A 57671-nucleotide genomic window follows, 5' to 3' on the forward strand; every position below is an offset into this window, starting at 1 on the left:
GGCCAAAAAAAGCTCGAAAATTGAAATATTTGAAAAACAAGCCTTTAGCGATTCGTTGCTCGGTCCGCTGTTGCTAAGGTTGTACCTAATAGTCTACAAATTGTATCAAAATTGTTATAATTCGTCAGTTGAGAACGTATCGCCCTGCCTCAGTTCGCCCGTAGTGAAACCTTTCCTGAACCATTTCACTCGCTGTGCAGACGTTCCATGAGTAAAAGCATCGGGAACCACATAGCCTTGAGCTTCTTTCTGCAATTTGTCGTCGCCAATGGCGTTGGCTGCACGCAAGGCTTCCTCAATATCGCCCTCTTCAAGTATCTGCTTCATCTTCTGGGCATGGTGTGCCCAAACTCCGGCATAGAAATCGGCTTGTAATTCAAGCCGGACGGAGAGCTTGTTATATTCCTCTTCACTTACCCGTCCACGCACCCTGTCCAGTTTTTCGGATGTTCCCAACAGGTTCTGGACATGGTGGCCAACCTCATGCGCAACTACGTAAGCCATGGCAAAATCACCTGGCGCACCAAACCTGTTTTGAAGTTCATCATAAAAAGACAGGTCTATGTACACCTTCTGATCAGCAGGACAATAAAAGGGGCCTGTGGCCGAGCTTGCAGATCCACAGGCTGATGCCACACCATCTTTGAATAGCACCAGAGCTGGCTCCTGGTAGCCGCCAGTATTTGCGAGAAGTGTATTCCACACATCCTCGGTGTCAGCAAGGACTACTGCAACGAAATGCCCGGCAGGATCATCCTTTTCACTGGTGCTTAATGGAGCTTCCGTTTGTTGTTGAGAAGCGCCACCATTCCCCGCCAGGCCGCCAATAAGATCCATGGGATTCTGACCGGTAACAAGTGATAGTATGATCGCGATGACTGCTGTAATTCCGCCGCCCACAGCAAGGCCTCCTCCTCCGGATCTCCGGTCTTCTATGTTTCCGCTTCCGCGTCTTCCAATCCAGCGCATATATAGTGTTTTACAAGCGAACAAGCCAAAATCCCGGATTGTTTTTGATGATAATTGAGGTAAAAGCAAATCAAGTTGGGTAAAAAAATCCCGACCCCGTTTTCTAAATATTCTCTCTCATGTTTCGGGTTGCTCTTAGGAAAAAAAATAAATTGGTCCAGAAATGTCCCTATGCCATATAATTACGATATCGCGTAGAACTGTCTGTACTTTGGTATGAAGTTCTCTTAGCTGTCGGAAACGTTTTGTTCACGTTAATAATAATTCCAGGTGAGTTTGCAAAATCCTATAACCATTGTTGCAGCTAGTGATAATCATTACGCTATTTTACTTGCAGCGCTGATTAAGTCAGTTGAGGTCAATCATAAGACTCCCGAAAAGATCGACTTTCACATAATCGATGATGGGATATCAGCCCGAAACAGGCAAAAGATCCAGTCTTCGGTAGATCCGCAAATAACGAACCTGCATTGGCATCCCTCAAAGTCTGTAGTCCCGGCCGATGTAAAGCTCCCTGTCGACCATACGGCCTTTCCCCTGACAACCTATCTTCGGCTATTTGGCCCGTACGTTGTTCCGCAGGATGTGAAAAAGATAATATACCTGGATGTCGATATGATCCTCACCACTGATATTTCCCGCTTATACCATACAGACATTGGAAATAACATTTTTGGAGCAGTGCAGGATGTGGGGAAAATTGTAAGCTGTTCCTGGGGAGGAGTGCCCAACTGGAAAGAACTTGGCATGCAAGCTGATTGGAAGTACTTTAACGCAGGGTTATTATTGATCAATACAGAAGAGTGGCGGAATAAGGATATAACCAACAAAGTGCTGAAAGCCATGTATGATAATATGGCACACGTAAATTTTGCCGATCAATACGGAATGAATGTGGTATTGGTTGAGAAATGGGTAGAACTTGACCCCAAATGGAACTGGTTTGCTAACGATTTTTGTGAAGATCCTTTTTTAATTCACTTTTTAGACGTTAAGCCAATTTTTAAAAATTACAAGTCTCAACCTGCTTTTAAGGACCTGTTCTATAAATATCTTGAAATGACCGCCTGGAAAGGGCATAAACCTGTAAGTGGATATTTGAGATTGTTCAGAAAAGCGGTAAATAAGTTAAAAAAACGAACTTCAAAACTTTTAACCTAAAAAATTATGCACTTTAAAGGTGTAACTCTTCTTGTAACTCACTACAATAGAAGCAGCTCGCTTGAGCGTCTTTTATTTGCATTTGCTACCCTTGGATGTTCTTTCGACGATATTGTGGTTTCCGACGATGGGAGCAGGCCAGAGCATTTAGAGCATATCAAGCGGCTCACGTCTCACTATAAGTTCAGGTTCATTGGCACACCTGTCAATAAAGGCCTGGGAAATAATATTAACAAAGGCCAGGATGCGGTTAGCACTCCATTTACTCTTTATGTACAGGAGGATTTTGTTCCCAAACCACTATTTGCAGAAAAATTTGCTTATGCCCTGAAATGTATGCAGCAGCAGAGCAGCCTGGATATGGTTCGGTTTTATGCCTATTTCCGTTATCCGTTTTTGCAGCCCGTCGAAAATGGCTTTTCAGAAATGATCTTCAGTACCCTGCCTTGGTATTTCGGCTATAGGAAATTTTATTATTACAGCGATCACCCTCACTTGCGCAGGACAAGCTTTTTTCAAAAGTTTGGCCGGTACCATGAAGGAATAAAGGTCGAAAAAACGGAATACAAAATGATGTTCGCTTTTTTGCAAAATAAGGGAAAAGCGTTGTTCTATGATGAATATCAGGATCTTTTTGAGCAGAAGAACTCTGCTGAAGAGCCTAGTACGGTCAGGCGTAACCTTTGGCGGGAAAGCGGCAACTTCCTGGTATCCGGACTGCGCGAGGTGTATCGCTATGTAAGGTTTCATTACGACCTGTTTTTTACGCCTTCGAGCTGCAGATATCCTGAAGAAACGTCTTTCATGTTTGAACAAAAGTTTAAACATCTGGATGAGGTGCATTTAACCCGGTATGAACTGACAAATAAACTTGAGGAGATTTTGTTAAGTATAAAAGAAATGCCCCAGCAATTTAGATTTTAATTGCTTCCTTTCTTGTCTGTAAGCCAGAACTTAAGACATTTAATAATTAATATCCTTTTGATAAATGCAAAATTGTCATTATTTCAATGGGCTGACGTTGTTAGTAACACATTATAATAGAAGTGAGTCTTTAAGACGATTGTTAAAATCTTTCAAAGACGGAAACTATGCTTTTGAACATATCATAGTTTCAGACGACGGAAGTCAGCCTGAGCACATCGAGCAACTAACAGAAATTCAAAAGGAATTCGGGGTTCAGTTACTGCAATCTGCTCAAAATCGCGGCCTGGGCAATAATATAAACAAGGGGCAGGACGCAGTTCGTACACCTTTTACTTTATATGTACAGGAAGATTTTATTCCCAAAGAATTATTCTTCGAAAAGCTTCAAAATGCGGTTCTGTTTCTAAACGAAAGGCCTGAAATAGACATTGTACGCTTTTATGCTTATTTTAAATATCCAACACTGAAGCCTTATAAAAATGGCTTTTCAGAAATGAAGTTTAGCAGCCGTAACATCCTGTCAGGTTACAAAAGGTTCTACATGTACAGTGATCACCCACATATCCGGAGAAGCAGTTTTTTTGACCGGTTCGGGAGATATACAGAGGGGGTAAAAGGAGACGTTACAGAATATAGAATGATGATGTCCTTTCTTAAAAATAAAGGACGTGCACTATTTTACGAAGATTTTAAAGGTTTATTTGATCAGGTCAACAGCGCACAGGAGCCAAGTACCATGAAACGGAATTTCTGGCGTGAAAGCAACAGCTTGCCGGTGCAGATCCTGCGTCATCTTTATCGCCATGTTCGCTTTAACTTTGATCTTCATTTTTAGGTGTAAGTATTTAAACCTTTTCCTTTTTATGTCGTACACAGCCAGGGTAGCAGTTCACCGCATTTTTACAAATCGATGTTTGAAAAAGTATTAAATAAGTTTCTGAGTCTATATGTGCTGTTAAGGCATGGAAGGGTTCCTGTAGAGTTAAAATATTTCTATAGAGATACCTACCGTTGCCAGTTGCAGCAATTGAAGTATTTCACAAAGGACTATATATTCAGGAAAAAATATAAGGTAGTTTCTTTTAACGGAGAGTTTGCGCCCGAGCTGCAGTTTGCGCTGCCTTTTGCTTACTGGCACTTCAAAAATGGCACTCTAAAAAGGACCCGCTCTTCGAAATACACCAGCGACCTGTATTTTTTCTCCCCTGAGCATGAAGAGGTATTTGATACCCGTACAAATGAGGGTAATTACAACTTTGAACTTCCCCGAATACTTTACAGCCACAATTATGATATGGCGAAATGGGAACCTGTTCCTCTGAAGGACAAGTACCGCAATGATATTTATGTATACAACAAACCCATACTTATTATTGCGAACCGTTATAATATGGAATGGGATGGGCCTCCGATCAGCTTTTTCAGTATCGAGACACTTGACCACATAATTAGCCAGCTAAAAGCAACTTATACTATAATTTATAACCGTCCGAGACCTCAAAATATTACTATGGATAACAGCGATGTTTATGATATGGACGAATTTGAATGGCTTGAAAGGGAACATCCTGAAGTCATACTGATGGAAGACCTGTTTAAAGAAAATAAGGCGGGTGCGCGTAATTTCAATCACCTCCAGCTTATGGTATATGCCAATGCCAGTCACTTTTTGTCCATCCATGGCGGAACAGCCACCCTGGCAAGTTACTTCGGAGGCATTAATCTGATCCTCTCGAAGAAGGGACCTGAACATCATTTTGACTGTTATCACAAATTATATCCCCAGTTTTCCGGTGCAGAGATCCTGCATGCTAAGAACGATGAGCAGCTAATGGATTACGTAGAGAGATATTTTGTCGTTGCTGAACCGACCGATGCATAATAGTTAACTATGAGCTCCCAAAGCATAAAGGACCAATACTGGCTTAAATCTGGTATAATCAATATCCTGCAGAATTTTTCGGGTACTATTATTAACCTGGCTACTTTTTATATCCTGGTAAGATTACTGAGTAAAAATGATTACGGGGTGTGGGGTATCTTCCTGCAAACTGTTGTCATCGCCGAAGTGATCCGTAGCGGATTGATCCAAAGTGCTCTGATCAAGTTCATGTCGGGTGCCGACAAAACGGAACATTCCAAGATCATATCGGCCTCCATTGCTATCAGTGGGACCTTAACTATAGTGATGATCCTGCTTAGCTTTTTATTTGCAGGATCTCTGGCCAGTCTTCTCAAGGCGCCGCAACTTGAAGAAATGTTTCATTTATATACCATTGTATTCTTTTTTTCCGGATTACTGACGGTATTTAATTGTATCGAACAAGCTAATTTTAGTTATTCCGGTGTATTTGCGAGTAACCTGGTCCGAAGTTCTATATTGGCAGTTTACCTGCTGGCAGTTTATATTTTTAAGCTCGATACCAGTTTGATGCAATTGGTTTATATTCAAATTGTCGCAACAGCGGTGAGCGCCCTCATAGCCTGGGCTTATGTACGCAGTTTTATTGAGATGGCGTTTAGTTTCAGCAGGGACTGGGCAGCAAAGATATTTCACTACGGTAAATATGCCTTTGCCACTTCAGTGAGCTCCATTTTGTCCGGAACAATAGATCAGTGGATGCTTGCAGGGATCATTTCCCCTTCGGCATCCGGGGCCTTTAATATTGCCGTACGTATTGGTAACCTCATTGATATACCAACCAATGCTATTGCAACGATAGTCTTCCCCCAAAGCGCAAAACGAATTGAGACAGAGGGGAAAGAGGCTGTAAAGTACTTGTATGAAAAATCTGTAGGTACTATCCTTGCTATCGTCATTCCTGTAATTATATTTTTATATTTTTTTGATAGCCTGATCATTGACCTTTTAGCGGGTGATAAATACGCAGATACGGTCCCCATTCTGAACGTGACCTTACTTTACTGCATTTTCGGTCCTTTCGGCCGGCAGGTTGGAGTTATCTTAGACTCCATGGGTAAAACCCGGACCACGTTTTTTATCGTTATAGGCAACACCTGCATTATTCTGATCCTGAATTATTTTCTTATCAGGAAGTATGGGGTTATGGGCGCTGCTTATGCTACCCTTATATCCAATATAATAGGTTTTGCCATCGGACAGGCCATTTTATGGAAAGAACTGAGAGTTAATGCACTCAATACGTTCATTTATGCATTCAAGTTTTATCCAGAGTTTATTAAAAAGTATATTTTAAAGAAGTAGATGATGGTTGGAATATATTTCAAGGGCAGGTTAGGAAATCAATTGTTTCAGTACGCCTACCTCTTATATCTTAAGTCAAAGCATAAGAATAAGGTCTTTTTCTTTCCCAATCCTCACCATGCTTACATCGCCAAATATTTTGATCTTGGAGCTTACCATAACATAACTCTGGGGTCGAAGATCTACTCTATCTTCATGCGTTGTATTCCGCGTATATTGCCTTTTAAGGATGTATTCTTTCATAATTTTGTGGCTCCAAGGGAGAAGAAATTAGAAAACTTTACTATTCATCACGGGTACTTCCAGTCCGATTGGTATTTGAAGCAAATAGAGGGCGGCTTGAAACTGCCATTGAAAAAAAAATATACACAGGCTTTTCGCGAGACGTACGGGGACTTGTTCAGTAAGCACAAAACCCTTGTGGTCCATATCCGCAGAACCGATTTCCTTTCCTACGGAAAAAGGGACATCTCTCTGCCTATTGAGTACTTTATCGAAAGGCTCAATACAATTGAAGATCTGGATACTTATAAAGTGATCTTTGTAAGCGACGATCTGCCGTATGTGAAGCGCTTTTTTCCTGAAAAGCCTAATTATATTTTCACCAGCAATTCAGAGATAATCGATTTTCAAATCATTCAGAATGCAGATGTTACTATTATCTCGAACAGTACCTTTTCCTGGTGGGCCTGCTACCTTAGTGAGAAGAAACAGGTAGTTTATGCTCCAAAGAATTGGATGGCATTTAACATTGGCAGGGAACATCCGCGCGGTATCATGACTGATAAGTTTAACTGGTGCGAGGTAATAAGTAATAAGGAGCTCTAAGGATTCAGAATAAAAAGGAGTCTCAGACTCCGGTAAAGCGCTATACAAAACGCCCGGGGAGTCGGAGACTCCCTTTTATTGGTTGATCCTTAGTCCCTGGTGCGCTAAAGCCCCGGCTACAGACTAAGGACAGCGCCGAACTAAATTTCTCCCTACCTTAACGATATTGGGCGCATGCCAGCCGCGTTTGCTTATGCTATTGCAGCTTATGCTCAGTAAACAAGCTTTTATACAAGCAACTTGTAAACCCTGCCCTGTCCAGAGAATTCCGAAGGGTTTCTCTGGATTCAGCAATGAAAAAGAGTCTCCGACTCGGTAAAGCGCTAAATTAAAATATCACCCAAGCGATTTGTAAACCTGAAGTGTCTTTTCAATGGATTTGTCGAGAGGGAATTCCCGCAAACGTTCTTTACCTTTCAGGGAAAGACTTTTCCGCAGACCGCTGTCATTAATCAGCATTTCAAGAGCAGTGATCAGGCTATCTTTGTCACTTTTTTCAAAAAACAGGGCAGCGTCTGCCGCAATTTCCCTGAAGCATTCCGTGTCGCTTAAGATCACCGGGCAACCAGCCTGGTAAGCCTCAAGAATAGGTAAGCCGAAACCTTCATGTAATGAAGGATACACAAACAACAGGGCATTCTGGTACAGGTAATTCAACTGTTCATCAGAAGCCTGGACATGCATAACTGAAGCTTGCAGGTCAAGCCGTCTCAGCAGTTCCAGATCAGCGATACCCATGCTGCCACCCCCGGTCAAAATTACTTTAAGATCCGGGTGTTTAAGGCTCAGTTCTTTGAAAGCATCGATAAAAAGATAGAAGTTCTTATAGCCACTTCTGTCGCCAACAAAAAGAATATATTGTTCAGGAACGTTTACAGCTGATGTCAGGAACGGTTCATCAAGATCCATCCCATGATAAATCACAGATATTTTTCCTGGATCAACCTTCGAATATTTGATAAGGTCATTTTTCGTAGTCTCTGATATCGCAATAATGTGATCAGCCCGTTCAACATTCAATCGTTTCTGCCTTGTGAGAGGGTCATGAGCCCAAAAATATTCGGGAAAGCGCTCGTAGGTCATGTCGTGGATGGTTACCACCACCGGCTTCCGGGTTCTGTTAATAAAATAAGGATCGTAATAGGTTGGATGGAAAACGTCAAAGTGCCCTGCATTGAGCAAGTTTTTACAGTAAATATCGTTGATCCTGTAAGCCAGGGAAGGCTCCGATAATAGTTTTCCGGCGAGCTGTAGCTTTAACTTTTCGTTTTTTATATAATAGTTATTGCTGGCAAGAACGCCAAGCTTATAGTCGAACTGCGGATCTTTCTTAATAGCTTGTATCAGATTGTTAAAGTAGCGGCTAATGCCACCAAACTTCTGTGTGCTAAACTTCTGATGATCAAATAATACTCTTAACGCCATGTTTTTTCGCAGTTTTATCCTTAAGACTATTTTCCAGCAGTTCTGAAAAACTGTTTAACCGGTTATCCCAGGTATTGTCTCCTGCAACCTGTAAACGGCGCGAAATCCGAACCTGCGAATCGTTAGCCAGCTCTTCTTCCATGGCCTTTATGAATGCATCAGCGTTGTTGCAGTAGCGTACTGTTTCCTTTGTGAATTCCTCCAGATCGGGGTTAAAGTCGGTGGCAAGCACAGGCTTTCCGGCGCCAAGGTATTCAAATAGTTTCAGTGGGAATATCGTGCGGCTTACATCATCTTTCTTGAAGGGGATCATCGCGATGTCGAACCCTTTTATGATCGAAGGCATCTCTTCATAAGGCATCCGGCCGGTGAGATGAACATTCGGACACTGGTAGAACCAGTCTGGAATAAATTCAGGAGATAGGGGGCCCACAAAAGCAAAGCTTTTATCGGGGTTTCTCGTAGTTACTTCTTTTAGCAGTTCAAAATCCATGCGCCTCTCTATATTACCAAAATATCCTATAACTGGTTTTGGCAGTACCGCAATTTTCTCAGCAACAGCGAGATTTTCGTCGAGGGCTTTACTGCTGTGACTGATGTCGGCAGCATTTGGAATAAAGTAGCTTGCAGATTTTAGCTTTCGTTTTTCTGTATGAAGCTCGCGGCTTGTGCAGATCACCAGATCACTTTTACCAATCAGAATAGGTTCGGAGGTTAGTCCATGTTTCTTATCGAATGGAAGGATCAATGGATCAACACAATGATAGACCGCCAGGGCCGGCCGTATATAGTCGGCAACATTTGGATAGTGGAAATTAAAGGAATTGATGTATACGAAATCTGAAATATTCTCCAGCGAAAGCACCTTTTTAATCCGTTTTACAATGATCGATTCATTGATCCGGAGCAACTGCCTGTAAAAAAATCCTTCAGGAAAGATGTTGATCGATAAAAGGGGAGGGGTGATCACTATTTTCAGATTAGGGACCCCGCTATCCATCAAGCCACTTGATGAAGCGTTAAAATAGTCCTTTCTTTTTGCAAAGGAGTCTGAACCTTTTTCCTTTAAGTAATCTTTCCAGGTATAAGGATTCTCAATATAATAAACGCTATTCTCCCTGGCGAGGTATTTTGCCAGGGTATAGGTGGTAGATTCGTATGGTCCGTCAAATTTAGTGGTTCCGAGAATGAAAATGCTTTTGCCTGTTAAAGCCATAGATTATACCCTTTCCCAGGTTCTAGATTCGAAATTATATTTCTTAATTATCCGCGCAGGATTACCAGCAGCTACGGCATAATCGGGCACACTTTTAGTCACCACACTTCCGGCACCAATTACCGAATGTTTTCCTATGGTTACGCCGGCAGTGATCACGCTGTTAGCGCCAATCCATACATCATCCGAAATAATAATCGCCTTCGTGCTTACCTCTTGTTCGGCAGGAGGCACGTTCACGTCTTCATAACCATGGTTTAACCCGGAAACAACTATATTCTGGGCCAGCATTACATTATTACCGATACTTACCGGGCCGATGATCACATTACTCATCCCTATGATCGTCCGCTCGCCTATGATCACAGCACCAACTCCATTATTCACTGTTGAAAACTCCTCGATAGCCGAGAAAGCGCCAATCTGAAAGTCATTAAAAGGAAGTAAGTCAAGCCGGGTATTAAACCGTATGGTTGAGCCCTTACCCCGCTTGTGCCTGAATGGATTTAAAATAAGCCTCACCCATAAGCGCGGCCTGTGTTGATTCTTAGGAATAAGCAGGCGGTGTGCTATTTTTTTAAGCAAAGGACTGTTTTTTACGGTTTCAGTGAACGACATGTGTGCAATCTAACTGGTTTATTTAGGATAATAACATATCCAACGTACTTTCTGATTCTTTTTTTGTTTCTTCTTTGTCCATACGGATACAGGCACTTACAATAGCTACAAAAAGATAAAAGAAAATATTTGAGGGAAACTGCACCAGGGCCTCCTGCGGATAATTGCCGATGTTTAGTGCAAAGATCACCAGGGTCATAGCCAGACAATAGGTTCGAAGTTCCGGATCCCTGATGTTGAAATAGCCGGTTATTCCCTGATGTAATATGGTGTACATCATGATACAGAACAACAGCAATCCAATAGAACCAAGCTCAACAGCTACCCGGACATATCCACTGTCGGGAGGAAAATTAGCCAGGAAGGAGTAAGGAGCAAAGCGTACGCCCCAAACACCCGTAGCACCTAAACCGCCGCCAAGGGGATGGGTCAATATGTACGGCTGGATCATTTTTTGATTCTGTTTACGGACATTAAACGATGCATCGTCGGAAGGTTTGAACGCTGATTGAAAACGGTAAAGAGTAGTGTTCGACGTCGGCATATTAATCAGGATCATAAAAAGTAATCCCCCAACAGCGGCAATAATGAAAGTCTTTTTACTGATGTTCATAACCACATACAGAAGCATCGCTGCCGGCACCAGTACATAAGCGCCACGTGTTCCCGAATATAGCATCACCGTTATGAAAAAGGCCGTTAAACATGCATAGATAATTTTGCTTTTCCTCTTAGCGTGTCCAAGTGCCATTACAATGCAGAAAACTGCGCTAGCCACCATATTATAGGAGAAAGCTACCGGGTCTGAAAAAATGGAAAATTTCCGCCAGCTGCCATTGATAAAAAGCAGCAGCTGAGCCAAAGGATCCTGAAGCTCTCGTTCTTCAAATTCAAAAAAGCCAAAATATTCCTGCTTTACAGCATAAATCGCCGCAAAAACAGCCAGGCTTATCCAGACCTTGAAGATAAGCCTGATATATTGAACTGTACGAATGTAGTAAGTAAAGATAAAGTACATCAGGGTAACTATGGCCACCGTCCTTACTGTGTATAACCAGGCCATCCTGGCTTCTGTGGTCGGGTTGGCAACCTGCAGAAGATTATATGCTATCCAGATGAGGATGACAGCAGAAATTGGAGTTTTTAAGATCTTCCAGTTCCTTTCATATTTTTGTCTGAGGAAGAAACCAAAGATCAGCAGCCACTGAAGCAAGTCCATAATAGTGCCCAGCGGCAGCCCCTGAATTATCCTGATCATGAACATGATGAAATAAGCAAAGATCATCAGGATGATAATGCCTAGCCGGGGGAAGACAATAACGGTGTATACGGTTGGCAATCCTACTAACACCGCAAGTGAAATAAAACCTGCGGCTGCGCCGAATGTGGCTATTGAGATAGAAACAACTGCCATCAGGATAAGCATGATCAACAAGCCAGCTGGACTCAGCAGCCTGTTAAAAAAACTACGGAATTTAGACGACGGGCTTTCGTCAACGAAAAGGTTTGGCCTTCCATTTAAACCTTCATATGGGCGCTCCGGAACATAACGCATCAGAAGAACAATATTTTAAAAAAGAAACCAAAGACACTACAAAAGGCAAGGAAGAGAGAAAGCCGCTTTTGAATGCTTTTTTCCTCTTCAACTTTCTCTTCTTCACTAAGGTTTTGCGGATGTATTCTCATGGTGTTAGCCTCTTATTTAACAGCGTTACTCTCCTGATTATGGTGATAGTGCTGTGTAGATACCGAACGTTTATTTGCTCTGAATATATTGGTTAAAGATACCAGCTGAAAGAACATAAATTTAGGAATACCCCCTAGCGAACTGTATATCCTTTCATCTGTGTCGGAGCTTTTTAAAGCTATGATAAATCCTGTCACGAAACAAAAGAATCCTGCAAGCCATAAGCCTGCAACGATTGGTGCCCAAAAGATATTTACCACCATGAGTATGAACGAAAGGATCAAAAATATGAACAGAGGGGGGCGCAATAATGTCAGTCCAAACAATACCTGATTCCAGCTTAGACTGATAAAGCCTTTTCCCAGCAATACGAACCCAAACCTAAAATATCTGAACCAGGTATTGATCCAGCGGGCTCTTTGATTTACGAGTTGATCAGAACGCGAAGTTTTTTCGTCATACACAAGGGCATCCGGTGCAAAAGCGATCCTCTTGTCCCTTTTTATGATCTCCGACTGAAGTATTTTGTCAAAACCGGCTCCCGTAATATCTTTCGCCTCGAGGCAGTCCCTGTACAGGCTTACTGTGAAAGCCATTCCCGAGCCGGCTAGAGTAGCCGATGAACCTGCTTCAAATAAAAGCTTGCCATCATAATAATGATAATAAATATCCCTTGCTGCATCCAGGCAGGCATAAGTAGTATCGAGGTTCTTGGCTTCCCTTACGCCCTGAACCGCCTCAAAACCCTGATCAAAAAATACATTTAGCTGGTTGAGGTAGTCAGGGTGCACCAGGTTGTCGCTATCGATGATCGTCAACCGTTCATGATCTCTTTTGAAGTTCCGGATGGCGTAAAAATGCGAACGAGTATTACTGGCCAGAACTGTTTCGGGGCGTAACAAAATTACCTTATCATTGTCGAATGAAAGACCGGAGGTATCGCAGTTATCCGCTACTATATAGATAAGGTAGTTGCTGTAGCGAAGCTTAGAAAGAGAGGCCACAACCGCTTTCAGGTTATCCGTGTATTGGTAAGCAGTAACAATGATCGCATAATCCGCTTCTACTGGCACAATACCGGTACGGCTACCTTTCCTGCCCGCAATAAATACAAATACCGCCAGCAAAAGAGGGAGTACAAGGTTGTATCCAATAATGACCTGGATCACTGCCCAGGCGCTGTTAGCTATGAGATCCATTGTTGTTCTTTTTGAACCAGCGCTTCTTAGCAGGAGCTTCTACCGGAACCTTATTTATCACCCAGCCGATGAACTTTTTGTGATTAAGGGCATGAAGATACTCTGTCTGTGCTTTTTGCTGATCATTTAGCTTCCTGTTAGCCTCAAAAATACCGATAATTTTGTCGGTAAACAGGAACCATTCCTTAGCTTTATCAAGATCCTTCAACGAAGGAGTTTCAACAATTATATAATCAAAGTTTGAGCGTAGCTGGCTGAACTTTTCTTCCAGAGATCTTTGCCCGGTTACTTCCAGGAGAGAAGTACCTATCCCTTTGTTGCCCAGTACACTTATTCCTGGCTTACTGAAATCAGCGATGGCCGTATGCCCGAGTAAGTAATCCTCGAAATGACGCTCAGCCTTGATAGACCTGCTTAAGGAAGGATCTGTAAAGTTACCGTCAATAAGGAGCACGTTTTTGTTAGTCAATGCCAATGCATAAGCCAGGCTGACAGATAACAAGGTTTTGCCCTCGCCGGGATTAAAGCTGGTTACAGACAGGAGTTTATTAGCCGTTGCCTGTGAAGCGGCCTCAGTTTCCTGCAAAGACCCGGCTGTTTCAGGTCCGCTGATTGAAATCAGCCGGGAGCTGTCCATTTCATTGCTTACTTCAAACCGTAATGCTCTCAGCTGGTCTTTAAACCCGCTAATTTTGTCCATTTGCCAGAGCGAAAGGATGTCGTTGGTTGGCGAGCTTAATTTTTCGATATATCCAAGTACCGGAAACCGGGTGGCGTTAGCCAGCTCTTTCGGGTGCGCAATTGTATTGTCGAGAAAAAATAAAGCAAACAGAACCGCTACTACAAAAGCGAAGCCTATTACGCCACTCAAAATAACAAGCAGCATTTTTTTCGAAGCCTGGGGCGTTCCCGGCATCGCAATCTGGCTTTGACGTAGTTTTACAGAGAAGTTGCTTTGAATATTACTTTGGTTATACTTGTCCAGTATCTCCAGGTATTCCTGACTTGCTGTCTCAATATCTCTTTCATAATTCTGGATACTTGCCTCGAAAGGAACAAGACGTGAAAACTGCGAACTTAGAGAATTAAACTCCTTTTCAAGCGAACCTACACTATGTTTGGCTATATCGAGCTGTGTTTGCAGGGTGATCTTTTGCGAAACCAGATCCTGTTTAGCAGATAAGGGATTATAAATGTTCTCTTCTACAGATTGAACGATCTTAGAACCGAGCGCTGCCTGAATTGAATCCATACTTTCTTTATAGCCGGAATCAAAACCCTCCTTTATATATTCAAGGTTCATAGCCTGTAACCTTTCGCGGTAAGCTACAATGTCTGAATTTACTCTTGTGGCCGTAGCTTCAAGATATTTCCTTTCCCGTGGCGAAAATTTGCTATTGATTTCATTTATTGCGCCTGCATAGGCAATGATCTGCTTGGCCGCCTCTTCTCTGCTGCTCTGCGTTTCAACCATCTTTCCATAAAGGATCCGTGCCTGTTCGGGAAGATTTAATACACCATTCTTTATTTTATACGACTTGAGCAAAGCCATCTTTTCATCAAGGTTCCTTTGTTTTTCTTTCAACAGATCAGAAAGAAAAGTGGCAGATTTTTGATCCTGAGCTTTAGTGTTTGCCGAATAATATTTAATGAACTCTTCACTGGCACTATTAGCGACAAATGCTGATAACTGGGGATTCTCCGACTCGAATTCAACGGTAATAAAATCACTCTGACCTACACGGTATACCCGGAGTTTTTCTTTAAGCGATTCAGCATCGTAATCCAGAGATGTCAAAATATCATTCAGCTTATCTTCTTCGGGAGTTGCTAGGGTTAATGGCTGCATATTTTGATAGTGAGTACGGAATGCTGTATAAGCTTTCCTTTTTTCCTCTGCACTAAGTTCATTCAAGTGCTTGCTAGGCTTCCTGTAGGGATTTTTGCTCTCCAGGTCATGCAGAATAAGCTTATAGGATACCATATCAAGCACTTGCTGCATTTGAACGATCTGTATCATATTGCTGAACCCTTGCTCGATCTCTGATAAAGCCGCAGGGGTTTGACCCGTTAAAAGGGCATCATCCGATTTATTAATTAAACCCGTTGAAATCTGTGCCTTGGAAATATAAGCACCGGGAAGGTTTCGGACAAGGATAAAGGTGATAACAACAGTAATGATAGGGATAACGACTAAAATAATACTGTGTTTGTACAAAAAATTTAAAAACTTCCCTAATTCCATTTATTTGATTTCTTCTAATTTAACTCCTAAAAGTTCTTCTAATGAGGCTTTAGTACTAAGCAAAGTGCCTTCTGCAGCAACTTTTGCCAGGCTGCTTGATCCTGCCCGGTCAAGAGCAGTGTTGTAACTCTCAAGGGCTACTTCTCCTCTTTCGAATTTATACTTCATATGTACCAGATTGGTTTCGGCGTCTATTGTCGTTCTTGACGCGATCTGTACTGTTTTTACAGCCTGTAAGTAGCTGAAATAGCGTCTTTTTACTTCGGTTGACAGAGTCAGGTTGTACTCGGCAATATCGTTCTTAGCAATTTTAAGCTCTTCCTTTGCTATTTTTATATTTGACGGGGTTTGTAAAATACTTCCAATATTCAGGAATACACCTACCTGGTAACCGCTAAAAAATGTTGGGTTGACTACGTTCAGGTTGTTTTCAGGCGAATGAACATACGACAAACTTACCGGTGTTAGCCAGTTCAACTTTGCCTTGTTGATATTCGATTCGGCAATGTTAATTCTGCTGGATGCGTTTTTAGTACGCGGATAATTTTCCAAAGCAGTGGCTACTAATTTTTCCAGGTACTCGTAAGAAACGTCAGTCATGATAGTCTCCTGAGACTTGGCCTGGCCCGCAAAAAACAAAAGAACTAGTAACAGAGAAGCCTTTATCGCTTTTTTAATCATAAGCATGTATACTCAATTAACAATGCCAAAGTTATTGTTAATCTTAATTTTTAAAGTGTTTTATTAAAACTCATCGTAGCGGATGCTCATAATCTATATCCTATAATTATGCCAAAACGATTTTCACCCCATAAAATCTCAATGTATACTTTGATCCTGTAGTGCACTTTCTGTAAAATAATGAGTAACAGCCCGCCATGGCTTTCCAGTATTTGAAAAAACAGACGGTTCATCTGGCAATGAATAAATGTAATTGCTGTTTAATTAATCGTTCTTGGGGAAATTATTACTCACATGCAGGGATGTTTCTGCTCGTAATTGGAAAATTCAATTAATTACCCGCAATGTAAGGTTCCTCTCTTCCGATTGTCATTTTTTTTCAATTTTCCTGCTATTTAGCTTGTATACAGTATGATCTCCGGTTTTTAATCAATACGTTTTTTTCCCGGCGACGAGATTGGAGTAATCTTTGACTATGAACTAAGTATCAGCTGCTTTTCCGAAAAGCAGACTATGATGAGTAATTTTTGCGATTCAGTTAAACTTTATAATCATAATCCCGTAAGGGGAATGTAATATGAGAAAACTAATACTTTTTCTTCTTCCTTTCTTTTTCTTAGAGTTCTTGGGCTTGGGGGCCCAGGCTCAAAGCACTTCACCCTTTCCCTATCAAGAAACTTTCATGAGATCAACAGCCCCGGATATGATCCTGGACGGTTTGCCAAAAGCATATCTTACAGCGGGAGCGCCCCTTAACGATGGGGAAGGCAAAGGTTACCTTCGCCTGACTGAAAATACTGAAAATCAAAAAGGCCATATTTTTAGCCAAACGAAGTTTCCTTTCGACAAAGGGCTTTCCATTGAGTTCGAATATTTCACTTACGGCGGCGGAGGAGAAGGTGCCGATGGTATTTGTTTCTTTCTTTTCGATGCATCCGTTCAGCCTACGATCGGGGGCTTCGGGGGCTCGCTGGGATATGCTGCCTATTCCGGACAAGGAGAAACATCACCGGGTTTAAAGGGAGCCTATCTTGGTGTAGGTTTCGATGAATTTGGCAACTTTGCTACAAATATTGAGAGCCGGAACGGAGGTGTACCAGAAGCTGATAGAAAAAGGGAAACAGTGACCTTACGTGGATCTGAGGCAAGTAGTTATAATTTTCTTACAAGTGTTGAAACCAACGAACTTACTCCCTCCTTTACAATAGGTGCCGGTCCACGTGTTACTAATACCGAAGACCAGGGATACCGTAAGGCGTACATCGATATAGCGCCACGGATTGGTGATGTTGGATATAATATCACCGTTAGAATTGAAGTTGGAGGGATGCCATCTAAAATGGTTACTGTAATTGACAAATATCCCTACCTGGAACAAGCGCCCCCTCAACTAAGCTACGGTTTTGCTGCATCAACTGGTACATACAGAAATATACATGAGATCCGGAACCTTCGTATCGACATTTATAGGGAGAATGCCGTAATCCCTCCAACTGCCGTGAATGACATTTCTGAAAGCAATCCATTAAGTGTATATCAGGGCAAGCCAAACACAGTAAATGTTTTGAATAATGACATTAAGGGTGATGAAGACATTGACCCAACTTCGGTGACAATTGTTACCGGGCCTCAACATGCATCAGAGCCTCCCACCGTAGATGCTAATGGAAATATTATCTATAAACCAGATCCTAACTATACTGGTCCGGATTTTTTAATCTATTATGTTAAAGATAAAAACGGATTGCAATCTAACCCGGCGTTTGTTTACTTTGACGTAAAACCATTACCTAAAGGTGTTGATGATGAGGTTCCCTTCATTAACAAAAATACGTCCCTAACGGTGCCCTTTAACGTTAAAACAAACGACGGTCCCGATGGAACAGACTCAGAAGCAATACAGATCACGCAACCTGCGCATGGGACGGCAGTTATTGCTACAGATGGATCACTTACTTACAGTCCGACCCTGGATTACTGGGGTCCTGATGAGCTTACCTATAAATTGAGGAAACCTGATGGCACAGAATCTTTGCCTATAACAGTTAAGTTAATAATCAACAATCCGCCTGCAGGACGCGATTCGACGATCCGTCTTCGTTACAATGCCCCGGATCCAATCATAGACCTGCCTACGCTGACATCCGATACCGACGGTACGGTAAACAACCAGACCGTGCAAGTGCAGCAGCCGGCCAATGGTACCTTAAGCCCTCTCGGCAATGGACAATACAGATATACCCCTAACGCCGGTTTTACGGGTATCGATGTGTTTACCTACACCATAAAGGACAATCTGGGAGCAATATCAGCTCCAGCTACGGTGACGATCAATGTCGATGATGTTCCCAGTCCTGTAATAGGTCTGGCGAAAGCCGTGAGCACCATCACACGTTCGTTAAATGGCAGCTATGATATAAAATACCTGTTCAGTCTTAAAAATATCGGAACGAAAAGTTTATTGAATGTAAGTTTGAAAGACGACCTGGGCCTTACCTTTACAGGCGCTGAGTTCATCATTAAATCGCTTACAGCAAGTGGAACCCTGGTAGCAGCGAATAATTTCAATGGATTTGCTGTCACGGAGATGCTCGACCCTTCAAGCACGCTGGCAGCTAACACCACCCAAACTGTGGAGCTCACGGTAAATGTGAGATTAACTACTAAGGAAGGCTTATTTCTCAACACTGCGTTTGCCAGAGGTGTCTCCGCAGGAAACAGCGACCCAACGGAAGATCAGTCAACAACAGGAACCAATCCGGATCCTTTTGTTGCAGGAGACGTTAGCCCTAAGGATCCTACTATAGTAGAAATGTTGTTTCCTGAACTCTTTATTCCTGAAGGATTTTCTCCCAATAACGACGGCACCAACGACACTTTTGTTATCAGAAATGCCAGGGGCGGAAAAATAGAGATCGAGATCTTCAACCGCTGGGGAAACCGGGTGTACAGATCAGCTGACTATCAAAACGACTGGGACGGCAGGTGCCAGGAAAAACTTTGCCTGGGACAGGATCTGCCGACAGGTACCTACTACTACATTATCCATTTGGGAGGTACAGATAAGTACTCAGGTTATATCACACTGAACAGGTAAGAACACTTGTAAAAATAATAATGAAGACAAGAAAAATAACATTAGGTTTATCAACCTTTTTAATAAGTCTGATACTTAGCGCAACCACTGCTTTTGCCCAGCAGGAGGCCATGTTTACGCAATATATGTTTAATACGATGGCTTTAAATCCCGCATACGCAGGTAGCCGGAACGTGATCTCAGCAACAGCCTTGTATCGCAGTCAGTGGACGGGAATGGACGGAGCTCCAGAAACTACCACCTTTACCATCGATGCGCCCATTAGTAATAAAAGGGTTGGGCTTGGATTACAGGTGTTTTCAGACAAGCTTGGAATCACAGCAACGAACGGCGCCGTCGCTACCTATGCATACCGTATACGTATGGATAAAGCAAGTCTTTCTTTCGGACTGCAGGGAAGTGTAAGCCAGTATAAAGCGGACTATACCCGTGCACGGCTGGAGCCTTCAGGTCCATCCTATGATAATGCTTTCAGCAGCGATGTTAACACTGTGCTATTCAATTTTGGTACTGGCGTTTATTACAACTCTGATAAGTTTTACCTGGGGCTTTCGTCTCCGCAATTACTTGCTAATGCCTTACCTGGAAATAAAGATTACCAGTCTAAGTTAAATAAACAGCATTTTCATCTCTTTTTTATGTCGGGATATGTGTTTAATCTGGACGAGGATTTTAAGTTAAAACCATCTGTATTGATAAAGGGAGTGAAGGGTGCACCTGTAGAGGGCGATGCCAACCTCAACCTCTGGATCAAAAATACTTTTTCGATCGGCGCTTCATACCGCACCAACGCTGACATTGCGGGATTGTTCGAACTTCAGGCCACACCGCAGATCCGCATCGGATATGCTTATGACCATAGTATCACCAATCTGAAATCTGTGAATTCAGGCGGTCATGAAATTATGCTGCGTTATGAGTTCGGTTTAGACAAAAATAAAGTGCTTTCACCAAGATACTTTTAAATTTAATGTACGTGAAGAAATATTATATCATAGTTCTAGTGTTACTGGCGGCATTTTTTGAAAAGTCAATAGCCCAGTCTTCCAAAATTAAACCTCAGCTTAAGATGGCTGAGAAAGAATACAAGAACCTGCGTTTCCTTTCAACAATAAAATATCTTGAGCCGGTATTAAAACAGGATTCTACAAACGTACGTGCGCAGGAGCTCATGGCTTATTGTAACCGCAACCTTCGTAATTACGACGAAGCTCTGTATTGGTTTGCCAAATTAAGCGCTCAGCCCGGACTTAAATCCTCCTGGGCCCTGCACTATGCAGAAGCACTGGCTAACAAGGAACAATATGAGCTATCAGAAAACTGGTATCGCAAATACCTGAAGCTGGTTCCAGGCGACAAAAGGGCTACTTCTTTTATAAAGGCGGGAGCATTTTCCATGGAAGATAATGCAGAATGGAAGGTTTCTAAAACGAAATTGAATACTGTAGCTGCCGAATATTCGCCAGTATACTATAAAAATGGCCTGCTATTTACCAGCAACCGTCTTGAGTCAAAGCTCATTACGCCGGTGTTTGGCTGGGATCAAACCCCTTATTCAAATCTATATTATGTAGAAAGCCTCGAGGCGGTCTCCGCGGGCTCGTCTTCAGCAGCCCCTGCTGCGAAAAAAAGTCAGCAGTTTATCTTTAACGATGATGATACTGCTCCTACAAGCAACGATAGTAAAACCCTTGGAGAACTTAACAATACCTGGCTGAAAAATACCATGGCCGATGAAAATCCTGGCCTTACTATTTTACCCGTAGCCGGAAAAGTAAACAGTAAGTTTAACGAGGGAGCTGCCGCACTCATGCCCGAAGGTTCCCTGATGTTCACCAGGAATAACTATCAAAAGGGTAATATTGGCAAAAGCGACGACGGTACGATGAAGCTTAAACTGTATACAGCAAGTGGTACAGACTGGACTAAGATTGAAGCTTTCCCATATAATAACGATGAATACTCAGTAGGACATCCGGCACTAAGCAAAGACGGTAATATTCTGATTTTTGCGTCTGATAAACCCGGAGGTTTTGGAGGTACAGATCTGTATTACTGCGTTCGCGCTGGCGAGGGAAGATTTTGGGGCAAACCGGTTAACATGGGACCTAAGATTAATACAGAAGGCAACGAGCTGTTTCCCTCATTTGCAAATGACGGAGTTTTATTGTTCTCATCTACGGGATACGCTGGTTTTGGAGGTCTTGATATTTTTGAAGTAATTATTAAAGACCTCAAGCCACAGGGAGTTCCTAAAAACCTGGGCGCGCCGATCAACAGCTTTGCTGATGATTTTGGGATGATCAGAAGCGCTGACGGCAAATCAGGCTATTTCAGCTCGAACCGGGATGGCAGTGATGATATTTTCGAGTATAGACGCCAAAATTACCACGTGAAGCTTGAAGGAGTGCTTCTGGATGCCTATACAAAGATCCCTCTTAAGGGACAGGTATACCTTCAGCATAGTTACGGTACAGATACTCTTTTTGTCAGGCGTAAGGGAGATTTTGGAAAAGAACTTGTAAAAGAAACGGATTATGAAGTGATCGGTATGCATCCCGGTTATGTAACCAAAAGAGTTTTCATCAGTTCTGCAGGCATAAAAGATGATAGCACGATTGTAGTCAATTTGTTGCTTGAGAGAGCCAATAAATCACAATTATGGGTAACCAGAAACTGCGACTCATTAAAAAAAGTATTCAAGGTGGAGAACATTTACTATGATCTCGATAAGTCTTTTATCCGCGAGGACGCCCGCTTGCCATTACAGAGATTAGTCCGCTTAATGCAGGACCATCCTGAAATGACGGTTATTACAGCCAGCCATTGTGATAGCAGGGCGTCTTCCGGGTATAATAAAGCGCTTTCACTGCGCAGGGGAGAGGCAGCCAAGGCATACCTCGTTTCTCATGGGATTTCGCCAAAACGTATCCGGGTAGAGTATTATGGCAAAAGCCGCCTGACAAACAGTTGTTACGACGGGGTGCCCTGTTCTGAAGAAGATCAGCAGCTGAACCGCCGGACTGAATTCGATGTCATTCTCAATGGGGTGAATTTGACACAGATAGATTGTGAATAATCTTTAAGTTTAATAAGCGAAAGGGCAGTACTGTAAATCAGTCTGCCCTTTTTTAATAAAGCGGTATTTACCCATCCGGATCACACTAATTCATGTTTCCAAGATCAAAACTTCTCAAATATTCTTCATTTAGCGGCTTGGTATAATCAAACTCCGGACTGTTTTTTAGCGAATGAACGGATTTGAGCAGATAAACCGATGTGCTTTCCCATTCAATCCTGTCAATGAACCGCGATGGGACCAATATCATTTTCCCTGCATACCAGTTTCCTGTATCAACTACTAGATAAGGCAGGGTCCACTTGTTGTCATCAATTAAAAAGTCTTCCACTTCACCAATTTCATCGTCGGCATTACGGATCTGATAACTTCTTAAATGCTTAAAACTCCTTAAGTGGTTTTCTTTTGCCTGACCGGTATCTTCTTTGTTTAACTCCTGTGCAATCTGGTCGTCAAACGCCACCTCTGGCGGAACTACACCGCCCACCATTCCGGTGGTCATAAAGCCGAGGCCTCCTTCAACGGGCCACAAATAGTGACTATGTAAACTAGCCTCCTGTTGGCGAGATACGGGTTTTTCTGTGTCAATATCAGGGCTGTGCTTAATCTGATCTTTCGTAAGATTAACTGGAAACGAATGCGTATCCCAGTCGGGGGCGTGCAATGCAGTTGTTGAAATAAGTACCTTGCGGCCAAATAGCCAGTTTCCGGTTTCAACTACCAGGTAACGGAGTGTCCAGGTCTGATCATCAAAATAAAAATCCTTGACCTTTCCTATTTCACCGTCTGTTGCCATCATCGTAAAGTTCTTCAAACTTTGAATGCTGCGTAACATAAAATTCCTCCTTTTTTTCTAATAATATCATTTCCGCAGAATTGTTTTAGAAGCAAAATAAACCCCGGACTGTGGGGGCAGCCGGGGCATTTTCATAGGTACATGGAGGGCATATCAAACATAGCACTTAATTAGCCTTCAACCAATGCTAAAGCGTTGTTGTAAAGGAAACTGTTTCTACTTGTAAACCCTTTATGGCAGGAATGTCTTCTTCCTATCCAGCTGCGGATTATGCGTGAGATTAATCTTATAATTAAAAATCCTATCTAACACTTTAATAATTATTAACAGATAGCAGCTTGCGGAATAATAAATAGTATTTTTGCCCAGCATACCTAGAGGAAAAGAATTCGATGCCAAAAGTGAGAATAGATTTAAGTAATTGCGCCACTGAACCGATCCATATTCCCGGAGCCGTTCAAACCTGTGGGTTTCTGGTAGTCGCACAGTCATCTTCTAATATTATAACTTATGTAAGTAGTAATATTTTAGATCATTTAAACATCGCTGCCGGCGAACTCCTTGGCAGAGGCCTTAACACACTGGAGAAATATCTTTCGAGAGATGGTTCTGATTCCCCTTTAATGACATTGGTAGAGGCAGCGAGAAAAAATGAAACGCAAACCCGTGCCATATCATTTAATGGAAAAAGCCTCGATCTCTCGCTTTATATTCATCAGGAATATATATACCTGGAATTTGAATTGCTTGAAGAACAAAACTCCATCGATATTCATAATGAAGTAGGAAAAGATATTTCCTTTATCCTTGCAGTGGATAATCTGCCGGATATTCTGAATTATTCAGTAGAAAAGGTTAAAGGGATCATTGGATTTGACAGGGTAATGATCTATCAATTTTTGGAGGATGCTCATGGAAAAGTAATAGCTGAAGCAAAAGAGGAGGATCTGGATCCTTTTCTGCATCTTCATTACCCTGCTTCAGATATTCCGGAGCAGGCCAGAAACCTCTATAAGATTAATAAGGTCAGGTTAATTGCAGATGTAAATAGCTCTGTTTCTGCAATTTTGTCCTTTCTCAATGAGCCGATTGATCTGACTTATTCTTCAATTCGTTCAGTGTCCCCAATGCATATCCAATACTTAAAGAATATGGGAGTGGCTTCAAGTTTCAGTATTTCTTTGATCTGTAAGGGGAAGCTGTGGGGATTGATCGCCTGCCATAACTACACGGCTAAACACATTAGTCGTAAAATCAGAGAAGCAGCTCTGTTGTTCGGCCAAGTCGTTTCTTCTCTTATCGAATTTAAAGAAGAAGAGATTGCTAATATTGAACAAAAAAAGTATAAGGCAGAATTTGACCATATTGTTTCAAAGTTAAGAAGAGAAGAAGGAATACTGCAGGCTGTGCTTAGCTCTTCTGGATCGTTTAAAAATATTGTACGTGCTGGTGGGGCATATCTTGTATATGAAGGTAACGTGGTTAAAGATGGTAATGTGCCTTCAGATGAGCAGATATCAGGAATCATAAATTGGCTCGCCAAAACTCAGGTTGACCCTGTGTTTTATACTACTAAGCTAAGTGAATTTATTCCGGAAGCTAAGGAATATGTGGATGTTGCCAGTGGAATTTTAGCTTGCGCGCTTTCAAAGGAATTAAAGGAGTATATCATCTGGTTCAAGCCGGAATATGTGCAGAGCATTGCATGGGCTGGAAATCCGGACAAGCCGGTGGAACCCGGGCCTGATGGAGAATTTTCTATTTCACCAAGAAGATCTTTTGAAGAATTTAAAAAGATCTTAAAAGAAACATCCGAAGCGTGGACAGTGTATGAGCAAAATAAAGCGGTACGTTTCAAGGAAGAGCTCCTTTATGTTATCAATAAAAAAGCCAGCGAAGTCAGGATCTTAAATGAAAGACTAAAGGAAGCCTATCAGGAGCTGGAAATGTTCAGCAGCACTATCTCTCATGATCTAAAAACGCCTCTTACGGTCATAAAAGGCTATGCTCAACTGCTAGAAAGAAACAAGTCATTAAATGAAGACGGCCGAGGGTTTGCAGCCCGCATCAGTGTGGGAATAACCAGAATGAATACCCTGATTGCAGAAGTACTCGACTACTCAAGAGTGGGACGGTCGGAAACTCAGTTTCAACTGATCAATATGAATGAACTTCTGGGTGCCATAAAAAAAGAAATAGTTTTAGCTTTCCGCCATCCTGACTTGATCCTGAACGTTAATCAAACCCCTGATATACATGGCGATCGCACTATGCTTTACCAGGTATTCGCCAATCTGATCAATAACGCAGTTAAATATTCCCGGCTTTCTAACCCACCCACAGTTACAGTGGAAGGGTTTGGCGGTGAATTTGAAACTCTTTATAGAGTTCAGGACAATGGGATCGGGATAGATACCGGTGATCATTCTAAGGTATTTGAGCTTTTTAAACGGGTAAACGTTTCTTCGAACTATGAAGGTACAGGCGTTGGGCTGGCAATAGTTAAACGAATTCTTGAAAAACATAATGCCAGCATCTGGATTGAAAACCCGGAGGAAGGTGGGACGATTTTCTGGATAAATTTTAGGAAGCTGAGTCATTAGGCGGCTCTGCAGAAGTAGCACCCACAACCCTAGGTATAGCAGTCGGTGAAAAAGCCTGCCATGCGAATGTCATGAAAAATAAAGGTTGCAACTCTGTTTTTGCCAATGCGTATACCGAGTATCTTTAATAAGAATTTCATAGTTTAGATTTAGTAGGGTTTGATTTGTGAAGGGGAGGCATTATGTACTCCCTTTCTTTTTTAATATGTTTTTCCCTTTCGCTGAAACAATCCATTGAATTGAGTCTTGTACTAATATCCTAACTCTAATCTCATCGAGAGCTTTTCCGTTCAGATTTTAGTTGGTGTTTATTGTACATATCTAACAGCAAATCGTCATGAGTAAAGGCAACGAAAAAAAAGCAAAGAAAGAAGACTCGGCATCAAAAAGCACATCGAGTTACCAAAATGACAAGAATACCAAGGATGCTAAATCAACCGCACCAGCCCTGTCAAAACAAGCAAAAAAGAAGTGATATTGCTATTACAGGATAGGGTTATTACGATAGATCTTCATTTTTGAAAATCCAAGGTAGTCAGCATACCATTTAATCGCAGAAAGGATAAACGCTTCACTTTCGTGCTGATAACCTATTGTCTCAAATGCCAGGACCTCGCCAAAGTTGTCTCCAAAGAAATGGACCTCTTTCCCGTTGGGTACGAATAATTCATCACTTTGATTAAAGACCTGAATCTTCAGATTTGTTTCCCTTTCCAGAATAACATCTCTTTGATTTGGCATTGCACCTTTACCACATTCGAAATCCATACTTCTTCTTCTTTGTAGTCTAACCTTGTAAGAGAAATTTTGTTTCTTTTTCAGGTCTGTCGGATTTAATCAAATTGCGGTAGTTAAATATTGCATAAACAAAGTATTTTTTTGCCTAAATGATCAATCTCCCGCTTACTAAAAACTTCTGAAGACTTAATACAGGCCTAAGACTTCCCGTGAGAATATTTGGGGGGAGTATCGAAACTTCATTTGCCCGTGGGGAGTCAAGTAGGAGTTAAGCTATAATTAAGGAATAATTATCAGTACCTCAAAACTAGTTTTCCTAGTTCCCGTTTTATGTAAACTTAATAATTTGCAAAATGCATACACAAGCATTCTGGTTAGAGTTCAACTTATTTGTGTTGTTAATGCTGGCTCTCGATCTGGGCATTTTCAACAGAAAGGTTCACATAATTACGATTAAAGAGGCTTTAATCTGGTCAGGGATTTGGGTCAGTTTGGCTTTGGTGTTCAACGTATTTGTGTATTATTGGTATGGGGAGCAGAAAGCACTCGAGTTTCTCACTGGTTATCTTGTTGAAAAATCTTTAAGTGTCGATAATATCTTCGTCTTTGTGCTGGTATTCAGATATTTCCAAATTCCTCCGATTTATCAACACAAGGTACTGTTCTGGGGAATCCTGGGAGCACTTGTAATGAGGGTAATTTTCATTTTTGCAGGGGTTGCTCTGATTGAAAAATTCCATTGGACAGTATACCTTTTTGGAGTTTTCCTGATATACACCGGTTATAAAATGTTTTCCGAGAAAGACAAGAAGCTGGAGCCGGAAAAAAACATATTTATCCGGTTAGTGAGGAGGATAATCCCCGTCAGCCAGGGGATACAGAGTGAAAAGTTTTTTATCAGGGAAAACGGTAGGACACATGCGACGCCTCTCTTTCTTGTGTTGCTGTTCATCGAAGCGACCGATCTGATTTTCGCGGTCGACAGTATCCCAGCCATATTAGCCATCACCCAGGATGAGTTTATGGTCTATACTTCGAATGTTTTTGCAATCCTTGGGCTTCGCTCTCTTTATTTCGCCCTTGCTCACCTGATCGACCGGTTCGTTTATTTGACGTACGGATTGGCTCTGATACTAGTGTTCGTGGGCGTGAAGATGGTTTTTATTGACGTATTTAAGATTCCCATTTTTATATCTCTGCTTGTGATTGCCTTTGTCATCTCAGCAAGTGTGATATTGTCGTTTTTAAAAACAAGACGGAACGCAAATTAAGCAACAGGGGCAAGGATTATTCCGTTAAAACAGAGCGGGTTGGGCATGTGCGGAATTCGCTGATACGCCTAAATATTATTTACTGTCAGCATGTGATAAATTCTTTACAAATATCCAGAAGGTTAAAGAGGCCGATCCTGAAAGTTTGTTCGTTCTTGACTATCAATTGAAGCATCTGTATGATAGTGAAAAGTTCAGCGAGGTTGAAGCCGAACTTGAAAAGCGTATTAGGCTTTATGGGGAAGATGAAACAACTTACGGATATAAGATTGGAATACTCAACCATGAGAAGAAGTACGAAGACCTGATCAAGCTTTCGGAAAAAATGTATCAGTTGTATCCGGAGAATACGACAGTCCTGAACATGATGTACACCATTAACAAAGAGGTGTATAAGAATAATAAGGCTGCGCTTTCTGTTTACGAGAACTACATGAAAAATAACTATAATAATGCTGCATGGGTTCGCTTTCAGGAAATACTGACCGATTTGGGTAAGCAGGATAAAGCACTGGCAATAAAAGAGATTATAGCCAAAAGTTTTCCGTACAGCCCATCCGGCTTTAGCGACCTGGCTCAGTATTACTATGGGATCAAGCAGTACAGTAAGGCTCAGGATTATATTAACAAAGCCCTTTCACTAAGTAGTTACGATGAGCGTTATTGGGCTAGTTTGGGCGATATGTTAAGTGAACAAAAAAATACGGCTAAAGCACAGGAGGCCTATGAAAAATCGTTGAAATGCGATCCAAACCAATATGATATCATCAATAAGATCAGAAAACTGGGCGGGAAGCCGGAGTTAAGGCTGCTGCCAACGGTTGATGTAAATCAGGTTATTAACGCTGATAAGATCGATCAGGCGAAGAATACCGACTATGGATATTACTATATACTCGACCAAAAAGATGTTGTGATCTACCCGGGAGGTGCTACGGAGGAATATATTAATACCGTACTAAGAATTATGAATCAGACCGGTGTTGATAGATATAAAGAAACTTCCATCGGCTATAACAACTCGCAGGAATTGCTGATCGAGAAAGCAGAGATCATTAAAAAGAACGGAGCCAGAATTGAGGGGGAGAAATAAAATAATGAAATTGTATTCACTAACCTGGAAGCTGGTGATATTGTTTATCTTAAGTATCGTTTACAAAGTTTTTATTATGGACGCTTCGCAAAAGAATTTAAAGACAAATATTATTTCGGTGGAAAAATATATTCTGCCATTACCCGCTACAATCTGCTGGCACCAGAAGATAAAAAGATCAATTCTTATTTTAACAAATCCGGAATCAAGCCTGAGATAAGTACTGTAGAAAACTTTAAAAAGTACGCATGGGGAATCTTAAATCCTGAGCCGGATAAAGATGAGCCTCTTATGCCTCAATCGGTTGATGTCAGCGACGTATTGCACATCTCCACTATTCCTGCATGGAGTGAGATTTCGGGCTGGTATGCTGATGTTATCAATAACCGCACTGAAGAAAATCACTATTTAAAAGATGTATATGCCACCATTTTTCCGGTCGGAGGAAAGCAGCTTACTGAGTTTCAGAAAGGAAAAAAGATTTACGATTATATTGAGAAGAATATCCGTTACAGCTCAGTGTCGTTCAGACAAAGTGCTTATATCCCTCAAAAGGCGGCTTTAACCTTAACCACGAGGCTGGGAGATTGCAAAGACTTGTCAAATCTTTTTGTCACCCTTGCAAAAATGGCCGGGATTAAAGCGCAGATGGTCCTTGTTGATACCAGGGATAACGGAGTTAAGGATCTGGTGCTGCCTGGGATGGATTTCAACCATTGCATCGTAAAAGCTAACCTCGACAATAAGGACTATTATCTGGAGCTAACCGACAGTGAACTGCCTTTCGCCAGTTTACCCAATAATTTGATGGGAGCATTATACTGGAAATTCCATCCAAAAATGGAATGCCTGCATCGGAGCTTACGGTTTTAAATCCCGTGTCAAAAACGAAGGACATTGCCAGGAGAAGAATTGATATACAGCCAGTAGGATCAGATCAAAAGATCGACGTCCAATTTGTGAAGTCAGGGAATTTATCCTCGTCTATAAGAAATACATACAAAACATTAGACAATGATAAGCGGCTTAAGGAAATGCAGGAGGCTGTGTCTAATCAGTATAAAAATCCTGTAAAGGTGCAGAAATTGTCATTTCAAGGGCTTGATAACCTGGAAGATTCGGTGGTTTGTAACTTTTCTTATCAGGTAAACAACGAGGTTGCTGAGATTGGCAGTATGCAAACCTTTAAAATTAATTATCAGGATGTAGTTGCTTCAGTAGATAAATTCAGTGCCGAGGAGCGTACTTATCCAATCGAGTACTGGAATTATGAAGATGCGGATCTGTATGAGACGGTGGTGAAAATCACCGCGCCTGAAGGGAAAAAATTTATTGAAGTTCCAGCCAGCGAGAATTTCTCATTTAAAAATCTGAAGTACTCGCTTCAATACTCTTTGAAAACTCCAACTACGCTGGTTGTTACACGTAATTTTATAAACGATCGTCCTCAGCAGATCTTGCCTGCAGATTACCCCAGCTTCAAAGCTTTTTTTGAGAAGATAGTAAAGCTGGAACAGAAGTTTATTGCGTATAAGTAAGAAGAGATTAAATATGAGATTAGGAGCCGGGCAAATGTCAGGCTCTTTTTGTATATGACTGGTCCTGTGTTAGGGTTAAGATTGTCCATGCGTTTTTAGTGTTTGTCCATGTTCATTTGGCATTTATCATGATAATTTTATGCAATCTAATTAACTAAGAAATTTAGAAGTAAACCAGGGATTTTTTGATACGACTCACCAAGTCTCGTTAAGCTTTTAACAGTGCAGAATTATCAGTTTAAACCGGTGTTGATTATTATGGCTTAGGCATAAACTTCATATTTGCTGGCAACTGATAGAAACATTACAACGAACACTTAGAATAACATGATCCGCAGAAAAACTATTAAGACCATTCTACTTATTGCCTGCCTCACGAAGGTTTCGGCAGGGCAGAGCCAGGAGTTAAAGCTCTGGTATGATAAACCGGCCAGCATGTGGGAGGAAACGCTTCCGTTGGGCAATGGCAGAATGGGGATGACTCCCGACGGGGGAGTGATTACAGAAAAAATCATCCTTAATGATATTACCTTATGGTCGGGAAGTCCGCAGGATGCGAATAACTATAATGCGTATAAGGTTCTTCCGGAAATCAGGAAACTCCTTATGGAAGGGAAAAATGATGAGGCCCAGGAGCTGGTGAATAAGGAATTTGTATGTAAGGGACCTGGATCAGGCGGCCGTCAATGGGGAAAATTCCAGGTAATGGGCCAGCTTGATCTTAATTTTCAATATTCTGACGAATCTGCTGGTGTATCTCATCCGGAAAAATTTGAGAACTATAACCGGGAATTAGTTTTGGATAAGGCAATAGCTTCCAGTTCCTTTAAGATCAATGGGGTAAACTATAGAAGGGAGTATTTTACAAGCTTCGATGACGATGTCAACATCATCAGGTTAACTGCCGACCGGCCGGGTATACTTAATTGTTCCCTTAGTTTAAGCAGGCCGGAGAGATTTAAGACAGAAACGCGGGGGACGGAGCTGCGGATGAGCGGACAGCTGGATAACGGAACGGACGGTAAAGGGATGCAATATATGGTGAAGTTACGTGCTCAGATAAAAGACGGGTCACAGGTGGCTACTGCTAATAGCCTCGTTATCAAAAATGCTTCCGAGATATTGATTTTCATTTCAGCCGGAACCGATTTTAGAGATCAGGATTTCACCAGAACGATCGATAAGGAGCTTGCTGTCGCAATGAAGAAGAACTATGAAACGCAAAAGGAGCGTCATGTCCGGAATTTCTCGAGGCTTTTTTCCAGGGTAAGCATCAATTTGGGCAATGGTGAGAATTCTGCTTTGACCACAGACAGACGTCTTGAAGCCTTTTACAATAACCCCCAGGCAGATAAAGCTTTACCGGCCTTGTTCTATCAATACGGACGGTATTTATCGATTAGCAGCACACGGCCCGGTCTTCTTCCTCCAAATTTGCAGGGACTTTGGGCTCATCAGGTACATACGCCATGGAATGGTGACTATCATCTTGATGTGAATGTGCAGATGAATCACTGGCCTCTTGAAGTTTCGAACTTGTCTGAGCTCAATCTGCCCTTAGCAGAATTAGTGCGAGGCCTGATTAGAAATGGAGAGAAAACCGCGAAAGCTTATTATAATGCCAGGGGTTGGATAGCTCATGTTATTACTAATGTCTGGGGATTTACAGAACCTGGAGAGAGTGCATCCTGGGGTGTAGCTAATGCAGGATCGGGGTGGTTGTGTAATAATTTATGGGACCATTATGTTTTTACGAAGGATCTCAAATATTTGAAGAGCATTTATCCTATCCTGAAAGGGTCGGCAGAATTTTATAATGATGCTTTACTTAAAGATCCTAAAAGTGGCTGGTTGGTGACTGGCCCTTCAGTTTCGCCTGAAAATACTTTCTATCTGCCAAATGGTAAAACTGCCAGTGTTACTATAGGACCTACTATTGATAATCAAATTGTACGGGAGCTTTTTTCTAATGTTATTTATGCTGCGGAGAAGCTTGACAAGGACGAGTCGTTCATAGAGGTACTTAAGTCTAAATTGCAGCAGCTTCCGCCTGTTGGCAGAATTTCGGGTGACGGAAGAGTTATGGAATGGTTGGAAGATTACAAGGAAACTGACCCCCAGCATCGTCATATCTCACATCTTTATGGCCTATACCCGGCAACTTTAATCACCCCTTCTTCAACTCCGGATCTGGCAGAAGCAGCGAAGAAAACATTGGAAGTAAGGGGGGATGACGGCCCAAGTTGGACGATCGCATATAAGTTGTTGTTTTGGGCAAGGCTGCATGATGGTAACCGGTCTTTTAAATTACTCAGGGAGCTTTTGAAGCCTACCTTACGAACAGATATCAACTACGGAGCAGGAGGGGGAGTTTATCCTAATCTCCTTTCAGCTGGCCCGCCTTTTCAGATTGATGGTAATTTCGGGGCGGCTGCAGGAATTGCAGAAATGCTGATTCAAAGTCACGAAGGCTACATTGCTCTCTTGCCGTCTGTTCCTGACCTGTGGAAAGCTTCCGGCGAAGTCAAGGGGCTTAAAGCAAGAGGTAATTTTACTGTTGATTTCTCTTGGAAAGAGGGAAAGGTGATCTATTACAAGATTTCGTCTCCTAAGCCTGAAAAACTAAAAGTGAAACTTAACGATCAAGTTATTGAAGTTCAATCCGAAAAAGCTAATTCAACGGATCAATCAGTTAAATATGAAGACAAATTATAGTTTATTTTATAGTTCATTGATGAATCTTTTATTGACCCCATTTCTTGTTTTGACGGGGCTTCTCACGGCGAATGCTCAGACGATAATGCCGGTTGAAACACGAAACACTGCGATGGTACTAGAGGTCGATCAGAAAAGGGACTGCCGTATTGCCTATTTGGGCGAAAGACTGGAAAATAAAACGGAATACCAACGTATATCATCTGCCAAAGAATTGGCGAATGATTATAGCGGCGTATTGAATTCTGTATATACTGCTTCGGGGTCACGGAATTTGGTAGAACCTGCCATCACAGTCACTCATGCGGACGGAAATAATTCGCTGGACCTGCGCTATGTAAGTCATGACTTGAAAAAGCTGGATGAAAATGTTTCTGAATTGCGGGTCCATCTGAAAGATCCGGTATATAATTTTGAAGTGACCCTGCACTATAAGTCGTATTATAACGAAGACGTTGTGGAGCAGTGGAGCGTTATCCGTCATCATGAGAGAGGTAATGTAATACTCCATAAATATGCTTCGGCTAACCTGGTAATGAAAGCAGAAAGCTATTGGCTACGTCAGTATTATGGAGACTGGGCAAAAGAGATGCAGGCTGAAGAGACGCAGCTCACCCATGGTATAAAGACCCTTGATTCAAAACTCGGCACCCGGGCCAATTTATTCCAGCCCTCCGTTTTCATGGTTTCTATGAATAAGCCAGCCTCTGAGGATGAAGGCAATGTGCTGTACGGCGCGCTTGAATATAGTGGAAATTTTCGTATTGATCTGGAACTTGATCATCTTAATAATCTGAGGATAATTGCTGGAATTAACAACTATGCATCCCCCTATAGTTTGAAAGCAGGAGAGGCTTTCGTTACCCCGGCATTTCTATATACTCTTTCAGGCAAAGGTAAGGGGGAGGCCAGCAGGCAACTGCACAGGTGGGCAAGAAATTATAAGCTATTAAATGGAAATGGGGATCGTCTTACCTTACTGAATAATTGGGAAGCGACGTATTTCGATTTCAATGAGAATAAACTTAGTGAGCTTCTTAAGGATACGAAAAAGCTGGGAGTTGATCTGTTCCTTCTGGACGACGGTTGGTTTGCTAATAAATATCCAAGGAATGATGACAGGGCGGGGCTTGGTGATTGGAAGGAAAATAAGACGAAGCTTCCTAACGGAATTTCTTCGCTAGTCAAGGAAGCAAAAAATAATGGAGTCAAGTTTGGGATCTGGATTGAACCAGAGATGGTAAATCCGAAAAGCGAGCTTTACGAGAAGCATCCTAATTGGGTTGTAAAACAACCTGTTCGGGAGGAATACTATTTTCGAAATCAGCTTGTATTGGATCTGGCTAACCCGACGGTACAGGATTTTGTTTACGGAGTTGTTGACGACCTCTTTACGAAAAACCCGGAGCTTGCATATATAAAATGGGATTGTAATGCGGTAATTTACAACGCGCATTCTTCTTATCTTAAAAACCAGTCTCATTTTTACATTGAGTACATGAGAGGGCTCTATAGAGTATTGGAAAGGATCCGGGCCAAATATCCGAAAGTACCTATGATGCTATGCTCGGGCGGCGGGGGACGTGTAGATTATGCCGCTTTACAATATTTTACAGAATACTGGCCTAGTGATAATACAGATCCTTTAGAACGCATTTTTATGCAATGGGAGTACTCTTATTTCTTTCCGGCCCTTAGTTCTACCAATCACGTTACCGACTGGGGAAAACAGCCGATAAAGTTTAGGACGGATGTAGCAATGATGGGCAAACTGGGCTTTGACATAGTGGTCAGTAAACTTCCGGAGAATGATCTGAAGTTTTGCCAGGAAGCCATAAGTAACTATAATGACCTTAAATCTATTATCTGGCATGGCGACCAGTTCCGCTTGTCACACCCGAAGGAAAGCAGTGTAGCGTCTATGCTGTATTTAGACGAACGCAAAGCAGAAGGAGTGCTATTTAACTACCTGGTCAATAACCGCTACGGGGAAAGAAGCAGGTTGCCTGTTAAGCTGAAGGGCCTCGATCCTAAAAAGAAATACCGGCTAACAGAGATCAATCTATATCCGGGAACTACATCGACCTTAAGTACTGACATTTCTTATAGCGGAGATTTTTTAATGAAAATAGGGTTCAACCCTGATGTAAATTCAGGAAGGACAAGCGTGATCCTAAAAATTTCAGAGGTTAAATAGCCTTAAATAAGGATAATATTGTCCATTGTTTGATGTTCTTTATCCATTTGAATCGCTTTTGTTCTCTGTAACTTTATACTATAGATAAGTATTAAAATACTTACCTGTTTCTTTTGAAGCCTGGCACCTGGTTAGGCGTTCTTGCTAAAGAAATAGGGTTAAACTAATTATAAACCGTATTGATTGAATTTTGAGAGGCAGTGTATGTGATTGAAATAATAGATACACGTTAAACTTTATTTAAATAGAAGGATTTAAACCAATTTTCAAAGGATTTTATGAGATGCATTATCAATTCTTAACAGGATAAGTAATTCTTATTTTTTAAACTATAGCATATCCTTGTCACACAAATTCGCCGCTGAACCAAAAAATCGATTATTAACCAAGTTTTATGAAGGCAATTTATACGCTCAAAACATTTTTAGCAACAGGGTTTCTGGTCAGGACGTCCAGTGCCTCAGTTATTTTATTGTTGTTTTTTTCAGGCATTTATTCTGAGGCTTACGCTCAGACGCCTCCAAAGATCATTGTTACCGGCTCTGTGAAGGATTCGGTGGGCGGGCCTTTGATCGGGGTTGCTATTGTTGCAGAGAACCAAAAAAATTTAGGAACCAGTACAGATGTGAACGGCCGTTTCGTTTTGGAAGTACCATCGGGAACAGCGCTTAAGATCTCTTACGTTGGATTTGTAGAACAACGGATCGTGGTTAATGAAGCTAAAAAAACACTGACTATAGTTTTAAAAGAATCTTCGAATTTGATCAATGAAGTTGTAATTACAGCTTTCGGGAAAAAGGAACGAAAGGAGGCTCTTGTGGGATCGGTCACGAGCATCAAACCAGGTGAGTTGAAAATTCCGGCCAGCAACCTTACAGCAGCTCTTGCAGGCCAGGCTGCCGGGGTGATCGCTTATCAGCGAAGCGGTCAGCCGGGACAGGATAATGCCTCATTTTTTATTCGGGGAGTCACTACGTTCGGTTACAAAAGGGATCCTTTGATCCTGATAGACAATGTTGAGCTGACGGCCAACGATTTGGCCAGACTTCAGGTGGATGATATCGCAAGTTTCGTGATCCTGAAGGATGCCAGTGCTACTTCATTATACGGAGCCAGGGGAGCAAATGGTGTGATCCTGGTAAATACAAAAGAAGGAAAGGAGGGGCCGGCGAAGATCAATTTCAGATCGGAGTTCTCGTCTTCTCAATCTACGCAAACACTTGATCTGGTTGATCCTATAGAGTATATGCATCTGTATAATGAAGCTACCCTAACAAGAGACCCAAAACTTCCTTTGCCTTTTTCTCCTGCGAAGATACGGAACACGCAAGCTACAATTGAGAGTGCTCCAGGGAGTAATCAATATGTTTATCCGGCGGTCGACTGGCTTGATCTGCTATTCAGGAAGACCGCCACAACCCAAAGAAACAACCTAAGCATAAGCGGCGGCGGCGGCGTCGCGAAGTACTACATAACGGGTACCTATAATGTGGACAACGGGGTATTGAAAACAGATAACCGCAATAACAACGACAATGGTCTGAAGTTTAAGAACTACCAGTTGCGGTCTAACGTGAATGTCAATATCACCAAAACTACCGAAGCTATTGTGAGACTCTCTGGTACCTTTAGTGAATATAACGGCCCTATCACGGTCGACGGCTCTTTTGCGTCCGATCTCTATAACGTGGCGGTTCACACAAGCCCGGTTCTGTTTCCTGCTTTTTATCCTGCAGACGAAGCAAATCTAAACTCTAAACACATTTTGTTTGGGAACAACGGTACAGCCGGAGGTACAAGCAATAATTCCATTCTATATAATAATCCTTACGCTGCCTTACTACGCGGTCACAAAAATTCTTCGGAATCAAGAATGTCCGCACAGTTTGAATTAAACCAGGATCTCGAGTTTGTAACCAGCGGGCTTAAGTTCAGGGGGATATTCAATACGAACAGGTATTCGTATTTTGATTCTCAAACAGCTTATAACCCTTTTTATTACAACATTGGTTCTTACGACAGGCTTGAGGATAAGTATACGCTTACCTGGTTAAATCCTCAGCCAACCGGAGATAATGTAGCTACTGAGTATCTTAATTATTCCAGGAATGAACCTAATGCAAATACGTTCGTGTATTTACAGGGGGCGCTGGATTATAACAAATCCTTGGGGAACCATAATATCAATTCAACCCTGATCGGTACGATGCAGTCTACTGTTTACTCCAGTGCTAAAGATCCCAGACTCAACATTACCACTTTGCCATACTCCCTGCCCTTTAGGAATATGGGGCTTGCCGGCAGGCTTACTTATTCCTTCAAGAATAAGTATTTCACAGAATTTAACTTCGGCTATAATGGGTCGGAAAGATTTTCAAAAGAACACCGGTTTGGCTTTTTCCCAACGATCGGTGGTTCCTGGGTCGTTTCTAATGAAGGATTTTGGAAACAAAACGGCCTGATCAGCCGCCTGAAGATCCGGGCAAGTCATGGTCTGGTGGGTAACGACGCAATCGGCGACCAAAGGTTCTTCTATCTTTCAGACGTAGACCTGGCTACTGGTCCCAACTATTCTCAATTTGGATTTAATAATCAATATGAACGTAAGGGTGTGTTCATAAGAAGTTATGAAAATTCTGGTATAACATGGGAAACGTCTAGACAAACCAATTTGGCCATAGAGGCTACTTTGTTAAACAATCTGAGTGTTATCGCAGAAGTTTATCAGAATCACAGGTACAATATCTTGCGCAAGCGCGATATTCCCGTAACTGAGGGGCTTGAATCTGATGTGTTTACAAATCTTGGTGTGGTAGATTCAAAGGGTATCGATCTATCGGCAGATTATGGAAGATCGTTCGCCAGTGGCCTTGGTCTTTCATTCAGGGGTAATTTCACTTATTCCACTAATAAGTATACTTATATAGAGGAACCGAATTACGCGGAGCCCTGGAGACATTTTATCGGGCAGCCTATCAGCCGGGGCTATGGCTATATCGCTGAGCGTTTGTTTGTAGACGATGAAGAAGTGGCCAATTCGCCTTCTCAGATCATGTCTGTGCAGGACGAATGGGGAAACAAGTATACGAGTACGCCTCGTGGCGGCGACATAAAGTATCGCGACATGAACGGAGATGGAAAAATCGATAATCTTGACCTGGTATTTCTGGGATATCCGCAAACTCCGGAGATTGTTTTTGGCTTTGGGTTTTCTTCCCGGTTTAAGGGCCTTGACCTCTCTGCTTTCGTTCAGGGACAATCGCGCGTATCATTTTTTGTTGATCCTACCAGGGTAAGTCCTTTTATTCCAAGTTTTCAAAAGTACATTTACGGTAATACCCAGGTTTTGCAGCAGTTTGCCGACAGTCATTGGTCTGAAGAGAATCAGGATCTTTATGCACAATACCCAAGGCTTGGTACCGATGCATCGGCAATCGCCAATAACTTACAATCGAGTACATGGTGGCTTCGCGATGCAAGCTTTCTACGGTTAAAATCACTTGAGATCGGATACACCCTTCCGAAACGGCTGCTAAGCAGAATGCACGTAAACAACTGCAGGCTATATGTTAACGGTCTGAACTTATTTACACTTAGTTCATTCAAGATGTGGGATCCGGAGCAGGGAGGAAACGGTTTCGCATATCCTATACAAAAAGTATTTAATGTGGGTTTAAGCGTGAATCTATAACCGCGAAAAGATTAAGCTATGAAATTATACTACAAACTGATCTGTTTTACAATGTTTTGTACGGTAAGCATATCATGTAAAAAATATTTAGACATCGTCCCGGATAATGTGGGTACTCTTGAATACGCCTTCAGAAATCGCAATGAGGCCGAAAACTACCTGTTCGGCTGTTATTCAACTATGCAGCAGCTGGCAGATGTAACGAAGAATCCAGGCTTTACAACTTCTTCTGAAATTATATATCCTATTCTTCAAACTCGTTTTTTCGATGAATCGGGATTTAACCTGATAAGGGGGATACAAACGCCGGCAGATCCGATACTGAATTATTGGTCAGGCAATAATGCACAGTCTATGTATAAGGCCATCAGAAGATGTAACATTATGCTGGAAAATATTGATGAGCCAATAGATCTGAAAGAGCCTGAAAAGAAGAGATGGATTGCTGAAGTAAAGTTTCTGAAGGCCTTTTATCATTATTATCTGATCAGGATGTATGGGCCGGTAGTTCTGATCAAGGAAAATAATCCGACTGATGTTAACTTAGAAGCTACCAAACGTAAGCGGGCTACCCTTGATGAATCTTTTGAATATGTGCTGTCGCTGATGAACGAAGCTATTCCTGACCTTCCCCCTGTAATTGAAAATCAGACAAGGGAGTTTGGCCGGATCACGAAATTTATGGCAATGTCACTTAAGGCAGAAATGCTTGCTACAGCAGCAAGTCCTTTATTCAATGGAAACCCTGATTATGCTAATTTTAAGGATAAGGTTGGACGAAACTTATTTCCTGTAGCTTATGATGCCGATAAATGGAAAGACGCTGCCGATGCCTGTAAAGCTGCAATAGAGGAATGCGAGGCACAAGGTCTTAAATTAAACAAAGAGGTTCCGACAACCAATGTCGCGGAGGCCTCGATTGAGATGAAGGGCGTTCTTGTTCTCCAAACTACAATTACCAGGAGATGGGAAGAAAACCCGGAGCTGATCTGGGCCCTGAACTATGGATTTAATTATCAGGGATATACCATTCCTAAATTGACATCCAAGGCTGTTAGTATGGCCAATACCTATCCGTCGAACTGGGCTGTTCCGATCTCTACAACAGAATTGTTCTATACCAATAACGGGGTTCCTATTAACGAAGATAAAAATTGGGATTATGCAGATCGCTTTACTCCTTTGCCGGGCGACGAGGCGAACAAGCATTATATTAAACAGGATTATCAAACGGCCAAGGCTCACTTTAACAGAGAAAAACGTTTTTACGCCAGTCTTGCTTTTGATGGGGGGATATGGTTTGGAAATGGCAAAACAAAAGAGAGTGAGGCGTACCATGTTGAAGCAAGAAGCCAGTTTGCGATTGCGGGTCCTAAGAGTTTAAACTCAACAAATATTACGGGGTATTGGCCTAAAAAGCTGGTTAACTACCTGACGAACATGGACGAGTCATTCACTCCGGCAGATTTTAAAATGCCTTTAATTCGTTTAGCCGGTCTTTATCTGCTTTATGCAGAGGCGCTGAATGAGGTTCAGGGGCCTGATGCAGAAGTCTTTAAATATCTTGATATGGTGAGGGAAAGAGCCGGCTTAAAAGGTATACAAGAGTCCTGGGCTGCTTATTCCAAGAATCCTGGTAAGCCCGAAACTAAAGAAGGCTTACGTCAGATCATTCACCAGGAAAGAAGGATTGAATTATGTTTTGAAGGCCAGAGCGGTTGGGACCTCCGTCGTTGGAAAGAATTGCAGGGTGTTTTAGGCAGGCCATTGCAAGGCTGGAACATCACTGAAGAGGATGCTGCGAGTTATTATCGTCCGCAAACAGTCCTTATACCTGTTTTTGGTTTGAAGGATTACCTGTGGCCTATTCAGACCTTCGATGTGATTGTGAATGAGAATCTTACCCAAAATCCTTACTGGTAGCAGACCGTTTAATTTTTGCAAATCATGAATACTAAGAATATAAGAATGAGAACAAGTACGAGCTTCAGATTTTCTGCTAACAGTATGCTAATCCTCATGATCATAGCATTATTTACATCTTGTAAAAAAAGTGAATCTCCGGTTGAAGTGATATCAACCGATAAAACAAAGCCAGATGGGGTTACTGATGTAAAAGTGGAAAATCTGAATGGTGCAGCTCAGATCACTTATAAGTTACCCGATTCAAAAAATATCTTATACATCCTGGCACGTTATAACATCAATGATAGCCGGGTAAGGGAGTCTAAGACAAGTTACTACCGGGATACAATCATAGCTGAAGGCTTTGCTGAGGAAAAGGAGTATGATGTCACTCTGTACACTGTTAGCCGGGCAAATGTCATGTCAGATCCTATTGTAGTCAAAGTACATCCGAAAACACCCAACTATATTTTGATCAATGAAGGCTTAGAAATTGCACCTGATTTTGGAGGGGCAAGTTTTATAGGATCTAATCCTAATAAGGTACCAGTCTCAGTTCATCTTATGGCGTTCAATGATGCCACCGGGAAGTATGAAGAGCAGGAACCCGAGTACATCAGTGGTGATAAGGTAGACTTGTCAATAAGGGGATTTGATCCCAGGGAACATAAATTTGGAGTATATACAACAGACAGATATGGCAATGTGTCCCCAACAAGATATACCACGCTTACGCCCTTCTTTGAAACTTTACTGGATAAGAGCAAATTTTACACCTATAAGTTGCCAAGTGATAGCCCCATTGGATATGGATGGGAGTTCCGGTATTTCTTTGACGGCAATTTAGGTGATCCGGGATGGCATACCTTATCGGCACCTACTAAACAAGGGACGTTTGGACTGGGTGTTACCGCTAAGATCAGCAGGTTCGTTCTGTGGAACAGATTGCCGGACATGTTTGGATACCAGAACCCTCGAAAGATCACGATTTGGGGATCATTGAAAGATAATCCTCAGGATTCGGCACTGCCGAAGAATTCAGATCCGGGGACAGTTGCCGGCGACTGGGTAAATATGGGAAACTTCACTTTTCCTGATCCACCGTCTGGGCTGCCAGGAAACCAGGCTAATGCAGCAGATAATGCCTTCGCCGCAGCGGGTATCAATTTTAAGATGCCTTCATCTTCTCCGCTGACTAAGTTCATAAGGTTTGAATGTACGCAAACGTGGGGAGGGCTGGACTATATAAACGCCATGGAGATATCAGTCTATGGAAGTCCTCAATAGTTAATCTTTTTATATATGAAAAAGTATAGCATGAAAAGTATTTTTTACATTACCAATCTTCTTTTTGGACTGTTTATACTAACTGGTTGCGAAAAGTATGCAGATGATTACAAAGATTACCTGAATGATGAGGAGATCGTTTATCCCGGTCTGGCTCGTAATGTGCGTTACTACGCTGGAAACCAAAGAGCGGTACTGGTTTGGAATCCCAGCCCGGATCGAAGTATTGAGAGATATATAATATTTTGGAACAATGGCGAGGATTCTGTGAGTGTCGCTGCTACCTCTTATGATCCGGAGGAAGACCTAAGTGTTTCAATACCTAATCTGAACGAGTATGCCTACAGCTTCCAGATTGTAGCAGTTGACCGGGAAGGCCGCAAGTCCATAGGTCAGGAGATCAATAACGTAAGAGTATATGGTCCAGTTTATCAGTCTACATTAACCAATCGTCCTTACAAGACAGCAAACCCTTTTGTAAGAAAAAACGACGGCAGTGTTGAGCTTAATTTCGGTAAAGCGGATAGCCTGAACTTTTCTACAACCATCCGTTATACAAATGTCAATAACCAGATAGAGGAACGCGAGCTTGCAGCTGAAAGTAATTCAATATCTCTTCCTAACTATAAGACAGGGACAGCTATCCAATACCGGTCTTCATATAAGCCGGAAAAAGATGCAGCCGACGCTATTAACGTGGAAGCTTTTGAAGAGCTGCCGGTCGAGCTTGACAGGGCTCTGATTGCGCCCTTTCGTTTGCCTTCGGATATTCGCTCAGAGTATGGCTGGGAGTTACAGTACCTGTGGGATAATAATACGGGGGAGCCTGGCTTTCACACGCCGGGAACTTCCATGCCACAATGGTTTAGTATCGACTTAGGTGTAAATGTGCCTTTAGTGAGCTTTTCGTTATGGCAACGAATCTCGGGCCTGTTTAATTATGGAAATTTAAAGAAGTTTGAAGTTTGGGGCAGCAATAACCCCAATCCCGACGGAAGTTGGGAAAGCTGGACCAAACTAATGACCTGCAACTCCTTTAAGCCTTCAGGTCAGCCAGTGGGTCAGAACAGCGATGCAGACCGTGCATTTGCAGAGGCGGGCGAACCTTTTGTGTTTCCTGCCGGAACTCCCGATGTAAGATATTTAAGGTTTAAAGTGCTGGATACCTGGGGAAATACAAATTACCTTCACCTTGTCGAGCTTAAGTTTTTCAGGAAGCTTGGTGTGACTAATTAATAGAACAATATTCAATCAGATAAACGCCTTTTATGGTTAACTTCCCGGGTGTAAAAAAAGCAGTCACCCTCTGTTTTATATTATCGTCTATAGTTAATGAGCTTTATGCGCAGCAATTACAGCGTTCGGCCGACAGCCTGGTGTTTTCCTCATTAACCGTAAGGGTGGTGCTGAACACGAAGCGAGGGACGGTAGACTTCAAATTTGCCCACGCTAATTCCTTTAATAATACTATGTGTTACATAGAGGAAGTAAATAGTGGCTTTTTCCGCTCTGTAGATTTTTCCTCTCATACCGCCCAGGTTAGGGAAGTAAATGATGCTTTAGGAAAGGGAAGTATCATTGAAATCACCCATCAGGGCGAGGGCAAACCTTTAAGGTTGTTACAGAGCATTACCGTCTATAAGGACAAGTCTTTTATAGTGGCAAGTTGCCGTGCGGAATCGCGGACCGGCCCTATCGAGTCAAGGAATATAAGCCCATTTGCTCTCTCTGCGGATGGAGGCAGGGCAATTGTTCATGGTCGTAACCCAAGGGTTCTGGATGTTCCATTTGATAATGATAATTGGGTAAAGGTTTTGACCCAAAGCTGGGCTAAACCGTTTTCCGGGACCGGCTATGAATTTATCTCTTTATATGATCAGGATTCTCATTCGGGCACTGTTATCGGAAGTTTAAGGCATGATTTCTGGAAAACCGGGATCCGGTACCATTCCTCTGATCGTTTCGGGCAGCTCGATTCGCTTGTGATTTTTGGAGGTGCCTCCAGCAGTGACAATCCCCGTCTTCCTGCAGAACAAGGAGGTTACGATGGTACCCATGACCTGGTTGCGCATGGTACTGCGATTGGACAGGCTATTGAAAGCCCTTTACTATTTATTGGCTCTTCAGCGGATGTAAGGAAGGTGTTCAGGGATTACGGAGATGCGAACTCCGCCGTATCCGGGGGATTGAAATGGAATAAGCCGGCGCCTTTCTACTGGAATAGTTTTGGTGTCGAAAATGTATTAGGCTGGTCGAAAATTATGATGCCTGATGGCGTAAATGCCATCTCAGACACGCTAAAAAAACTTGCTAATTTTAATAAGCAGCAACCGGTGATCAGTATTGACTCTTATGATCAGAGCATTTACTCTACCAAAGTTTTGGCCTCCATCAATAGTTACTTGCAGAAGAATAATCAGAAAATTGGTTTTTACTTCATTCCGTTTGCGTTATGGACATGGAAAAATTCTATATCAAACGACAAATTACAGGGAACAGACTATGCGGTTGCCGATGTGGTTCTGAGAGATGATGGAGGTAATCCCATAGCGTACAAGGACGGTGATTGGGCGGCCTATGCGCTTGATCCTACTCATCCGGCAGTGCGTCAATACGTAGTTCAGCAATTGAAAAAAGCGAAAACAATAGGCGCCACCTTTCTGAAAATTGATTTTCTGACTGCCGGAAGCCTTGAATCCAGCAGGCGCTATGATAAATCTGTACGAACAGGTTTACAAGCCTATAACCAGGGAATGAAGATGTTGAAAGGCCTGGTAGATTCTGTCATGGGACCTGATATCTTTATTACCATGGCCATCTCGCCTATGTTTCCTCATCAATATGCGCATACCCGGTTTATTTCCACAGACGTTTACTCGCATTTGAGGGATGATCAGCCCGGCTTTCCTCATTATGGAAGTACCGCTTCTTCCATGATCACAGCTTCGCACATGACCTGGACGCAGGGTACTTTATGGCCGTACACAAATATGGATGTTCTGATCATGAATAACTTTCAGAAGAATCCGGATTTAACGGAGCAGGAAGTGAAAGTGAGGCTGTATAGCATGATGACAATGGGAAGTATTATGGGTGATGGCTCGGATCTGAGAAATAAAACAGCGTCTGGGCGAGCTGCTGTCTACATGAATAATGCAGATGTGTGTGCATTTTTTAAGCAGCCGAAAGCATTTACCCCGCTCCGGTTCGCAGACGGTACAGTGCAGGATCAGCAATTGTCTTTTTTCCTTCCCGGGAATACGGTACTTGTATCCGTGTTCAATTTTAAGAAGGATGGGAGTTTCAAAGAGAGCTTTAATTGCAGCGATCTTGGCTTGAGAGAGGGAGACTACGAGGTCAGAGATTTTCTAACAGGCAGAGTGCTTGCCAGTATCAGGCAGGGTGAAACTTCTTTCAGCCTTGTGGTGCCACAAAAAGATGCTGTATTGGCAAAAATAGTTCGCATATCGAAATGAAAGTAACGGCCTTAAATGTCAGCATCAAAAGCTGGGGACTCTATAATGATCAGGAGATATTCCTGGTTAAATGGGAAAATAGTGATGGAAGCTATGTAGAGTTTACTAATTATGGCGCCACCATTGTATCGGTCGTGGTGCCTGATGCCGGTGGAGATCTTAGTCAGGTAGTATTAGGGTTTAATAAGTTCGAGGCCTATCTCGCCGACACCTGTTATATCGGTTCTACCGTTGGACGTTTCGCAAATCGCATAAGCAGAGCACGTTTCACCCTTGATGATCGGGAGGTACTCCTTGAGGCAAACGACAACTTAAATAGCAATCATGGCGGCTTCAGTGGCTTTAATTCAAAAGTGTTTAATATTGATATTACGTCAGATGCGGTTATTTTTTCTCTGATCAGCGAAGACGAAGAGGGCGGCTACCCAGGAAATCTCGAACTTAAAGTAAAGTATACCTGGACCGAGAGTTATGAACTATCAATCACCTATCAAGCTATTTCTGATAAAAAGACCATTGCTAATTTTACTAATCACTCTTACTTCAATTTATCCGGGATTAATAATAATATTACAGATCATAGCCTATTGGTAAATGCCGGGAAAATGCTTGAAATGAGAGAGGACTACCTGCCAAGTGGTAAAGTGATTCCATGTGGTGCCGGGCGATTTGATTCCGATAAGCTGAGCGATAAGTTAGTTATGAACGACGGCAGACTGACAGGTGTAAATAACTATTACATCCTGGATCGCAGGCCAGGACCAGGTGAGTTGCAGCATGCCTGTACTTTAAAGGAGGAAACAACAGGCCGGAGCCTCGAGGTTTTCACAAGCTATCCCGGGCTAATGGTTTATACAGGCGATTACCTTTCTAGCAATTTCCCAGGGAACAGAAATGCAGCTTTAACGGAATTTGGTGGAATCTGCCTCGAATGCCAGCATTATCCTGATAGTCCTAATCAGCCGGGTTTTCCCCAGGCCATCCTGGAGCCGGCAGAACTTTATGAAGAAGTTATCCTTTTCAAATTTTTTTATAACAATTGATCTTTAAAAAAATCAATTGTTCTTCTTGTGCAGCTTTTTATACTGGGAAGGCGACATTCCAATCACCTTCTTAAATAACCTTGAAAAGTAAAAAGGGTCGTCAATACTTAATTCACTGCAAATTTCCTTAATGCTCTTATCCGTAAAATACAAATACTGACAAGATTTCTGGATCTTCAAATAATTGAAATAATTGATCGGGGAGGAGCCTGTTTTCTTTTTGAAAATACGGCAATAGTGCGGAACCGATATTTTTTCCTGTCTGGCGAGTCCTTCGATGTCCAGTTGCAAATGCAAATTAGCCTTCATATACCTGATAGAATTACTCACCGGGTCGGTATCATAGATCGATGGATTAGCTTCCTTATAATAGATAACTGAAGTAACGAAATGCAGAAGATTGAGGTTCATTATTTCAAGCTCTTTCTCTTTGTAGCTGCTGTCGATGATCGAGTAGATCTGCTCAAATTGTGTGATCCGGCTCTCCTCAAAAGGGATTGCCCTTACTTCAGGCACATCATTGAAGAGAAATCTCTTGTATATTAAATCTGCAATCTCTCCAGTGAAATGCACCCAATAAATGCTCCATGGAGATCTCAGGTCACTCCTGTAACTGTGTTTTATATTCCTTGGAATTATAAAAAACGTATTGGGTTCAATCTTATACTCAGTCTCGTTCAGGGTGACGAAGCCAATTCCTTCGGTACAATAGATAAAAATATATTCATCGCAGCCTGATTCCCGTTCAATTTCATGCTGACTAGCGCGTGGGTAATGGCCGATCGCGGTGAGGTAAAACCGGTTAATTATTGGGTTTAGTAAGATGGTTTGATGAATTTCGGGCGGCAGCACAAATAAGCGCTGTCCCAGAAAGCCTTCTTTAATTCCTTTCTTTTGATCCTGCACGTAAAAAGAGGTTAAAATTAGTTTCGTTGAAAGACCTAAGTATTTGTCTTTATGTTTTCCTGAAGATAAGTAAAAACGATAATATAATCTATATCGTCTTTTAGTTTTTAAATATTTATGTCGGAATTATTTAAATAGGGGCTTGGTTAGAGTGTAGTATAAATTCAATTGCTACAAATGTGGTGGATGCCTGTCAAGCTGAACGTGGTTTTATTTATCCGGTGTTCCCTAAGAGAATATTGTCCATTTTTTATTACTAATCGTCCATGTGTCAAAGCCGTTAAAATAAGCAATTTTAAAAACCAATTATTAGATATGATCAAACAGGAAAAATTCGATAATAGTTATATTATCGGTATCTCATTTATCTCAGCTCTTGGAGGATATTTATTCGGATTCGATTTCGCCGTGATATCCGGTGCGCTTCCCTTCTTACGGTCCCAATTTATGTTAGATGCGGTATGGGAGGGGTTTCTCACAGGATCACTTGCCTTGGGCTGTATAGCAGGATGTCTACTGGCAGGGGGCCTGGCAGAAAAGTACGGCAGGAAGCCGGGACTAATGCTCGCAGCTCTGATATTTACCCTTTCCTCTTTAGCCATAGCCCTGGCTGGTAGTCTTACTTCCTTTGTTGTACTGCGTTTCATTGCGGGCATTGGGGTCGGGATGGCTTCAATGTTATGTCCCATGTATATCGCAGAGATCTCGCCTGCGGAAGTGCGCGGAAGGAACGTAGCTATTAATCAACTTACCGTTGTTATCGGTATTCTGGTAACTAATCTTGTAAACTACTTCCTTGCCGATTCGGGGCCTGATGCCTGGCGATGGATGTTCGGCCTTGGCGCGGTTCCGTCCATTATTTTTATAATTGGAGTTATATGGTTACCGGAAAGTCCGAGGTGGCTCATTAAGGTAGGGCAGATAGACAAAGCTAACCAGGTATTGCATAAAATAGGTTCTGAAGAATTTGCTTCATCTACCCGTGCAGCAATAGAACAATCTCTCAGAGGAGCGAAAAAGCAGTCCTTTAAGGCTGTATTTGAAAAAGGAGTAAGGCCGGCTGTAACGGTTGGGATCATCCTCGCGGTGTTCCAGCAGTTATGCGGAATTAATGTGGTGTTCAACTATACTTCGACGATTTTTGAATCGGTAGGGGCAAACCTGGACAGGCAGTTGTTTGAAACCGTGTCTATAGGTATTGTGAACCTTGTTTTCACGCTTTTGGCTATGTGGCAGGTCGACAAGCTTGGAAGGCGTCCCCTGATGCTGATCGGTTCTGTGGGTTTATCGGTCATATACCTGATTCTGGCATTTTTTCTTCAAAATCAATTTCCGCCAGCAGCGGTATCTATCTTTGTACTACTGGCGATCTGTATGTATGCGGTTTCCCTGGCCCCTGTAACGTGGGTCCTTATTTCTGAGATCTTTCCCAATAAGATCCGGGGAGCAGCTTCATCTGTAGCTATTATTTCGCTCTGGGGGGCTTATTTCATCCTCGTATTTACGTTTCCCATCCTGGCAGAACAGCTCGGAACTTTTGGGCCCTTTTATCTGTATGCGGCCATATGCCTGGCAGGCTTCTTCTTCGTGCTCGCCAAAGTGAAAGAAACCAAGGGGCAAACGCTCGAAGAACTTGAACATAATCTGGTAAGACATTAATCAATCCTTACAATAAATAATGGAAAACTTATATGTAAATGTTTGGGAAGAGAAAGTTATTATTCCCACTTATGGTATTGGTAAGCCTGACAAAAACCCTATGTTTTTTGAGAAAAGGGTTTATCAGGGAAGTAGCGGTGCCGTTTATCCAAACCCTGTAATTGAAAAGATCTTTGATGAAAAGGAAGATAAAGAATACCATGCTCTTTATCTTGAGAATAAGTTTTTGAAGATCATGATCCTTCCGGAGCTGGGAGGGCGTGTTCAGATGGCTTATGACAAGATAAAGCAAAGGCATTTTATCTATTACAACCAGGTAATTAAGCCTGCCTTGGTTGGCTTAACAGGACCGTGGATCTCTGGGGGAATTGAGTTCAACTGGCCTCAGCATCATCGTCCGAGTACTTTTGATCCCATTGATTTTAAGATCGAAGAGAATACTGACGGCAGCAAAACAGTGTGGGTAAATGAAGTGGAGCAAATGTTCCACACGAAAGGAATGGCTGGCTTTACCCTGCATCCCGATAAGGCTTATCTCGAAATTAAAGCAAAGTTGTTCAACAGAACAGCGATGCCTCAAACATTTTTGTGGTGGGCTAATCCGGCAGTGAAGGTTAACGATGATTATCAATCTGTTTTTCCGCCCGACGTAAACGCTGTTTTCGATCACGGCAAACGGGACGTATCGACATTTCCTATAGCAACGGGAACTTACTACAAAGTTGATTATTCGCCGGGAACTGATATCTCCATGTTTAAAAATATCCCTGTACCTACGTCCTACATGGCCATTAATTCAGAATATGATTTCGTAGGAGGTTATGAGCATGATTCCCAGGCAGGTGTATTGCACGTAGCGAACCATCACGTTTCTCCCGGGAAGAAACAGTGGACATGGGGGCACAGTGATTTTGGTCAGGCATGGGACAGGAACCTTACGGACGAGGATGGTCCTTATATCGAGTTAATGACTGGAGTTTTTACGGATAATCAGCCTGATTTTACCTGGTTAATGCCGTACGAAGAAAAGTGTTTTACCCAGTATTTTCTTCCTTATCGTGAATTAGGCGTAGTGAAAAATGCTACCAAAGATATCCTTCTGTCAATTGTTGCTGAAAATGCTAAGGTCGTAGTGAAGGTATTTACCACCTCTAAACACGAGGAAATTCGCTTAATGACCAGTTATAAGGGGAAGGTTTCTGAAGCGGTTATAACGGTAAGTCCTGAGGAAGTATATGTGAAAGATATCGAAGTTACAGGATCATTTCAAGAGAGCGAGGTGTTTATAGCGATCTATTCAGCTTCGGGAAAGGAACTGATCAAATATGAGCCGGCCAAAAATAAGAAAAACCCGATTCCTGAGCCAGCAAAACCTGCTTTAGCGCCAGATGAGATTGAAAGTAACGAGCAACTGTTTTTGACTGCGCAGCATCTGGAACAGTATCGTCATGCCACTTACAGCCCGGTTCCTTATTATGAAAGGGCTTTGGAAAGGGAACCCGGGGATATCAGAAGCAATAATGCTTTTGGTTTGTGGCTCTTAAGAAGAGGGCAGTTTTCAAAAAGTGAGGCTTATTTCAGGAAGGCGATAGAAACCAGCACGGAAAGAAATCCGAATCCTTATGACAGTGAGCCCTATTATAATTTGGGAGTGTGTCTTCATTATCTCGACAGGCATGATGAAGCTTATGAGGCTTTCTATAAAGCAACCTGGAGTAATGCCTGGAAAGACAGCGGTTATTTTTCGGTAGCAAGAATTGATATGCGCCGGGGGAACTATGAAGATGCGTTACAACATATAGAACTGTCTTTGGATCGAAATGCGAATAACAGCAAATCGTATGTGATCAAAGCTGCAGCTTTGAGAAATTTAGGAAGAGATGAAGATGCCCTCACCGTCTGTGATGAAGCGCTTAGACGCGATGGGTTCAATCTTGGAGCGCTTTTCGAGAAGATGCTGATTTTCAAACAACGCGGTCAGCAAGCAGAATTCCGGAAAGCTCAGGAAGAACTTTTGGCCTTATCGCGGGGATATGAGCAAAATATGCTCGAATATGCTTTTGACTATGCTTCAGCAGGCCTGTATTCTGCAGCAACGGAACTGTTGGTACTTGCAGTGAAAGAGGACTCTTCAAACCCGATGGTTTTGTATTCTCTTGGAGCGTTCTCTTATTATTTAAATGATCAGAAGGAAGCATTAAATTTCTTCAGGAGAGCGTCTGCAGCCAGTTCTTACCTATGCTTTCCGAACCGTTTAGAAGAAATTAAAGCGTTAACACTGGCTCTTGATGTGAATGAAAATGATGCGATGGCATTATATTACCTGGGTAACCTTTTCTATGATAAACGGCAGTACGATGATGCGATCAAGTACTGGGAGCGATCTGTGGACCTAAACCCTCTTTTCCCGACATCAGTCAGAAATCTTGGCATTGCTTATTTTAATAAACGGAACGATGCCGAAGCTGCTTTAAGTTGTTTTGAGAAAGCCTTTGATCTGGATAGAACAGATGCACGGGTATTGATGGAACTAGACCAGTTGTACAAACGACTGAACAAAGATCCCAGGCAGCGTTTAGAATTCCTTGAGACGAATCTTGAGACAGCATATCAAAGAGACGATCTGTACCTGGAGATCGCATCGCTCTATAACTTCCTTGGCGAGCACGAAAAGGTCCTGGATCTAATTATGCAGCGTCAGTTTCATCCATGGGAAGGGGGAGAAGGAAAAGCTTCGGGACAGTACTTATACAGTCTCAAGGAGCTTGCTAAAGATAAGATCGCGAAAGCTCAGTTTGCAGAAGCAATAGTCCTATTGCTGCGGGCGCAAACGTATCCGCATAATCTTGGTGAGGGCAAACTATTCGGAGCTCAGGAGAATGACATCTTCTATCACCTGGGCTGCGCTTACGAAGGTTTACAGCAACCAGATCAGGCACGTGCCTTTTTTATAATGGCAACAGAAGGATTGGATGAACCGTCAGCCGCCATTTTCTACAATGATCAGCAGCCAGATATGATCTTTTATCAGGGTTTGGCCTGGAAAAAGCTAGGGGACCAGATCAAGGCTGGAAGCATCTTCAGTAAGCTGATTGCTTATGGGGAAAGTCACGACGGTGATGAGGTGAGCATTGATTATTTCGCTGTATCTCTACCCGATCTGCTAATTTTTGAAGGAGACCTAAAGCTGAAGAATAAGATTCATTGCACCTTCATAAAAGGACTAGGACTTCTGGGAGCAGGGAAATCTGCGCAGGCACAAGAGGCATTTACTGAAGTGCTTAAGCTCGACACCCAGCATTTTGGAGCAAAAGTACATCTGCAGCTAGCTGATTATTTGATCAATACTTCCGATGATGAAGTAGTACCTTCTTAATTAGGGTAGAACACACTAAAGGACCTTTTGCTGCTGAGAAGCCAGCTTCAATCAAATTATAATGTGATGAGTAAATATTTAATATTTCTTTATTTTTTATGCAATGTATTTGTAGCCCTAAGCTTGGTTCCGCAGGCCCAGGCTCAATCACGTGTCTCGTTGGGAAGTGAAGCGGGGCAGAGCTGGAAAGTAAAACCCCAGGCAGATGCAGGAGATAATGTTAATAGCTTTTTTCAGAGCGGATCGCAACAAAACGGCTGGGTAAAGGCGACTGTGCCGGGAACAGTTTATGCTGCCTATGTTGATCAGGGTCTCGAAGTGGACCCGAATTTTTCAGATAATATTTGGAAAACAGACAGGGCAAAGTTCGACAAGCCCTTCTGGTACATTACAAGTTTCAAAGTGCCTGTTTCTTTTAACAAGGAAAAGATCTGGTTGAATTTTAACGGAGTTAACCGGAAGGCTGATGTTTATCTGAATGGTGAAAAGCTGGGTACTGTTGACAACTTTATGGACAGGAAAAAGTTCGATGTAAGTAGTGTGGTGTTAAAGGACGGAGAGAATAAGTTAGCGGTATTGATCGATATCCCGAGAAGACCAATGGCAAACCAGGCAAGTCCGACTTATGTGTCGAGCGGAGGCTGGGACTGGATGCCTTATATCCCTGGTCTGAACTCGGGAATAACGGACAAGATCTTTCTTACAAATACAGGAAGTTTAAGCATCGGGAATCCCTGGATACAAACAAAACTGCCAACAAATGCCCGTGCGGATCTTAGGGTCTCTTTTGATATCCTGAATCATTCCAGGAAAAGCCATACAGCGTATGTTAAGGGATTAATTACCCCTGGGAATATTGAATTTACTCAGAAAGTGGCTGTCGAGGCAGATGTACCTTTGGCCGTAACCTTAGATAAAAGGCAGCTTTCGCAATTGGTTATAAACAGTCCCAAACTTTGGTGGCCAAACGGATATGGGGAGCAGAATTTATATACCTGCAACCTTACACTTCTGGACGGTACGGGGGAATCTGATAGGGCTGTAGTGAAGTTTGGAATTAAACAATATAGTTTCGACACCATCGGTAACGTCCTCCATATTTCCATCAATGGAAAACGAGTTTTTGTTAAAGGCGGAAACTGGGGAATGTCTGAATATATGCTGAGGTGCAGGGGGAAAGAGTATGATACAAAAGTCCGGCTTCATAAAGAAATGAACTTTAATATGATCAGAAACTGGGTAGGCTCTACCACAGATGAAGAGTTTTATGAGGCTTGCGATAAATATGGGATCATGGTTTGGGATGATTTCTGGTTGAACTCAAATCCAAATCTGCCCCGGGACATTAACGAATTTAATACAGCGGTGATTGAGAAAATTAAGCGGTTCAGAAATCACCCTTCCGTTGCCGTTTGGTGCGGAGACAATGAAGGATGGCCTGAGGCACCTTTAAACAATTGGATTAAGGAGAACATCAGGAATTTTGATGGTAACGATCGGTATTACCAGGCTAATTCACATGACGACAATTTATCAGGCAGCGGTCCCTGGGCCAACAAGGATCCAAGATACTACTTTACACCTTATCCAACGGGTTTAGGAGGAAGAGATGGTTGGGGATTCCGGACAGAGATCGGTACCGCGGTATTTACGAATGTAGAAAGTTTCAAAAAGTTTATGCCGAAGGAAAACTGGTGGCCGCGAAACGACCTTTGGGAAAAACATTATTTTGGACCATGGGCATTTAATGCGAATGCAGATCAGTATGAATCAGACATCAACACGCGTTATGGCAAAGCAAAGGGCATAGAAGATTTCTGCCGTAAGGCTCAGCTTCTCAACATTGAGACAAATAAAGCGATGTATGAAGGCTGGCTGGATAATATGTGGGAAGACGCTTCGGGGGTTATGACCTGGATGAGCAATGCTTCAATCCCTTCCCTTATTTGGCAGACCTATGACTATTACTATGATCTGACAGGAGCCTATTTTGGAATAAAAAACGCTTGCCAGCCCTTACACATCCAGTGGAATCCGGTAAGTAATTCGATTAAAGTGATCAACACGACTGGAAGTGATATTTCCAGCCTCATAGCGGAAGCCGATATTTACAATCTGGATGGCAGCCTGGTGAAAAAGTACAGCAGATCAGTAAAAGTTGCTTCAGCTTCAAATACCGCGGTTGAGGCATTTGAACTTGCTTTGAATCCTGAAAAGCTTGATCTCGCCCTAAATAAACCTGCTGTAGCTTCTTCGTCCGCAAGCGGTGAACCAGGCCTTGTTACAGATGCAAAGGAGGATACCCGCTGGGCAAGTAAATACACGGATAAAGAATGGATCTATGTTGATCTGGGTAAGGATGAGATTATCAGCGGTGTAGGGCTGAACTTTGAAGAGGGATATGCGAAATCTTATAAGATCCAGGTTTCAAGTGATGCAGTTCAATGGAGGGATGTGTACACTACAGATAAGGGTAGGGTAGGTATGCAGGAGGCCTTTTTTGCTGAGGAAATAACTGGCAGGTACGTTAGAATGCTGGGTATGCAGCGAGGCTCATGGTGGGGCTACTCGCTGTGGGATTTCAAAGTATATGCAGGGAATCTGAAGGAAAAGGACTTAAGCCCGGTACACTTCATTAAACTCCGGCTGAAGGATAATGCTGGAAAACTGGTCTCTGATAACTTTTATTGGAGAGGCAGTAACAGGAAAGATTTTACGGCCCTTAATCAATTAAAAAAGGTAGATCTAAAAGTGAATTCAAAGACAAAGAAGGCAGATGGCAAATATTTTATTGATGCTCAGATCACTAACCCTGCATCTTCTCCATCGGTAGCATTTGGAATCCGTATACAAGCACTAAAAGCAAGATCTCGCGAACAAATACTTCCTGCTGTTATCAGTGATGGTTATTTTTCACTACTTAAAGGTGAGACAAAGACCGTTCGTATTGAATTTGACGAGGATGTTCTTGGGAACGACACTCCTCAGCTGAAAGTTGAACCGTATAACAATAGGGATTGAATCAAGCCGCCTGAATTATTGGGTGTTCATAGAAAATGCAGATAAATGCCAGGATGAAGGTCATATCTGATTATACTGATATAGTAGATTTTTGTACATTTAAATCGAATTAGCACACTAGAACAATTATGAAACTAACAAAATTATTCCTCCTTGTTTTGTGCAGCGTATTGGCCTCTGCTGCCTATGCACAAGTTGGAGTTGGGACTAAGCCTGCGAAAGGAGCTGTGGTATTATTTGACGGGACGCGGGAAATGCTTGACAACAAATGGATTTACTGGGAAGGGCCCCGTTTTTCAGCTACTTATCCGATCAAATGGTATATTGTGAAGGATCCCGCAGGTAATGGTACCGTACTTAATGGTAATGATCCGGCCTCGGCAGGCGGTAAGTACGGAGCGGCAGACATCGTGACACGAGATACCTATCGGGATTTTCGTTTACATGTTGAGTTTTTAATTGCTAATCCCCGGGGCAATAGTGGCGTCTATCTGCAAAACCGGTATGAAATTCAGATCCTCGATGGTGATAGTACTTCGCATGGGATGGCGGCGGTAATTAACGATTCCCAATCCCCTTATTATGCCTATAACGGACTTGGGAAATGGAACGCTTATGATATTGTTTTCCGGGCGGCAAGATTTGAAGGAGGTAAACTTGTGGAAAAGCCTTTATTGACGATGTATTTTAATGGAAAGAAAGTGCATACCAATCAGCGTATAAGTCAGGTTTGGGGGGGCGAGAACTCAGGATTAGATGGTGGCAATGACGGAGGTAAGGGTATCACGGATGTTCCCGGAGGTTTAAAATTACAGGCAGAGGGGCACAACGTTCACTTCAGGAATATCTGGGTAAAGGAGTTGAAGCTGAACAAGCCGGAAACTGATTTCTAGAGCTCAGTGTGCTTAATAAACGTTGGGGGTAGGTTTGGTGGCTTCCGATAGACATCAAAAATTAAAGAAAACAATCTGTCATTAGAGCTCTTGACTAAATACATCTAATATTAAAGGTTATGGAAAATCAAAAACAGCAGGAGCTTATTCAAAAACTTTTAGATTGTGCTCTAACATGCGAACATTGTGCAACCTCTTGCCTCCGGGAGGAAAATGTTGCTATGATGGCCAACTGTATCAGCTTAGATAGAGATTGCTCTGATATCTGTATACAGGCTGCGAGGCTATTGCAAAGAGAATCACAAATAGCAGGTCAGTACTTGTTGTTATGTGAAGAGATTTGCCGCATGTGTGCTGAGGAATGCAGCAAACATGACGATGAACATTGTAAGAGATGCGCTGAAACCTGTACCATTTGCGCGGATGCCTGCCATGAGAAGCATCAACTTACTTGAGCAAGACTGATAGTCAAACCGGGAAGCTAATTGGCTTCCTGGATATTGTCTTAAATTTTTCTGGTAATACCTGATTCCGCTTTTTTAAGGCTATCTTTTATAAAAGAACTTTTTGGCCTTATGGTAGTTCCTATAAAGAAAGGAAGAGTATGGTGCAAGGAATATTAAAGTGGCTACGGACTGTTTATAAACAAACCATTGCCAGTATAGCATTTATACCTGCCTTAATAGCCATTTTCTTTTTATTGCTGTCTTTCTTTATGGTTCAGTTTGACTTTTCCGAATTTGGAAAAGCTATAAAATCAAACGCATACTGGCTTACACTTAAAGACGCAAGTACTGCAAGGAGCATAATATCTGCTATTGTTAGCGGGATTATTTCCCTTACCGTATTTAGTTTTAGTATGGTGATGATACTGCTAAACCAGGCAGCATCGCAAATGAGCAATCGCGTAATTGATAAACTGATTGGTAACCGGTTCCAACAAACCGTGCTGGGTTTTTATATTGGGACTATTGTGTATGCTTTATTCTTACTTAGTACCATTCGCGAAATTAATTCGGGAATCTATGTTCCCGCAATTAGTACCTATTTCCTTATTGGGCTTACAGTAATCGACATTTTCTTTTTCATCTACTTTCTCCACTAT

At 42.2% G+C, this 57671-nt stretch carries 39 protein-coding genes (1 of these 39 only partly in view); 28 read left to right on the plus strand and 11 right to left on the minus strand.

Annotated features, from left to right (window positions below; translation table 11 throughout):
- Nucleotides 1-114 precede the first annotated feature (114 nt).
- Entirely contained in the window at nucleotides 115-969 is an 855-nt protein-coding gene (ypfJ, locus tag J3P37_RS21110) for a KPN_02809 family neutral zinc metallopeptidase (protein ID WP_256013614.1), read from the minus strand.
- Nucleotides 970-1245: 276 nt separating this feature from the next.
- Here ypfJ and J3P37_RS21115 point away from each other — a divergent pair, with 276 nt between their 5' ends.
- The 6 genes from J3P37_RS21115 (at nucleotide 1246) to J3P37_RS21140 (ending at nucleotide 7111) form a co-directional block, all read left to right on the plus strand.
- A complete protein-coding gene (locus J3P37_RS21115) occupies nucleotides 1246-2130 on the plus strand; it encodes a glycosyltransferase family 8 protein (RefSeq protein ID WP_256013616.1) in 885 nt (294 codons plus the stop codon).
- Between the two features lie 6 nt (nucleotides 2131-2136).
- Nucleotides 2137-3054, plus strand: coding sequence for a glycosyltransferase (locus J3P37_RS21120; RefSeq protein ID WP_256013619.1), 918 nt, complete (start codon nucleotides 2137-2139; stop codon nucleotides 3052-3054).
- Nucleotides 3055-3118: 64 nt separating this feature from the next.
- Nucleotides 3119-3892, plus strand: coding sequence for a glycosyltransferase family 2 protein (locus J3P37_RS21125; RefSeq protein ID WP_256013621.1), 774 nt, complete (start codon nucleotides 3119-3121; stop codon nucleotides 3890-3892).
- Between the two features lie 75 nt (nucleotides 3893-3967).
- Nucleotides 3968-4939 (plus strand): hypothetical protein, encoded by a 972-nt coding sequence (locus tag J3P37_RS21130; RefSeq protein WP_256013623.1) that lies wholly within the window; start codon nucleotides 3968-3970, stop codon nucleotides 4937-4939.
- Nucleotides 4940-4948: 9 nt separating this feature from the next.
- A complete protein-coding gene (locus tag J3P37_RS21135; RefSeq protein WP_256013626.1) occupies nucleotides 4949-6283 on the plus strand; it encodes a flippase in 1335 nt (444 codons plus the stop codon).
- Nucleotides 6284-7111, plus strand: a complete 828-nt coding sequence (locus J3P37_RS21140; protein ID WP_256013628.1) for an alpha-1,2-fucosyltransferase — start codon at nucleotides 6284-6286, stop codon at nucleotides 7109-7111.
- A 336-nt stretch (nucleotides 7112-7447) separates the two neighbouring features.
- Here the strand turns inward: J3P37_RS21140 and J3P37_RS21145 are convergent, their stop codons facing one another.
- From J3P37_RS21145 to J3P37_RS21175, 7 genes are all read right to left on the minus strand, one after another.
- Nucleotides 7448-8536 carry a glycosyltransferase family 4 protein gene (locus J3P37_RS21145; RefSeq protein ID WP_256013630.1) on the minus strand — a complete coding sequence of 363 codons (1089 nt, stop codon included), beginning with the start codon at nucleotides 8534-8536 and terminating at the stop codon, nucleotides 7448-7450.
- Entirely contained in the window at nucleotides 8514-9752 is a 1239-nt protein-coding gene (locus J3P37_RS21150; RefSeq protein ID WP_256013632.1) for a glycosyltransferase family protein, read from the minus strand. The genes J3P37_RS21145 and J3P37_RS21150 overlap by 23 nt, the downstream gene beginning before the upstream one ends.
- A gap of 3 nt (nucleotides 9753-9755) precedes the next feature.
- Nucleotides 9756-10370, minus strand: a complete 615-nt coding sequence (locus J3P37_RS21155) for an acyltransferase (RefSeq protein WP_256013635.1) — start codon at nucleotides 10368-10370, stop codon at nucleotides 9756-9758.
- A 22-nt stretch (nucleotides 10371-10392) separates the two neighbouring features.
- A complete protein-coding gene (locus J3P37_RS21160) occupies nucleotides 10393-11925 on the minus strand; it encodes an O-antigen ligase family protein (protein ID WP_256013638.1) in 1533 nt (510 codons plus the stop codon).
- Nucleotides 11926-12068: 143 nt separating this feature from the next.
- Complete coding sequence (locus J3P37_RS21165; RefSeq protein WP_256013641.1) at nucleotides 12069-13256, minus strand: glycosyltransferase; 1188 nt, start codon at nucleotides 13254-13256, stop codon at nucleotides 12069-12071.
- Nucleotides 13240-15474, minus strand: a complete 2235-nt coding sequence (locus tag J3P37_RS21170) for a GumC family protein (RefSeq protein WP_256013644.1) — start codon at nucleotides 15472-15474, stop codon at nucleotides 13240-13242. Before J3P37_RS21170 ends, J3P37_RS21165 begins: the two co-directional genes overlap by 17 nt.
- 27 nt (nucleotides 15475-15501) lie before the next feature.
- Nucleotides 15502-16188: a TolC family protein gene (locus tag J3P37_RS21175; protein WP_256013645.1), complete on the minus strand. Its 687-nt coding sequence runs from the start codon at nucleotides 16186-16188 to the stop codon at nucleotides 15502-15504.
- Between the two features lie 676 nt (nucleotides 16189-16864).
- Between J3P37_RS21175 and J3P37_RS21180 the strand changes: the two genes are divergently transcribed.
- The 3 genes from J3P37_RS21180 to J3P37_RS21190 are packed head-to-tail and all read left to right on the plus strand — an operon-like array spanning nucleotide 16865 to nucleotide 22358.
- Nucleotides 16865-19279 carry an Ig-like domain-containing protein gene (locus tag J3P37_RS21180; RefSeq protein ID WP_256013646.1) on the plus strand — a complete coding sequence of 805 codons (2415 nt, stop codon included), beginning with the start codon at nucleotides 16865-16867 and terminating at the stop codon, nucleotides 19277-19279.
- Between the two features lie 20 nt (nucleotides 19280-19299).
- On the plus strand, nucleotides 19300-20244 hold the full coding sequence (locus J3P37_RS21185) for a PorP/SprF family type IX secretion system membrane protein (RefSeq protein ID WP_256013647.1): 945 nt from the start codon (nucleotides 19300-19302) through the stop codon (nucleotides 20242-20244).
- Nucleotides 20245-20249: 5 nt separating this feature from the next.
- Nucleotides 20250-22358: an OmpA family protein gene (locus J3P37_RS21190; RefSeq protein WP_256013648.1), complete on the plus strand. Its 2109-nt coding sequence runs from the start codon at nucleotides 20250-20252 to the stop codon at nucleotides 22356-22358.
- A gap of 85 nt (nucleotides 22359-22443) precedes the next feature.
- On the opposite strand, the gene J3P37_RS21195 is transcribed toward J3P37_RS21190, so the two are convergent.
- Nucleotides 22444-23193, minus strand: coding sequence for a PRC-barrel domain-containing protein (locus J3P37_RS21195; RefSeq protein ID WP_256013649.1), 750 nt, complete (start codon nucleotides 23191-23193; stop codon nucleotides 22444-22446).
- A gap of 362 nt (nucleotides 23194-23555) precedes the next feature.
- Between J3P37_RS21195 and J3P37_RS21200 the strand changes: the two genes are divergently transcribed.
- On the plus strand, nucleotides 23556-25757 hold the full coding sequence (locus J3P37_RS21200; protein ID WP_256013651.1) for an ATP-binding protein: 2202 nt from the start codon (nucleotides 23556-23558) through the stop codon (nucleotides 25755-25757).
- 483 nt (nucleotides 25758-26240) lie between these two features.
- Here J3P37_RS21200 and J3P37_RS21205 read toward each other — a convergent pair whose 3' ends face one another.
- Complete coding sequence (locus tag J3P37_RS21205; RefSeq protein WP_256013653.1) at nucleotides 26241-26525, minus strand: hypothetical protein; 285 nt, start codon at nucleotides 26523-26525, stop codon at nucleotides 26241-26243.
- A 323-nt stretch (nucleotides 26526-26848) separates the two neighbouring features.
- Here J3P37_RS21205 and J3P37_RS21210 point away from each other — a divergent pair, with 323 nt between their 5' ends.
- From J3P37_RS21210 to J3P37_RS21265, 12 genes are all read left to right on the plus strand, one after another.
- Nucleotides 26849-27766: a TerC family protein gene (locus J3P37_RS21210; protein WP_256013656.1), complete on the plus strand. Its 918-nt coding sequence runs from the start codon at nucleotides 26849-26851 to the stop codon at nucleotides 27764-27766.
- Nucleotides 27767-27911: 145 nt separating this feature from the next.
- Nucleotides 27912-28859, plus strand: a complete 948-nt coding sequence (locus J3P37_RS21215) for a DUF3857 domain-containing protein (RefSeq protein WP_256013659.1) — start codon at nucleotides 27912-27914, stop codon at nucleotides 28857-28859.
- Between the two features lie 291 nt (nucleotides 28860-29150).
- A complete protein-coding gene (locus J3P37_RS21220; protein ID WP_256013661.1) occupies nucleotides 29151-29732 on the plus strand; it encodes a transglutaminase-like domain-containing protein in 582 nt (193 codons plus the stop codon).
- A gap of 5 nt (nucleotides 29733-29737) precedes the next feature.
- The gene (locus J3P37_RS21225; RefSeq protein WP_256013663.1) at nucleotides 29738-30397 is read left to right on the plus strand and encodes a DUF3858 domain-containing protein; all 660 of its coding nucleotides are present in this window, start codon (nucleotides 29738-29740) and stop codon (nucleotides 30395-30397) included.
- A 327-nt stretch (nucleotides 30398-30724) separates the two neighbouring features.
- On the plus strand, nucleotides 30725-33112 hold the full coding sequence (locus J3P37_RS21230) for a glycoside hydrolase family 95 protein (protein ID WP_256013666.1): 2388 nt from the start codon (nucleotides 30725-30727) through the stop codon (nucleotides 33110-33112).
- A gap of 19 nt (nucleotides 33113-33131) precedes the next feature.
- Complete coding sequence (locus J3P37_RS21235) at nucleotides 33132-35309, plus strand: alpha-galactosidase (protein WP_256013669.1); 2178 nt, start codon at nucleotides 33132-33134, stop codon at nucleotides 35307-35309.
- 394 nt (nucleotides 35310-35703) lie between these two features.
- On the plus strand, nucleotides 35704-39000 hold the full coding sequence (locus tag J3P37_RS21240; protein ID WP_256013672.1) for a SusC/RagA family TonB-linked outer membrane protein: 3297 nt from the start codon (nucleotides 35704-35706) through the stop codon (nucleotides 38998-39000).
- 18 nt (nucleotides 39001-39018) lie between these two features.
- Nucleotides 39019-40923, plus strand: coding sequence for a RagB/SusD family nutrient uptake outer membrane protein (locus J3P37_RS21245; RefSeq protein WP_256013675.1), 1905 nt, complete (start codon nucleotides 39019-39021; stop codon nucleotides 40921-40923).
- 45 nt (nucleotides 40924-40968) lie between these two features.
- On the plus strand, nucleotides 40969-42192 hold the full coding sequence (locus J3P37_RS21250) for a DUF4959 domain-containing protein (protein WP_256013678.1): 1224 nt from the start codon (nucleotides 40969-40971) through the stop codon (nucleotides 42190-42192).
- Nucleotides 42193-42222: 30 nt separating this feature from the next.
- The gene (locus J3P37_RS21255; protein WP_256013681.1) at nucleotides 42223-43428 is read left to right on the plus strand and encodes a DUF4998 domain-containing protein; all 1206 of its coding nucleotides are present in this window, start codon (nucleotides 42223-42225) and stop codon (nucleotides 43426-43428) included.
- A gap of 32 nt (nucleotides 43429-43460) precedes the next feature.
- Nucleotides 43461-45668: an alpha-amylase family protein gene (locus J3P37_RS21260; RefSeq protein ID WP_256013684.1), complete on the plus strand. Its 2208-nt coding sequence runs from the start codon at nucleotides 43461-43463 to the stop codon at nucleotides 45666-45668.
- A complete protein-coding gene (locus tag J3P37_RS21265) occupies nucleotides 45665-46711 on the plus strand; it encodes an aldose epimerase family protein (protein ID WP_256013687.1) in 1047 nt (348 codons plus the stop codon). Before J3P37_RS21260 ends, J3P37_RS21265 begins: the two co-directional genes overlap by 4 nt.
- Nucleotides 46712-46723: 12 nt before the next feature.
- Here J3P37_RS21265 and J3P37_RS21270 read toward each other — a convergent pair whose 3' ends face one another.
- On the minus strand, nucleotides 46724-47617 hold the full coding sequence (locus J3P37_RS21270) for an AraC family transcriptional regulator (protein ID WP_256013690.1): 894 nt from the start codon (nucleotides 47615-47617) through the stop codon (nucleotides 46724-46726).
- 315 nt (nucleotides 47618-47932) lie between these two features.
- Between J3P37_RS21270 and J3P37_RS21275 the strand changes: the two genes are divergently transcribed.
- The 6 genes from J3P37_RS21275 to J3P37_RS21295 all read left to right on the plus strand — a co-directional run.
- Nucleotides 47933-49276, plus strand: coding sequence for a sugar porter family MFS transporter (locus tag J3P37_RS21275; RefSeq protein ID WP_256013693.1), 1344 nt, complete (start codon nucleotides 47933-47935; stop codon nucleotides 49274-49276).
- Between the two features lie 19 nt (nucleotides 49277-49295).
- Nucleotides 49296-52652, plus strand: a complete 3357-nt coding sequence (locus tag J3P37_RS21280; protein ID WP_256013696.1) for a DUF5107 domain-containing protein — start codon at nucleotides 49296-49298, stop codon at nucleotides 52650-52652.
- 66 nt (nucleotides 52653-52718) lie between these two features.
- The gene (locus J3P37_RS21285; protein ID WP_256013699.1) at nucleotides 52719-55673 is read left to right on the plus strand and encodes a glycosyl hydrolase 2 galactose-binding domain-containing protein; all 2955 of its coding nucleotides are present in this window, start codon (nucleotides 52719-52721) and stop codon (nucleotides 55671-55673) included.
- A gap of 128 nt (nucleotides 55674-55801) precedes the next feature.
- Nucleotides 55802-56566, plus strand: a complete 765-nt coding sequence (locus tag J3P37_RS21290) for a 3-keto-disaccharide hydrolase (RefSeq protein ID WP_256013701.1) — start codon at nucleotides 55802-55804, stop codon at nucleotides 56564-56566.
- A 119-nt stretch (nucleotides 56567-56685) separates the two neighbouring features.
- Nucleotides 56686-57021: a four-helix bundle copper-binding protein gene (locus J3P37_RS23240; RefSeq protein ID WP_500793330.1), complete on the plus strand. Its 336-nt coding sequence runs from the start codon at nucleotides 56686-56688 to the stop codon at nucleotides 57019-57021.
- Between the two features lie 149 nt (nucleotides 57022-57170).
- A protein-coding gene (locus J3P37_RS21295) for a DUF2254 domain-containing protein (protein ID WP_256013702.1) crosses the window boundary here: on the plus strand, nucleotides 57171-57671 show its start. It continues 735 nt past the right edge of the window; only the first 501 of its 1236 coding nucleotides appear in the window; it begins with the start codon at nucleotides 57171-57173; its stop codon lies beyond the right edge, outside the window.

It is taken from the genome of Desertivirga xinjiangensis (assembly GCF_024436435.1).
Classification (GTDB): Bacteria; Bacteroidota; Bacteroidia; order Sphingobacteriales; family Sphingobacteriaceae; genus Desertivirga; species Desertivirga xinjiangensis.

What these genes read in the sequence shown, in the direction of transcription:
- ypfJ (WP_256013614.1), bottom strand. Translation starts at nt 969, where the DNA reads ATGCGCTGGATTGGAAGACGCGGAAGCGGAAACATAGAAGACCGGAGA.
- J3P37_RS21120 (WP_256013619.1), top strand. Translation starts at nt 2,137, where the DNA reads ATGCACTTTAAAGGTGTAACTCTTCTTGTAACTCACTACAATAGAAGC.
- J3P37_RS21125 (WP_256013621.1), top strand. Translation starts at nt 3,119, where the DNA reads ATGCAAAATTGTCATTATTTCAATGGGCTGACGTTGTTAGTAACACAT.
- J3P37_RS21130 (WP_256013623.1), top strand. Translation starts at nt 3,968, where the DNA reads ATGTTTGAAAAAGTATTAAATAAGTTTCTGAGTCTATATGTGCTGTTA.
- J3P37_RS21135 (WP_256013626.1), top strand. Translation starts at nt 4,949, where the DNA reads ATGAGCTCCCAAAGCATAAAGGACCAATACTGGCTTAAATCTGGTATA.
- J3P37_RS21140 (WP_256013628.1), top strand. Translation starts at nt 6,284, where the DNA reads ATGATGGTTGGAATATATTTCAAGGGCAGGTTAGGAAATCAATTGTTT.
- J3P37_RS21145 (WP_256013630.1), bottom strand. Translation starts at nt 8,536, where the DNA reads ATGGCGTTAAGAGTATTATTTGATCATCAGAAGTTTAGCACACAGAAG.
- J3P37_RS21150 (WP_256013632.1), bottom strand. Translation starts at nt 9,752, where the DNA reads ATGGCTTTAACAGGCAAAAGCATTTTCATTCTCGGAACCACTAAATTT.
- J3P37_RS21155 (WP_256013635.1), bottom strand. Translation starts at nt 10,370, where the DNA reads ATGTCGTTCACTGAAACCGTAAAAAACAGTCCTTTGCTTAAAAAAATA.
- J3P37_RS21160 (WP_256013638.1), bottom strand. Translation starts at nt 11,925, where the DNA reads ATGCGTTATGTTCCGGAGCGCCCATATGAAGGTTTAAATGGAAGGCCA.
- J3P37_RS21165 (WP_256013641.1), bottom strand. Translation starts at nt 13,256, where the DNA reads ATGGATCTCATAGCTAACAGCGCCTGGGCAGTGATCCAGGTCATTATT.
- J3P37_RS21175 (WP_256013645.1), bottom strand. Translation starts at nt 16,188, where the DNA reads ATGCTTATGATTAAAAAAGCGATAAAGGCTTCTCTGTTACTAGTTCTT.
- J3P37_RS21180 (WP_256013646.1), top strand. Translation starts at nt 16,865, where the DNA reads ATGAGATCAACAGCCCCGGATATGATCCTGGACGGTTTGCCAAAAGCA.
- J3P37_RS21185 (WP_256013647.1), top strand. Translation starts at nt 19,300, where the DNA reads ATGAAGACAAGAAAAATAACATTAGGTTTATCAACCTTTTTAATAAGT.
- J3P37_RS21190 (WP_256013648.1), top strand. Translation starts at nt 20,250, where the DNA reads ATGTACGTGAAGAAATATTATATCATAGTTCTAGTGTTACTGGCGGCA.
- J3P37_RS21195 (WP_256013649.1), bottom strand. Translation starts at nt 23,193, where the DNA reads ATGTTACGCAGCATTCAAAGTTTGAAGAACTTTACGATGATGGCAACA.
- J3P37_RS21205 (WP_256013653.1), bottom strand. Translation starts at nt 26,525, where the DNA reads ATGGATTTCGAATGTGGTAAAGGTGCAATGCCAAATCAAAGAGATGTT.
- J3P37_RS21210 (WP_256013656.1), top strand. Translation starts at nt 26,849, where the DNA reads ATGCATACACAAGCATTCTGGTTAGAGTTCAACTTATTTGTGTTGTTA.
- J3P37_RS21220 (WP_256013661.1), top strand. Translation starts at nt 29,151, where the DNA reads ATGCCTCAATCGGTTGATGTCAGCGACGTATTGCACATCTCCACTATT.
- J3P37_RS21230 (WP_256013666.1), top strand. Translation starts at nt 30,725, where the DNA reads ATGATCCGCAGAAAAACTATTAAGACCATTCTACTTATTGCCTGCCTC.
- J3P37_RS21235 (WP_256013669.1), top strand. Translation starts at nt 33,132, where the DNA reads ATGAATCTTTTATTGACCCCATTTCTTGTTTTGACGGGGCTTCTCACG.
- J3P37_RS21240 (WP_256013672.1), top strand. Translation starts at nt 35,704, where the DNA reads ATGAAGGCAATTTATACGCTCAAAACATTTTTAGCAACAGGGTTTCTG.
- J3P37_RS21245 (WP_256013675.1), top strand. Translation starts at nt 39,019, where the DNA reads ATGAAATTATACTACAAACTGATCTGTTTTACAATGTTTTGTACGGTA.
- J3P37_RS21250 (WP_256013678.1), top strand. Translation starts at nt 40,969, where the DNA reads ATGAGAACAAGTACGAGCTTCAGATTTTCTGCTAACAGTATGCTAATC.
- J3P37_RS21255 (WP_256013681.1), top strand. Translation starts at nt 42,223, where the DNA reads ATGAAAAGTATTTTTTACATTACCAATCTTCTTTTTGGACTGTTTATA.
- J3P37_RS21260 (WP_256013684.1), top strand. Translation starts at nt 43,461, where the DNA reads ATGGTTAACTTCCCGGGTGTAAAAAAAGCAGTCACCCTCTGTTTTATA.
- J3P37_RS21265 (WP_256013687.1), top strand. Translation starts at nt 45,665, where the DNA reads ATGAAAGTAACGGCCTTAAATGTCAGCATCAAAAGCTGGGGACTCTAT.
- J3P37_RS21275 (WP_256013693.1), top strand. Translation starts at nt 47,933, where the DNA reads ATGATCAAACAGGAAAAATTCGATAATAGTTATATTATCGGTATCTCA.
- J3P37_RS21280 (WP_256013696.1), top strand. Translation starts at nt 49,296, where the DNA reads ATGGAAAACTTATATGTAAATGTTTGGGAAGAGAAAGTTATTATTCCC.
- J3P37_RS21285 (WP_256013699.1), top strand. Translation starts at nt 52,719, where the DNA reads ATGAGTAAATATTTAATATTTCTTTATTTTTTATGCAATGTATTTGTA.
- J3P37_RS21290 (WP_256013701.1), top strand. Translation starts at nt 55,802, where the DNA reads ATGAAACTAACAAAATTATTCCTCCTTGTTTTGTGCAGCGTATTGGCC.
- J3P37_RS23240 (WP_500793330.1), top strand. Translation starts at nt 56,686, where the DNA reads ATGGAAAATCAAAAACAGCAGGAGCTTATTCAAAAACTTTTAGATTGT.